Raw genomic sequence first — 56467 nt, forward strand, 5'->3', positions numbered from 1 at the left:
AAACCCGCAGTATCATCGCGCGCCCTGCCGCCTGATAACGTATTAAAATGTCGGCCATTTCCCTTTCGGAAAGGCCGACATTTTTACTTTGTTTGTCAGCCCACAAAAATCATCTTTTTTTCCGACTATTTTCCGCATCCGCTCACCCAAATCCGCCAAAATTATCTACAGTAAAAGAGTGCCGCTATAGTCGGTTACGTGAATTTTTATACCGATCCTATCCTTTTCAGCTCGACGCGTTTTACTATAATAAAACTGGGAAAAACAATAAGTTCACTTCGGTTTTGCCGCTGTTTCACGACGGAAAAGTCGACTGCAAATGAATAAACTTTGCGCTATTGAGCAGTGACGGGAGAAAACATGATGGACGATCTGGAGCAGAATTTGCTGTTTCGTTACATGGGGACGCACAGCCCCTGGTGGCGTCTGACAGCCGACAGCAATGCTCTTCATCTGGCAGCAAGCGAAAGTGCCGACGTTGTTCAGGTCGTGGCGCTAACTGACGATCAGGCCGACCTCATCCGCCAGCTGACGGTGATCACCTCCAGCATTACCCTCTCATTGTCCCTCTATGGCACCGATGTTTCCGTTCATCTGGTGGGGCGAAAGATCAATAAAAAGGAGTGGGCCGGTACCGCGTCGGCCTGGAACGACACCCCTTCCGTCGCGCGGGATCTGGTGCAGGGACTCTCCTTTGCCGAACAGGTCGTATCCGAAGCCAACTCCGTTATTGTTATTCTCGATCAGAACGGCAATATCCAGCGCTTTAACCGCCTGAGCGAAGAGTACACTGGCCTTAAAGAGCAGGAAGTGATCGGCCAGAACGTCTTTAAGCTGTTCATGAGCCGCAGCGAGGCCGCCGCCTCGAAACGCAACATCACCGGTTTTTTTCGTAACGGCAGTTCCTACGAGGTGGAACGCTGGATCAAGACGCGAAAAGGACAACGTCTGTTTCTGTTCCGCAATAAATTTGTCCACAGCGGCAGCGGCAAAAACGAAATTTTTCTGATCTGCTCCGGGACCGATATCACAGAAGAACGCCGCGCCCAGGAGCGCCTGCGGGTGCTGGCCAATACCGATACCATCACCGGTTTGCCCAACAGAAACGCCATCCATGACCTGATTTCCGACGCCATCGACACGCGTGGAGACACCCAGGTCGGCGTGGTGTATCTCGATCTCGATAACTTTAAAAAAGTGAACGATGCCTACGGGCATATGTTTGGCGATCAGCTTCTTCAGGCGGTCGCGCTGGCTATTCTGAGCTGCCTCGAAGAGGGACAAGTACTCGCGCGTCTGGGTGGCGATGAGTTTATCGTCCTCGCGACCAATACCTCGCAAAGCACGCTGGAGGCGATGGCCTCGCGTATTCTTACCCGCCTGCGCCAGCCCTTTCGCATCGGGTTAATCGAAGTCTATACCGGCTGTTCGCTGGGCATTGCGCTCGTGCCGCAGCACGGCGGCGATCGCGAAAGCGTGATCCGCAATGCCGATACCGCCATGTATACCGCCAAAGAGAGCGGTCGCGGCAAGTTCTGCGTCTTCTCCCCTGAAATGAACCAGCGGGTCTTCGAGTATCTGTGGCTGGACACCAACCTGCGTAAAGCGCTGGATAACGATCAGCTGCTTATCCACTACCAGCCCAAGATGACCTGGCGCGGCGAAGTGCGCAGCCTTGAGGCGCTGGTGCGCTGGCAGTCGCCTGAGCGCGGGCTGATCCCGCCGCTGGAGTTTATCTCCTATGCGGAAGAGTCTGGCCTGATTGTGCCGCTGGGTCGCTGGGTCATGCTGGATGTGGTGCGTCAGGTCGCCAGATGGCGCGATAAAGGCATTAATCTGCGGGTGGCGGTCAACGTGTCGGCGCGTCAGCTGGCGGACCAGACCATTTTCAGCGATCTCAAACAGGCGCTGAAAGATTTGAACTTCGAATACTGCCCTATCGACGTGGAGCTCACCGAAAGCTGCCTGATTGAAAATGAAGAGCTGGCGCTGTCGGTGATCCAGCAGTTCAGCCAACTGGGGGCGCAAATCCATCTGGACGACTTCGGTACGGGCTACTCTTCCCTTTCACAGCTTGCCCGTTTTCCTATCGACGCGATTAAGCTCGATCAGGCTTTCGTGCGGGATATTCATAAGCAGTCGATTTCACAATCTCTGGTGCGGGCCATCGTGGCCGTCGCGCAGGCGCTGAACTTGCAGGTGATTGCGGAAGGTGTCGAGAGCGCGAAAGAAGACGCCTTTCTGACCAAGAATGGCGTCAACGAACGGCAGGGATTTCTTTTTGCTAAGCCCATGCCCGCTGCCGCATTCGAGCGATGGCTAAAGCGCTATCAGTCGAGAAAAATGCGTTAGCTTGCTTTGCGTAAACCTGCCGCGTGATGGCGGTTTTGCAGCAATACCAGCCGCTCCATATAGGCAATATCTTTGGGTTCAAGGCAAAACGCCGCATCGACCCAGTCCTCGGTAATATCCATCAGTTCACTGCGCGGCAGTTGCAGTACCCGGGTGCGGGCGCGAAGCATGGCGCGTACGCCGTTCATCTTCGGCTGCAAGGTGTCGATAAAGGTACGGACCGACACGTAGCTCTGCCCCGGTTCAAACAACACGTCGACCAGCCCGTGCTGTTCGTACCACTCCGCGGTGTGCGATTCCCCTTTGTAGATAAGCTCCTCCGCCAGCTTCATGCCGGAACGACGCGCCACCAGCGAGTAGCCGCCCATGCCGGGAAACAGGTTGAACGCAATTTCCGGGAAACCCAGCCGGGCATCGCGCTGGGCAAGGACAAAATGATGCGCCAGCGCTGCCTCAAATCCCCCGCCTAAGGCGCTGCCTTCGACCATCGCCAGCGAGATGGCGCCCGTATCAAAACCGCGTGACGCGGCGTGTACGCAGTCAACGCAGGCGCGCGCGTAGGCGCGTAACGCCTCACGTCGCCCGTTCTGTATGCACTCCACAAAGAATTGCAGATCCCCGCCGGTATTGTACATATCGGGCACCAGCGAGCCGGTCACCCAGAAATCGACGACGAAACCGTTTTGCCGCACCAGCCAGGAAAGGTTCATGATCTCCTCTATTAACGCATGGTTGAAGCAGGGGCGCGGCTGCGAGCGCAGCATCATCCATACGGTACGCCGCTCCTCCTCGTAATAGGCCGCCAGTTGGGTGAAACGTTCAGCGTCGGTAAACAATGTGCAGGTAGCTTGGTTGATCACTGTCATGGTCTAATTCCTCATATAAAAAAGCGCCTTGCGCGCAGAATTAGACTAATCCACTCATTCCGCTCCCTGTATGCGAGGGGGTAAAATTATCACTTTCATTTATGTACTTTCCTAAGTGCATTTTTTCCCTTCTCTTTTGAACCCAATTTCTGCATCATTGAAAATATTAACTTTTCGCTCAGGGGTGAGATTATGTCTACTATTGATGCACAGACCGTGGCACAACGTATTGATACCGTGCTGGATATTCTGGTAGCGGGCGATTATCACTCTGCTATCCGTAATCTTGAGATCTTAAAGTCCGAGCTACTGGCACAGCATGGCGCGGATATCGCACCGGAAAGCACACAGCCTAAAGCGCCGTGGGAAGTGTAATCACCACGCCTTCGACCTCGTTTCGTTTTTTTTAATGGATGCTATGAATTCCCGACAACAAATCATTTTGCAGATGGTCATCGATCAGGGACGCGTCAGCGTGGTCGACCTCGCTAAAGCTACTGGCGTATCTGAAGTGACAATTCGCCAGGATCTTAATCTTCTGGAAAAACAGAGCTACCTGCGTCGCGCGCATGGGTATGCCGTACCGCTCGACAGCGATGACGTTGAAACCCGCATGATGAACAACTATGCGCTCAAGCGTGAGCTGGCAGAGTTTGCCGCCTCGCTGGTGAATAACGGGGAAACGGTGTTTATCGAAAACGGCAGCAGCAACGCTCTGCTGGCGCGTACCCTGGCGAACCAGAAAGATATCACCATCATTACCGTCAGCAGCTATATCGCACACCTGCTGAAAGAGACTAAATGTGAAGTGATTTTACTGGGCGGGATTTACCAGAAAAAGAGCGAGAGCATGGTGGGCCCGCTTACCCGACAATACGTCCAGCAGGTTCACTTCAGCAAAGCCTTTATCGGTATTGACGGCTGGCAGGCGGACACCGGCTTTACGGGCCGGGATATGATGCGTTCGGACGTGGTAAACGCCGTTCTGGAAAAAGAGTGTGAGGCGATTGTCCTGACCGACAGCTCTAAGTTCGGTGCCGTTCATCCTTACACGATGGGACCGATTTCCCGCTTCAGCCGCGTCATTACCGACGAGCGTTTAAGTGACGAACACCGCGATCGGCTCCAGCAGAATGGTCTGTTAGTCGATATTGTGAAAAAAAACTCGTGATATATTTCTGCGCCTGCAAATGTCGGGCGCAGTCTATTCCCTTTGTCTGAGATGATTCCTGGACACCCTTTAAGACTTTTTACCTGTATTACCTGCATAATCATCGTAAAATTAATGTTAGCGATATAACAGGAAGTGACTATCACCTGCGTGATAACAATCCCGTCGCGACCAGCTTTCACGGAAAAAGGAATTTTTGTATGCCAGTTGGCTATACTTAAAGTGCATTTCTTTCCGTGAATCGATAATTCAGGAGAAAGTATTATGACCTTAACCAGCAAAAAATTAGCCGCCGCTGTTCTGGCAATCACTGTAGCAATGTCTCTGAGCGCATGCTCTAACTGGTCTAAACGCGACCGTAACACCGCAATCGGTGCTGGTGCGGGTGCCCTCGGTGGCGCCGTGCTGACGGATGGTAGTACGCTGGGTACATTAGGTGGTGCTGCTGTCGGTGGTGTGATTGGTCACCAGGTGGGTAAATAATCTACATAACGGCATCCACCGGTATAACGATATATTAAGTACATTTCAGGTCTGACTTACGCACATAAAAAAGCCACGGTGAAAACCGTGGCTTTTTTAATTAAACCGCTTTAATTTAACCGCCCGCCAGTTTTACTTTCATGCCTTTGGCTTCGAGCAGCGTTTTAATGAGATCGCGCTTATCGCCCTGAATTTCGATAATACCGTCTTTCACCGCCCCGCCGCATCCGCATTTCTTTTTCAGCTCGGCGGCCAGCTTCGCCAGTTCAGCATCGTCCAGGTCGATGCCGGTGACGAGGCACACGCCCTTGCCTTTTCTGCCGCTGGTCTGGCGCTGAATACGCACAATGCCGTCCCCTTTCGGGCGCTCGGCTACCGCTTTGGGTTCATCGATACGCCCGGTGTCGGTGGAGTAGACCAGACGGCTGTTGGAATCGCTCATTACGCGTCCTTCTTCAGTGAGGCATTAATGGCCTTCAGCGTTTGTGCAGGATCGGCTGACTGCGTAACCGGACGACCAATCACCATGTAATCCACGCCTGCAATTAAGGCCTGTTCTGGGGTCATGATGCGGCGCTGATCACCCGCGTCGCTGCCAGCAGGACGGATGCCTGGCGTAACCAGCTTAAAGGCCTGACCAAACTCTGCTTTAAATCGCACCGCTTCCTGCGCAGAACACACGACGCCGTCCAGCCCGCAGCTTTGCGTCAGGCGAGCAAGTCGCTCAGCATGTTCGGCAGGTGACAACGTCACACCGAGATCGCGCAGGTCGTTGTCGTCCATGCTGGTGAGCACCGTCACGGCAATCAGCAACGGCGCGTCTTTGCCAAAGGGCACCAGCGCTTCGCGGGCTGCGGTCATCATACGCGCCCCGCCCGAGGCATGAACGTTGACCATCCACACGCCCAGATCCGCCGCAGCGGCGACCGCATGGGCCGTGGTGTTCGGGATATCGTGGAATTTGAGGTCAAGGAAGATATCAAAACCGCGCTGTTGCAGATCGCGAACCAGCTGTGGCCCGAACAGCGTGAACATCTCTTTACCGACCTTCAGGCGGCAGTCGCGGGGATCAATGCCATCGACGAAGGCCAGTGCGGCATCGCGGTTATTGTAATCAAGCGCAACAACAACAGGAGAATCAGTAACTACGCGGGAAGTAGAGGAACTAACAGACGTCATGACCAGCCCTTTTCGTCTATGGGCGCGCAGCGGCGCGGAACAGATAAACGGCGAGCATTCTACCTGTCAGCGCTGCAAATTGACAGAATCGATTTCCTCTCCTGCCAGGCCGATAAACCGCACGGTGCCAACGTTCATCAAAAAAGCCTTTAGTATGTTGTAACTAAAACGAGGGCTTTTAAAAAATTACTGCCCGTCCAGACCGCGAATTGGCTTAATGGTGGACCACGCACGGCATGAAGGACAGTGCCAGTACAGCGTGAAGGCGGTGAATCCGCACTTCTGGCAGCGATAGCGCGGTTTACTGCGCACCTGCTCGCCCACCATGTCACGCAGTACCATCAGGCTCTCTTTGGCGCGCCCTTCTTCCGCGTCATTAAGGTGATAGTCCATCAGCTTGTGGAAGACGCGCATCGTCGGATGACGTTGCAGCTGGCGCGTAATATATACCTGCGCGGTGTCGCTGCCTTCGTGCTCTTCAACCACGTCAGACAACATCAGCTCGGCCGTTGCGCCGGTATTTTCTTCTACGCAGCGGCGCAGGAAAGCGACCCACTCGTCCGGCCTGCCCAGCTGCTGATAGCAGGTTTGCAGCATTTCGAGAGTTTCGCTGACCAGCTCTTTATCCTGGTCGATCACCCGCAGCAGGCACTCTACCGCTTTGGCAAAATCCCCTTTCGCCATAAACACGCGCCCCATCATAATGGAGACACGCGCGCTGTTACGATCGGCGGCGGCGCCTTTCTTGAGCAGCGACATGGCTTTTTCCATGTCGTCGTTGCCCATCTGCTGCAACGCGAGTTCGCAGTAGAAATGCGCAATTTCAACACGCTGTTTGTCTTTGCCGAGTTTGACCAGGCGCTCTGCGGTATCAATGGCTTTCTGCCAGTCGCTGGTGGCCTGATAAATTTGCAACAGCTGCTGTAAGGCGCTGATGCGGAATTCGGTTTCATCCACCAGTTGCGCGAACATGTCTTCCGCGCGGTCGTACAACCCGGCGGCCATATAGTCGCGGCCCAGCTGCTGTACGGCAAGCAGGCGCTGATCGTAGGTTAACGATGCGCTTTCCATCAGGGTCTGGTGAATGCGGATGGCACGGTCAACCTCGCCCCGCGAGCGGAACAGGTTACCCAGGGTGAGATGCGCCTCAACGGTGCCGGTGTCCTCTTTAAGCATGTCGAGGAACAGGTCAACCGCTTTATCCTGTTGATTGCTCAGAAGGAAGTTGACCCCCGCCACGTAGTCGCGGGAGAGTCGGTTGGCTTCATCCTGCTTAGTTTGTTGCGCACTTCTGCGGCCCATATACCAGCCATAAGCTGCGGCGACAGGCAAAAGCAGAAACAACAACTCCAGCATCGTCGATTATTCCTTGACTACCGGCACACCGGCGTTTTCTGGGATGTCAGTCGCGGGGGCAAGTTGAAGTTCAAGGCGTTTGATTTTACGCTCAGCGCGCGCCAGTGAGACACGCACCTTAAGCCAGAACAGACCACACACCAGCCAGCCGATGATAAAACCGGCAGCGAACAAGACGGCAAGGAGGCTAGATACCCGATACTCGCCCTGTGCCAGCAAATAGTTAAAGCTTACCTGCTGATCGTTTTGCGCACCTAATGTGACCGAAATAACAAAAATCGCCAACACCAGTAAGAAAATGAGTAAATATTTCACATGACTTCCCGTTATGTGGATCAAGCGAATAAAGTGTATTCAATTTATCGCAATCAGCCTTATAAACTACCATTTTAGTGACGGGCGCGAAACGGAAACGTGACGCGCCAGTAAAGGATTTATGGGCTTAAGGACGAATATCAACCGTCAGGCGTCATTCTCCTCTCTTTCCGCAATTTCTCTCTTCTCTTCCGGCGGCGGCGTCAGCGGCCCGCACACCTTCTGCGTAAGCCAGGTTGCGAACGTTACCAGGAGCCAGGACATCAGCGTGGCGACGACTAAATCCCGCGGCCAGTGCATTCCCAGAAGCAGACGACTGCCCATCACCGCGCTCGCCCACACCAGCAGGACCGCGATGGTCACCGTCCTGCGACGCGGCCAAAGCAGCCCAACGCCAAGCAGCGCCCAGCTTGCGGCAAACATCGTATGTCCGGAAGGAAACGCGAAGCCTGTCTCTTTTTGCCAGTGCTTACGCAGGAATTTAGGCACGTCCTGCTGCTCCGCAAGCTGCTCTTTCACCAGCGCGCCGCGATCCTTACGCTTTAAATTGTAGAACTCATCCACCGGGATATGGTGCGTTTTTTCCAGCCAGACGACGAAAGGCCGTGGCTCCTGCACCCTGTCCTTCACCCAGGACTTCAGCCCCTGGCCGATCAGAATGGCGCCGCCGAGAATCGCAAAGAGCATAATGGCCGCCCGTAACCGAAAACGCAGACACCAGAAAAACCACGCGCACAGCAGCACATGCGTGATGATCCCCCACGGCTGGGTGACGGTTTCCGTAATCCAGTACAAGGTTTTGAGCCAGGCGGTGTTATGCCCCGGCTCCCATGCCCAACCGGAGATCCAGACGGCCAGAGGCATAATTAATAACAGGGCCGCACCGGCTGCCGTTCGTCGTGCAATGGAAAGCATGTTATCTCCTTGTTTGCTAAGCCTCACAATCATAACTGAATTTTAACCGTTGCGTAGATATGTCGGATTGTGCGTTTAACGGGCGTATAGGATGGCGGCCATTAGGTGATGTTGAGAAGCTTGTGGCAAAATGTTCGAATACAGAAAGCCAAACAGGCGAAAGGCACGAAACGTGTCAGCATACTCTGGAGAATCACATGCAGCTTAAACGTGTGGCAGAAGCCAAACTGCCAACCCCATGGGGCGATTTCCTGATGGTGGGATTTGAAGAACTGGCAACCGGACAGGATCACGTCGCCCTGGTGTTTGGCGACATTTCGGGGCAGACGCCGGTACTGTCTCGCGTGCATTCGGAGTGTCTGACGGGCGACGCCCTCTTCAGCCTGCGCTGCGACTGTGGTTTTCAGCTGGAAGCGGCGCTGTCCCATATCGCAGAAGAAGGCCGTGGCGTGCTGCTTTATCACCGTCAGGAAGGACGCAACATCGGTCTGCTGAACAAGATCCGCGCGTATGCATTGCAGGATCAGGGCTACGATACGGTCGAAGCTAACCATCAGCTTGGCTTTGCCGCTGACGAGCGTGATTTCACGCTGTGTGCCGATATGTTCAAGCTGCTGGGCGTGGATGAGGTGCGTCTGCTGACCAACAACCCGCGCAAAGTCGAGATCCTGACCGAAGCGGGCATCAACATCGTTGAGCGCGTGCCGCTGATCGTGGGGCGTAATCCAAAAAATGCCCATTATCTCGACACCAAAGCCGCGAAAATGGGCCATCTTTTAAGCGAATAATCGATAAATGCCCGGCACATCACGCGCCGGGCAATGTTATCAGTCCAGCATCTTACGAATCACATAATGTAGGATGCCGTCGTTCTGGTAATAGGTCAGCTCTGTTGCCGTATCAATACGGCACCGGCATTCCAGCACTTCCGTCTTACCGTCCGCGCGCCTCAGCTTCACCGGCACCGTTTTACCCGGTTGCAGGTTTTGCAGTCCGCTAATATCGATCTGCTCTTCCCCGGTCAGCCCTAAGGTTTTACGCGTCACTCCCTGCGGGAATTCCAGCGGTAAAATACCCATACCAATCAGGTTTGAGCGGTGAATACGCTCGAAGGATTCGGCGATAACCACCCGGACGCCCAGCAGCCGCGGCCCTTTCGCCGCCCAGTCACGGCTGGAGCCTGAGCCGTACTCTTTCCCGGCGATAACCGCAAGCGGAGTGCCCTCTTTCTGATAGCTCATCGCCGCGTCATAAATCGAGACTACCTCGCTGCCCGGCAGACGACGCGTCATGCCCCCTTCCACGCCCGGCACCATTTCGTTGCGGATGCGGATATTGGCGAAGGTGCCGCGCATCATCACCTCGTGGTTGCCGCGACGCGAGCCGTAGGAGTTGAAGTCACGACGCTCCACGCCGCGCCCTTGCAGATAACGCCCTGCCGGACTGTCGGCCTTGATACTCCCCGCCGGAGAGATGTGGTCGGTGGTGACGGAATCCCCGAGCATCGCCAGCACGCGCGCGCCGTGAATATCCTGGAGCGGGGCTGGCTGCGCCTGCATCTCGTCAAAGAACGGCGACAGACGGATATAGGTCGAATCGTCCTGCCATCCGTAGGTATCGGAGCCCTCAACCGCAATGGTTTTCCACTCCGGCGTGCCCTCGAAGACCTCGGCGTACTCCTTGCGGAACATATCGCTGGAAACCTTCTCAACCGCGCGTGCGATCTCCTGAGAGGAAGGCCAGATATCTTTCAGATAGACCGGCTCATTTTTGCGGTCGTGACCGATAGGATCCGTCGCCAGGTTGATATTCATATTCCCGGCCAGCGCGTAGGCCACCACCAGCGGCGGAGATGCCAGCCAGTTGGTTTTGACCAGCGGGTGGATACGCCCTTCAAAGTTACGGTTCCCCGACAGCACCGCGCCGACGGTTAAATCGCCCTGCTTGATCGCCACTTCGATAGGCTCAGGCAGCGGCCCGGAGTTGCCGATACAGGTGGTACAGCCGTAGCCGACCAGATTAAAGCCCAGCTCGTCCAGATACGGCGTCAGCTTTGCCTGCGCGAGATAGTCAGACACCACTTTCGACCCCGGTGCCAGCGACGCTTTCACCCACGGCTGCGGCTTAAGGCCCAGCTCAACGGCTTTTTTCGCCAGCAGACCGGCGGCCATCAGCACGCTCGGGTTGGAGGTATTGGTGCAGGAGGTAATGGCCGCAATCACGACCGCCCCTTCCGGCAGCTGGTAGGTCTGCCCGTTCATCACGTAGTCGACCGGATGATGATCTTTGTGCGACGCGTTCACTTCCAGCTCGTTGCTGGCAGCGAAGGCGGCAGGCACGTTATTCAGGGCCACGCGATCCTGCGGACGTTTTGGCCCCGCCAGGCTCGCCTCTACCGTGCCCATATCCAGCTCAAGCGTGCTGGTAAAGACCGGCTCATCGCCCGCATTGCGCCACATGCCCTGCGCTTTGGTATAGGCTTCAACCAGCGCGACCTGCTCCTCGGAACGTCCGCTGAGGCGCATATATTCCAGCGTCACGTCATCTATCGGGAAGAAGCCGCAGGTTGCACCGTACTCCGGTGCCATGTTGGCGATAGTGGCGCGATCGGCGAGCGGGAGTGAGTCAAGGCCGTCACCGTAGAATTCAACGAATTTGCCGACCACGCCGTGCTTACGCAGCATCTGGGTTACGGTCAGCACCAGGTCGGTGGCGGTAATACCTTCGGAAAGTTTCCCAATCAGCTTGAAGCCCACCACGTCCGGGATCAGCATCGAGACCGGCTGGCCCAGCATTGCGGCTTCCGCCTCGATCCCGCCGACGCCCCAGCCCAGTACGCCCAGACCGTTGATCATGGTGGTGTGCGAGTCGGTCCCCACCAGCGTATCGGGGTAGGCTACCCACTCTTTGTCCTGTAACTCGCTCCAGACGGCTTTCCCCAGATATTCGAGGTTAACCTGGTGGCAAATGCCCGTTCCCGGCGGCACCACGCTAAAGCGGCTGAAGGCCTGCTGCCCCCACTTCAGAAAAACATAGCGCTCGTGGTTACGTTCCATTTCCAGACGCACGTTCTCTTCGAAGGCATCGTCGTCACCAAAATGGTCAACCGTTACGGAGTGGTCAATCACCAGATCGACCGGCGAGAGCGGATTCACCTTCGACGTGTCCCCGCCCAGGCGTTTCACCGCTTCGCGCATTGCGGCCAAATCGACGACGGCGGGCACCCCGGTGAAGTCCTGCATCAGGACCCTGGCGGGTCGGTAGGCTATTTCACGGTCGGCGTGGGCAGTCTTCAGCCATCCCGCTAAGGCGTGGATGTCATCGGCGGTGACAGAATCTTCATCCTGCCAGCGTAAAAGGTTTTCCAGTAACACTTTCAGCGACTTGGGTAACCGCGAAATGTCCCCAAGGCTTTTGGCAGCCAGCGGCAAGCTATAGTAGTGCCAGGTTTTATTTTCTGCCTGCAACGTGTCCTTACTGGCTTCGCGTAGGGTCAACGACATAAGCTCCTCCTTAATCACAGAGATACCCTGATAATTATCAAGGCCGTAATTAAAGATAACACAAAGATGCTGTAACGTTTTGATAACAACCCAAAATGACAAATGCCGGGGGCAAATTCGGATGACAGGAAACAAAAAACCCCGCCGAAGCGAGGTTTTGTCTGTTAGTGGAAGGTCAGCCAGAAAAGCTGACACCAGAAGAGAATCGACAAAGAGAATGCGCCAATCCACGACCAGTATTTGAGCGTTGTCATGTTATTCATCATAGTGACACCAGACTTTATTTATTAATGTTCCTGAGGACGCGCCCCAGCACTATATTGCCGATGTGTATTTATTAAAGAGTACAAAAGTGCAGAACGGTGTTCAGGCTATTAATGTTAAAGGGCACATAACCCCATTACTGTTTTTTAGGCTCGTCTTCCGCGAACACATCAATAAAAGCCTTTTGCTGCGCGGTCAGTTTCCAGGACGCAGGCACGGTCGTTGTCGGCTCTTTGCTGCCTTTAAGGCCATTGTCACGAGGCTGACACATTGGTTTTCCGGTTTCTGTCCGTGCAGTCACTGTCATATTCAACCCCAATATTTCCAGGCCAGAAGCGCAACGCCCACCCAAAACAGGGCGGAGACAATAAACACCGCGAGCCAGGCTTTACGTTTAAGCACAAGATCCCTTTGCGGTTCTTCAGTTCCTGACGGCATTGCTAACCTCATACAATCGACACCGCTTATCATTTTCACACCAAACAATCGGTACAAGTAATCACCAGTTGAGATAAATCCTAAAGAAACTTTAGCTGAAAAGCCAGTGAATTTACTCGTTCATGATGATGAAATATTCATTCTTTTGACCAGAAATAAATAATTGAGAAGAATAATTTGCGCAGTCGGAAATTAGTTTCTACTTTTGTCGCAAAATCACGACAGTATGACCACATCAATTAAATGGGTTATGACATTATATGGCAGTGGGATGCAGATGATGATAATTCTGATTTCGGTTTAAGCGGATATTTCGGTATCTTTCCACAAGGGAAAGATACCGGAAGTGATTATTTGGCGGGAAGCTTAATATCTTTAAACATCTCTTCGATGTCTTCATTAGAACGCAAAGCAACGGCGGTATCCACCACGTCACGCGTTAAATGCGGCGCAAAGCGTTGAATAAAATCATACATATAGCTGCGCAGGAAAGTGCTGCGGCGGAAACCAATTTTGGTGGTGCTGTGGCTGAAGATATCATGCGCATCAAGGCGCACTAAATCCGGGTCAGATACCGGATCGACGGCCATGCTGGCAATCACGCCCACGCCCAGCCCCAGACGCACGTAGGTTTTAATCACGTCAGCATCGGTCGCGGTAAAGACGATGCGCGGCGTTAACCCTGCGCGGTTGAATGCCGTATCCAGCTCGGAGCGACCGGTAAAGCCGAAGGTGTAGGTCACCAGCGGATACTGCGCCAGCTCCTCGATGGTCACCGAGCCCTTCCCTGCCAGCGGATGATCCGGCGTTACCACAATCGAGCGATTCCAGTGATAGCACGGCAGCATCACCAGGTCGTCGTACAGATGCAGCGCCTCGGTGGCAATCGCAAAATCCGCATTGCCTTTTGATACCGCCTCAGCGATTTGGGTTGGAGAGCCCTGATGCATGTGCAGCGACACGCGCGGGTATCGCTCAATAAAGCCCTTGATCACGCCGGGCAGCGCGTAGCGAGCCTGCGTGTGCGTAGTAGCAATATAGAGAGAGCCTTTGTCCGGCCAGGTGTGCTCTCCGGCGACGGATTTAATTGCATCCACTTTTGAGAGCACTTCGCGGGCAATGCGGATGATTTCCTGTCCCGCTGGCGTCACCTGGGTGAGATGCTTCCCGCTGCGGGCAAAAATTTGAATACCCAGCTCATCTTCAAGCATGCGAACCTGCTTACTGATGCCGGGTTGTGAGGTATAAAGTCCTTCAGCGGTAGAAGAAACGTTAAGGTTGTGATTTACCACCTCAACGATATAGCGAAGCTGCTGTAATTTCATGCCAGACCATCCGATTTAGCGCACGCGGTCAATCGCTTAAGACGATTTGATAATAAGAAAAGGGTTAACTATAACCACTATATCATTTATAGCCTGACTGTATAGTACGGAACAAAAAATAATAACGACGTAATAAAAAAGGGCCGGAAGACCGGCCCTTTAACAGGTAAGTTACGCTAAGTGCAGATTATTTCTTGCCTTCAACCCATTTACCGTCGACAAAGAAGGCTGACCATCCGGTCGCTTTACCCTCTTTCTCCGCAGCCACGTACTGCTGCTTGGTTTTGCGGCTAAAGCGCACAACCGTCTTATTACCTTCCGGATCCTGCTGTGGCGCATCGGCCAGATAACGCAGTTTTTCCGGCAGACGATCGCGGAAGCGGTACAGCTCCTCCACCAGCGGCGCACGGGTTTCACGCGATTTCGGGAAGGTGTTGGCCGCGAGGAAGACCCCGGCAGCGCCGTCACGCAGCACGAAGTACGCATCTGATTTCTCACACGGCAGCTCTGGCAGCGGCACCGGATCTTCCTTCGGCGGAGCCACTTCACCGTTACGCAGGATTTTACGGGTGTTTTTGCACTCGTCGTTGGTACAGGCCATGTACTTGCCGAAACGCCCCATCTTCAGGTGCATTTCAGAGCCACACTTCTCACACTCAACAACCGGGCCGTCATAGCCCTTAATGCGGAACTCGCCCTCTTCAATCTCGTAGCCGTCGCAGGTCGGGTTATTACCACAGACGTGCAGTTTACGCTTCGGATCGATAAGGTAGCTGTCCATCGCCGTGCCGCATTTCTTACAGCGACGTTTCGCACGCAGCGCGTTCGTTTCGGCGTCATCACCTTCCAGCACGTTGAGAACTTCGTTCTCCGGCACCAGGTTGATGGTGGTTTTGCAGCGCTCTTTAGGCGACAGCGCGTAACCAGAACAGCCGAGGAACACGCCGGTCGTGGCGGTACGGATCCCCATCTTGCGGCCGCAGGTTGGGCAGTCGATGCTGGTCAGTACCATCTGGTTTGGCAGCATTCCGCCTTCTTCAGGATCTTTCTCGGCTTTATCCAGCTGCGTGGTAAAGTCGCTAAAGAAGCTGTCGAGCACCTTTTTCCATTCCGCCTGATGGCTGGCAACCTGGTCGAGGCTGTTTTCCATCTGCGCGGTGAAGTCGTAGTTCATCAGCTCGCGGAAGTTGGCTTCCAGACGATCCGTAACAATTTCACCCATCTTTTCAGCATAGAAGCGACGGCTTTCTACGCGCACATAACCGCGATCCTGAATGGTCGAGATAATGGAAGCGTAAGTAGACGGACGGCCAATACCGCGTTTTTCCAGCTCTTTCACCAGCGAGGCTTCGCTGAAGCGCGCAGGCGGTTTGGTGAAGTGCTGCGCCGGAAGCAGTTCAACCAGGGAGAGTTCATCCCCCTTGTTCACCGCAGGCAGCGTTCTGTCTTCATCACCCTTACGCAGCGCAGGCATCACTTTCGTCCAGCCGTCGAAGCGCAGGATACGGCCACGCGCTTTGAGGCGGAAATCACCCGCGCCCACGGTCAGCGTGGTGGAATCGTACTTCGCAGGTGACATCTGACAGGCCACAAACTGGCGCCAGATCAGCTGATACAGTTTCTGCGCGTCGGCTTCCATATCCTTCAGCGACTCAGCGAGGACAGACACGTCAGAAGGACGAATCGCTTCGTGCGCTTCCTGTGAGTTTTCCTTGCTGGCGTACTGGTTTTCGCTTTCCGGCAGGTATTTCTTGCCGAAATTCTCGCTGATATAGCCGCGAACCATGTTAACCGCGTCCTGGCTCAGGTTAGTTGAGTCAGTACGCATATAGGTGATGTAGCCCGCTTCATACAAGCGCTGCGCCATCATCATGGTTTTCTTCACGCCATAACCCAGACGCGTGCTCGCCGCCTGTTGCAGCGTAGAGGTAATAAACGGCGCGCCCGGTTTGCTGCTGGTCGGTTTGTCTTCGCGCTCCAGCACCTGGTAGCGCGCTTTTTCCAGCAGCGCCACGGCAGACATGGTCTGCTCGCGATTTTCAGGACGGAACGGTTTGTCGTGGTGATGGCTGACCTGCAAAGGCAGCGCGTCGCCGCCCGGCGTGGTCACGTTCGCGTCCACTTCCCAGTACTCTTCCGGGACGAACGCTTTGATTTCACGCTCACGTTCAACCACCAGACGCACGGCAACAGACTGTACGCGCCCTGCGGACAGGCCACGGGCAATCTTTTTCCACAGCAGCGGAGAGACCATATAGCCCACGACACGGTCCATAAAGCGACGTGCCTGCTGAGCATTTACGCGGTCAATATTCAGCTCGCCCGGCTTTTCAAACGCCTGACGAATCGCATTCTTCGTAATTTCGTTAAACACTACACGGCTGTAGCGTTTGTCGTCGCCACCGATCACTTCCCGCAGGTGCCATGCAATGGCTTCCCCTTCGCGGTCAAGGTCGGTTGCGAGATAGATGTGGTCGGCTTTTTCGGCGAGCTGCTTCAGCTCATTGACGACTTTTTCTTTCCCTGGCAGCACTTCATATTGTGCATCCCAGTTGTGCCACGGGTTAACACCCATGCGGTTGACAAGCGCGCTACGTTCATCCTTTTTAGGCTTTTTAGCCCCTTTGGTGGAGGTAGAGTCTGCGCTCTTTTTGCTGGCTGAGCCACTGGTCGGCAAATCGCGGATGTGACCAACGCTGGATTTAACCACGTAGTCGTTACCCAGATACTTATTGATCGTTTTGGCTTTTGCCGGGGACTCAACGATGACGAGAGCTTTACCCATATTCACCTTTACCTAATTTAATTCTTCCAGGAATACGCCGCACGTTGATTTCCCTTCCGCTGACGACGAGCCATTGATATTGAGACTGCGTCAGGGGATATCAACCCCTTTTACTTGCCGGACATCAACAGGTCTATGTCCAGGTGATTGAGTTTTCGGGCATTTTTCTCAAATCAAAGTTACTTCGTGACGAATTCAAGGTCGAATGTCAAGCAATTCTGTTGCCAGAATGACGAAAGCGCACACTGTACCTGATAAAATTCGTTACGCAACTTTATTAGCATGCAAAAGCCGATTGTGCCAATTATCCGGGTGGCGCTTACCCCCTCACATAACAGGGAAAATTTGCCCCTCAAGCCCGCGCGGCGTAGACTATTGCCACTGTTTAAGGAGTAGATTATGCAAAATACAACCCAACCCATTGACCGGGCATCTCTGCTTATCGAAGCGAACAAACTGATTCGCGATCACGAGGATACTCTGGCGGGTATCGAAGCGACCGGCGTTGAACAGCGTAACGGCGTGTTGATCTTCAGCGGCGAATATTTCCTGGATGAACAAGGTTTACCTACCCCGAAAAGCACCGCGGTATTCAACATGTTCAAATACCTGGCGCATACGCTTTCCGAAAAGTATCACCTGGTCGATTAAAGCAAAACGCGAGGCACATGCCTCGCGTTTTCATTTACAGCAGCGGTTTCTGTCCGCGCTGTAGCCAGCGCAGCAGCAGGTGGTCCGCGCTCTCTGCGGCGCTGTTGGTGAAGCGGTCGAGCATACGCTTACGCTGGGTGTAGCGCACGCCCACCAGTTCGCGCCCTTCCATCAGCCCCAGCAGCAGGTCGTCGCTGGTACCGACCTCATCCACCAGCCCTTTTTCCTGTGCCTGAGAGCCGTACCAGTGCTCGCCCGTGGCGACGTGATCGATATCCAGCGTCGGGCGCATACGGTGAACAAAGTCCTTAAAGAGATGGTGCGTTTCATTGAGATCTTCACGAAACTTCTGACGGCCCTCTTCGGTGTTCTCACCCAGTAACGTCAGCGTGCGTTTGTATTGCCCTGCGGTGTGCAGCTCAATGTCGATCTCTTTGTTTTTCAGGAAACGGTTAAAGTTGGGGATCTGCGCCACGACGCCGATTGAGCCGATGATGGAAAACGGTGCCGCCACAATCTTATCGGCAACGCAGGCCATCATGTAACCGCCGCTGGCAGCGACCTTGTCCACGGCAACCGTCAACGGGATCTGCTTGTCGCGCAGACGCTGGAGCTGTGAGGCAGCCAGACCATAGCCATGCACCACGCCGCCGGGGCTTTCGAGGCGTAATACCACCTGGTCCTGCGGTTTAAACACCGACAGAACCGCCGTCACCTCTTCACGCAGGGAAGAGACCTCATGGGCATCCATACTGCCTTTAAAATCGAGCACGTAGACGCGTGGTTTAACGTCATCCTGCGGACGTTGCAGTTTAGCTTTCGCCTTTGCCGCTTTGGCTTCCTGCTTCTGCTTTTTCTTCTGCGCTTTTGCCCACTGTTTCTGCTGATGGCTGTCCAGCAATGCCAGCGACATCTCTTCCTGCATCTCCTTATACTGCTCGCTCAGACGAGTGATCCGTAACTCGCCGCGCTGACGTTTACGCTGCTTCAGGTTAACCACCAGCACAGCGATAACCGCGATGGCAATAACCACCGTCGCGATCTTGGCTAAAAACAACCCATATTCAGAAAGTAATTCCACGCGTTCCACCTTGATTAACCACGATTCTTCCCCGCCAGTGTACAACAGCCGTTGCCAGGCGTCTTGCTCGTGACGATACCTGTGCGAGCCGCCTTCAGAAATCCCCATTTCAGATCGAAATATTTGCAAATTGTTAATTTCACAGCGAAGCCTCCTGTAGACTGATTGAATTCTCATGCTTTTTCGGGCATAAACCCTAAAAGTGATAAAAAGCAGGCGCAATCCACTCCCGCGCCCAGAGGAGTCACCGTGCATTATCAGCCCCAAAAAAATCTACTCCAGAATCGCATCATTCTTGTTACCGGAGCCAGCGACGGCATTGGCCGCGAAGCCGCTTTGACCTATTCCCGCTACGGCGCCCACGTCATACTGGTTGGCCGCAACGAAGACAAGCTGCGCAGCGTGGCGAAAGAGATTGAAGACGCGGGCGGTACGCCTGCCCCGTGGTACACCCTTGATTTATTAACCTGCACGCCGGAAAGCTGCCAGGCGCTGGCGCGGCGGATAGAAACCCAGCACCCGCGTCTTGACGGCGTGCTGCATAACGCCGGTCTGCTCGGGGAAGTTCGCCCGATGGACGAGCAGGATCCTGAGATCTGGCAGCAGGTGATGCAGGTCAATATCAACGGTACCTTCTTCCTGACCCAGGCACTGCTTCCTTTATTACTCAGGTCGGATTCAGGCTCGCTGGTCTTTACCTCGTCAAGCGTCGGCAGCCAGGGGCGCGCAAACTGGGGCGCTTACGCCGTATCGAAATTTGCCACCGAGGGCATGATGCAGGTGCTGGCCGAGGAGTACCAGAGCCGTCACCTGCGCGTAAACTGCATTAACCCGGGCGGTACGCGCACTAAAATGCGGGCCAGCGCCTTCCCGAGCGAAGATCCGCAAAAGCTGAAGACCCCGGCAGAAATCATGCCTCTCTATCTCTGGCTGATGGGCGATGACAGCCGCCGTAAAACCGGGATGACCTTTGACGCCCAGCCGGGCCGTAAACCGGGAATTTCGCAATGAGTGAAGAACGCCACCAGCAGCGTCAGCAGCGCCTGAAAGAGCAGGTCGATGCGCGCATCGCGGCCGCACAGGATGAACGCGGCATCATTATCGTCTTCACCGGAAACGGCAAAGGGAAAACCACCGCCGCATTCGGTACGGCAACGCGGGCCGTCGGTCATGGACAGAAAGTGGGCGTGATCCAGTTCATTAAGGGTGAATGGCCCAACGGTGAGCGGAACTTGCTGGAGCCTCACGGCGTTGAATTTCAGGTAATGGCGACCGGGTTTACCTGGGACACGCAAAATCGTGAAACCGATACCGCCGCGTGCCTGGCCGTGTGGGAACATGCCAGACGAATGCTTGCCGATCCGGCGCTCAACATGGTGTTGCTGGATGAAATCACCTATATGGTGGCCTACGATTATCTGCCCCTTGAGGCGGTGCTCGAGGCGTTACGCAATCGTCCGGTGCATCAGACGGTGATTGTGACGGGGCGGGGATGTCATCGGGATATTCTGGAACTGGCGGATACCGTCAGCGAACTGCGACCGGTGAAACATGCCTTTGACGCAGGCATCAAAGCGCAAATCGGCATAGATTATTAAGAAAAAAGCCCGGTTGATTCAACCGGGCTTTTATTTTAACCGTTGTTATTGCGGCTGCCAGAGCGGCGATTGTTGCTCACCTGGCTGTGACGCTTCACCGCACGGCGGATCTGATTCGCCTTCATACGACGACGATCTTTTTCCACCGCCACCTTAGAGGTGGTTTCCGGCGTCAGGCCCACCAGCTCGCGCAGGTAGTTGGTCTGGGTTAAATCCAGCTCGGTATAGCCGCCGCGCGGCAGGCCTTTCGGCAGCAGGATGTCACCATAACGCACGCGGATCAGGCGGCTAACCTGCACGCCAACGGCTTCCCAAAGACGACGCACCTCGCGGTTACGGCCTTCGGTCAGGGTCACGTTGTACCACTGGTTAATCCCTTCACCGCCGGTGAATTTGATGGTTTTGAATGCCGCCGGGCCGTCTTCAAGCTGAACGCCGCGAGACAGATCGCGCAGTTTGTTTTCATCAACCTGGCCGAAAACGCGCACCGCGTATTCACGTTCCACTTCACGGCTCGGGTGCATCAGTCGGTTTGCCAGCTCGCCGTCGGTGGTAAACAGCAGCAGACCGCAGGTGTTAACGTCCAGACGACCAACCGCAATCCAGCGAGCGCCGCGCAGCTTAGGCAGGCGGTCAAACACGGTTGGACGACCTTCCGGGTCGTTGCGGGTACACAGCTCGCCTTCCGGCTTGTAGTAGGCCAGCACGCGGCAGATCTGCTCGGCGGACTCTTTCACGGAGATAAGATGACCGTCGATGCGGATTTTCAGACCCGGTACGATTTCTACGCGGTCGCCCAGCGTGGAGACTTTACCGTCCACACTCACGCGGCCGGCTTCAATAATGGCTTCGATTTCACGGCGTGAACCGTGGCCGGCGCGCGCCAGCACTTTCTGTAACTTCTCGCTCATAGAGCTTCCTCAGGTGTCGCCTTCACAGGCGTCGAATCAGGTCAAAAACGGGACAGAGCCCGTTTTGATGGCCGCGTAGTATAGCCGCTTACACCCTTACAAGAAAGGTTTAACGTCGCCCGCGCCTTCACGGATCACTTCCGGCGCATCTTCCGTCAGATCGACCACCGTGGTGGGCTGTTGACCCAGGTAGCCGCCGTGAATAACCAGCTCGACATGCTTTTCAAGGCGATCTTTGATCTCCTCCGGGTCGGACTCGGTAAACTCGCTGCCCGGCAGCATCAGCGAGGTGGAGAGCATCGGCTCGCCCAGCGTTTCGAGCAGCGCCTGCGCAATCGGGTTCGAAGGCACGCGCATCCCAATGGTTTTACGCTTTTCCTGCAACAGACGGCGCGGCACCTCTTTCGTCCCTTTCAGGATGAAGGTGTAGTTGCCCGGCGTGTTGTTCTTGATCAGACGAAACGCCACGTTATCCACATAGGCATAGGTCGACAGCTCGGAGAGATCGCGACACATCAGGGTAAAGTTGTGGCCGTCCGGCAGCTGGCGGATGCGACAGATGCGCTCCATCGCCCCTTTATCTTCAATTTTGCAGCCCAGCGCATAGCCAGAATCGGTCGGGTAGACGATAACGCCACCCTTGCGGACAATCTCCACGGCCTGATTAATCAGGCGAGGCTGCGGGTTATCCGGATGAATATAGAAAAACTGACTCATACTTCCCTCTCTTCAATTTGCCGTGGCTGTTCCCAGAGCTGCCAGACAGGTTCGACGCCAGCGGGAAGCCAGAGCTTGCGCCCCAGCTCTATCCACGCGCAGGGCTGATGAAAATCAGAGCCCTGCGAGCCATACAGTCCAAACTGCCTGGCCCAGGTCGCGTGCTGCGACCGCTCGTTGGGAGCCTGCTGGCATTGCGCGACTTCCATCGCGTCACCGCCGCGTTCGGCGAAGTGTGCCAGCAGTCTTTTCAGCCATTTAGCAGAAAGATTATACCGCCCGGGATGGGCCAGCACCGCCTTACCGCCAGAATGATGAATCACATCAATAGCTTGTTCTATTGTACACCACTGCGGCGGGACGTATCCGGTTTTCCCGCGCGCCAGATACTTTTTAAATACGTCGGCCATGGTGGTGGCTTTGCCCGCCCCCACCAGGAATCGCGCGAAGTGCCCGCGCGTGACCGCCCCGCCGTTCGCCAGCTTTTGCGCGCCTTCCAGGGCGCCGGGAATGTTGGCCTTTTCAAGACGCTCGCCAATCATTTCGGCGCGCTGATTACGGCGCGTTTTTTGTTCTTGCAAAAACGCGCGCATTGCAGGATGTTCTGTATCGATGTTCAGGCCAACGATATGAATTTCATGGTTTTCCCAGACGGTCGAGATCTCGACTCCGGCAATCAGGTTGAGCGCTAATCTGCTGCGGGCAATCTCCGCGCGCGCGGCGGGGATCCCGTCGGTGGTGTCGTGATCGGTGATGGCCAGCGTGCCCACCCGCATCTCAACGGCACGATGGACTAACGCTTCAGGCGTCAGCAGGCCATCAGAAGCCTGAGTGTGGCTGTGTAAATCATAAATCACGGCGTAAGTTGTATCGCTCAAAGCACTTCCCATCACAGGTTAAAAACATCCAGAAAGCCTATGATAACGACTTGCCGCGAAATTCTGAAATCAAGGGTTGACAATACGCCATCGAACTAGTTAACTAGTACGCAAGTTCACACGAGAAAGGTATCTGAAAATGACTGCACATTTCACTCTGCACGGTTGGTGGCGTACTTCCTGATTAACGGGCAGTGTCACACGTCTGCGAAACGCAAACAGATACCACGCCCGCTCTCAAGCGGGCTTTTTTTTGAACAGAATAAATGAGAACAACAACATGCAAACAGCCAAACCTGACCTCGAACTGCTGACCTGCGAGGCGGCGTATCGCCATAACCCTACCGCGCTGTTTCACCAGGTCTGCGGGGCGCGTCCGGCCACCCTCCTGCTGGAATCTGCGGATATCGACAGCAAAGACGATCTCAAGAGCCTGCTGTTAGTCGACAGCGCGCTGCGCATTACGGCGCTCGGTGACACTGTCACCATTAAGGCGTTATCCGATAACGGTGCGGCCCTGCTGCCGCTGCTGGATGCCGCGCTGCCTGCGGGCATCGAAAACGAACACCATCCGGAAAAGCGCGTTCTGCACTTCCCGCCGGTCAGCCAGCTGCTGGATGAAGACGCGCGCCTGTGTTCGCTGTCGGTGTTCGACGCCTTCCGCCTGCTGCAAAACCTGGTGTCGGTGCCGGAAGACGAACGCGAAGCGATGTTCTTCGGCGGGCTGTTTGCCTATGACCTGGTGGCGGGTTTTGAAGATTTACCGGAAACCGAACAGGGCAACCGCTGCCCGGACTACTGCTTCTATCTGGCAGAAACCCTGATGGTGATCGACCATCAGAAAAAATACACCCGCATCCAGGCGAGCCTGTTCACGCCTTCTGCTTCTGAAAAGCGCCGTCTTGAGCACCGCATCGCCCAGCTGCAACAGCAGATGACCGAAGAGCCGCCTGCGCTGCCGGTACAGCGTATCGAACAGATGCAGTGCGAGGTGAGCCAGAGCGATGACCAGTACGGCGCGGTAGTGCGTCAGATGCAGAAAGCCATTCGCGCCGGGGAGATTTTCCAGGTGGTGCCCTCCCGTCGCTTCTCCCTGCCGTGCCCGTCCCCGCTGGCGGCCTACGACGTGCTGAAAAAGAGCAACCCTAGCCCGTACATGTTCTTTATGCAGGACAACGACTTCACGCTGTTCGGCGCGTCGCCGGAAAGCTCGCTTAAATACGATGCCACCAGCCGCCAGATTGAGATCTACCCGATTGCCGGCACCCGCCCGCGCGGTCGTCGTGCGGATGGCTCACTGGATCGCGATCTCGACAGCCGTATTGAGCTGGAAATGCGCACCGACCACAAAGAGCTCTCCGAGCACCTGATGCTGGTCGACCTGGCGCGTAACGATCTGGCCCGCATCTGCACCCCCGGCAGCCGCTACGTGGCGGACCTGACCAAAGTTGACCGTTATTCGTTTGTGATGCACCTGGTTTCCCGCGTGGTCGGAGAACTGCGCAGCGATCTGGACGTGCTGCACGCCTATCGCGCCTGTATGAACATGGGCACCCTGAGCGGCGCGCCGAAGGTGCGAGCGATGCAGCTTATCGCCGAAGCCGAAGGCCGTCGTCGCGGCAGCTACGGCGGTGCGGTAGGTTACTTTACCGCGCACGGTGACCTCGACACCTGCATCGTGATCCGCTCGGCCTACGTGGAAGACGGAATCGCCACCGTCCAGGCGGGCGCGGGCATTGTTCTTGATTCGGTTCCGCAGTCTGAAGCTGACGAAACGCGCAGTAAAGCACGCGCGGTCCTGCGCGCCATTGCGACCGCACACCATGCACAGGAGATTTTCTGATGGCTGACATTCTGCTGCTCGATAATATCGACTCTTTCACCTACAACCTGGCAGATCAGCTGCGTGCAAACGGCCACAACGTGGTTATCTACCGTAACCACGTTCCGGCCCAGACCCTGATTGACCGCCTGGCCACCATGCAAAGCCCGGTGCTGATGCTCTCCCCCGGCCCCGGCGCGCCAAGCGAAGCCGGCTGTATGCCCGAGCTGCTGACCCGTATGCGCGGCAAGCTGCCGATTATCGGTATCTGCCTGGGGCATCAGGCGATTGTTGAAGCCTACGGCGGCTACGTGGGTCAGGCGGGCGAGATCCTGCACGGTAAAGCCTCCAGCATTGAACATGACGGTCAGGCGATGTTCGCCGGGCTGCCAAACCCGCTGCCGGTGGCGCGTTACCACTCGCTGGTCGGCAGTAATATTCCGGCCGGGCTTACCATCAACGCCTCGTTTGAAGGCATGGTGATGGCGGTGCGTCACGATGCGGATCGTGTCTGCGGCCTGCAATTCCACCCGGAGTCGATCCTGACCTCTAACGGCGCGCGCCTGCTGGAGCAAACCCTTGACTGGGCGTTACAGAAGCTGGAGCAGACCAACACCCTGCAACCAATTCTGGAAAAACTGTACCAGGCGCAAACCCTGAGCCAGCAGGAGAGCCACCAGCTCTTCTCGGCGGTGGTGCGCGGTGAACTGAAACCCGAGCAGCTGGCCGCCGCGCTGGTGAGCATGAAGGTGCGCGGTGAAAGCCCGCAGGAGATCGCCGGTGCCGCCACGGCCCTGCTGGAAAACGCCGCCCCGTTCCCGCGCCCGGACTACCCGTTTGCGGATATCGTCGGGACCGGCGGTGACGGCAGCAACAGCATTAATATTTCCACCGCCAGCGCCTTTGTGGCGGCGGCGTGCGGCATGAAGGTGGCGAAACACGGCAACCGCAGCGTATCCAGCCGCTCCGGCTCGTCGGATTTACTGGCAGCCTTTGGTATTAATCTGGACATGAAGGCCGAACGCTCCCGCGAGGCGCTGGACGATTTGGGCGTGTGCTTCCTGTTCGCACCGAAATATCACACCGGGTTCCGCCACGCGATGCCGGTTCGCCAGCAGCTTAAAACCCGCACCCTGTTTAACGTGCTGGGGCCGCTGATTAACCCGGCGCATCCGCCGCTGGCGCTGATTGGCGTTTACAGCCCGGAACTGGTGCTGCCAATTGCTGAAACCCTGCGCGTGCTGGGCTATCAGCGGGCGGCGGTGGTTCACAGCGGCGGGATGGACGAGGTGTCTCTCCACGCGCCAACGCTGGTTGCCGAGCTGCGCAACGGCGAGATCCAGAGCTATCAGCTGGACGCCGCCGACTTCGGCCTGACCCCGTATCGCCAGGAGGCGCTGGCAGGCGGCACGCCGGAAGAAAACCGTGACATTCTCACGCGCTTATTACAAGGTAAAGGTGAGTCCGCTCATGAGGCAGCCGTTGCCGCCAACGTCGCCATGCTGATGCGTTTGCACGGCGAGGAAGACCTGAAGGTCAACGCGCAAAAAGTTCTCGACGTACTGCGCTCAGGAGCAGCCTACGATCGCGTTACCGCACTTGCGGCAAGAGGATAAAGAATGCAGACCGTTTTAGCGAAAATCGTTGCCGACAAGGCCATCTGGGTAGAAGCCCGCAAAGCGCAGCAGCCGCTTGCCAGTTTCCAGAACGACGTGGTGCCGAGCACCCGCCGTTTTTACGATGCGCTTCAGGGCGCGCGCACTGCGTTTATCCTGGAGTGTAAGAAAGCCTCGCCATCGAAAGGCGTGATTCGCGATGATTTCGATCCCGCGCGTATCGCCGGGATCTACAAACACCATGCGTCGGCCATTTCGGTGCTGACGGATGAGAAATACTTCCAGGGCAGCTTTGATTTTCTGCCGATTGTCAGCGGCATCGCGCCGCAGCCGATCCTGTGCAAAGACTTTATTATCGACCCGTATCAGATCTGGCTGGCCCGCTTTTACCAGGCCGACGCCTGCCTGCTGATGCTCTCGGTGCTCGACGACGAGCAGTATCGCCAGCTGTCGGCGGTGGCGCACAGCCTGAACATGGGCGTGCTGACCGAAGTGAGCAACGAAGAGGAGCTGGAGCGCGCCATTGCGCTGGAGGCCAAAGTGGTGGGCATCAACAACCGCGACCTGCGCGATCTGTCGATTGACCTCAACCGCACCCGCCAGCTTGCGCCGCGTCTGGGGGCGGGCGTGACCGTCATCAGCGAATCCGGCATTAACAGCTATGCCCAGGTCCGCGAGCTGAGCCACTTTGCCAACGGCTTCCTGATTGGCTCGGCGATGATGGAGCATGACGATCTCAACGCCGCCGTGCGCCGCGTGCTTCTGGGTGAAAACAAAGTGTGCGGCTTAACCCGGGAGCAGGATGCGAAAGCGGCCTATGAGGCCGGGGCGATTTACGGCGGGCTGATCTTCGTGGACACCTCTCCCCGTGCCGTGACCGAAGACCAGGCGCGCCAGGTTATCGCCGCCGCCCCGCTCGGCTATGTGGGCGTGTTCCGCAATGCCGAGATTGCAGACGTGGCGGCAAAAGCCGGGGCGTTATCCCTGCGCGCGGTGCAGCTGCACGGCAGCGAAGACCAGGCCTACATCGACGCGCTGCGTGCGGTGCTTGCCCCTTCCGTTCAAATCTGGAAGGCGCAGAGCGTAGGCGAGACATTGCCCGCGCGTAACCTGAACCACGTCGATAAATATGTACTGGATAACGGCCAGGGCGGCACCGGCCAGCGTTTCGACTGGTCGCTGCTTCATGGCGAAGTGCTGGACAACGTCCTGCTCGCGGGTGGCTTAAGCCCGGACAACTGTGTAGAAGCGGCTAAAGCCGGCTGCGCAGGCCTCGATTTCAATTCAGGCGTAGAGTCAGAACCGGGAATTAAAGACGCCAGCAAACTGGCCTCGGTGTTTAAAACTCTGCGTGCATATTAAGGAAGAAAAGATGACGACATTACTTAACCCGTATTTTGGTGAGTTCGGTGGGATGTACGTTCCACAGATCCTGATGCCCGCACTGCGCCAGCTCGAAGAAGCTTTCGTCAGCGCCCAGAAAGACCCGGCGTTTCAGGCCGAGTTTACCGACCTGCTGAAAAACTACGCGGGCCGCCCGACGGCGCTGACCAAATGCCGCAACCTGACCGAGGGCACCAACACCACGCTGTACCTCAAGCGTGAAGATCTGCTGCACGGCGGCGCGCACAAAACCAACCAGGTGTTAGGCCAGGCGCTGCTTGCCAAGCGGATGGGCAAAACCGAAATCATCGCCGAAACCGGCGCGGGCCAGCACGGCGTGGCGTCGGCGCTGGCGAGCGCGCTGCTCGGCCTGAAATGCCGTATCTACATGGGGGCGAAGGACGTTGAGCGCCAGTCGCCGAACGTGTTCCGCATGCGGCTGATGGGTGCGGAAGTGATCCCGGTGCACAGCGGCTCCGCCACGCTGAAAGATGCCTGTAACGAGGCGCTGCGCGACTGGTCCGGCAGCTACGACACCGCGCACTATATGCTCGGCACCGCCGCAGGCCCGCACCCGTTCCCGACCATCGTGCGCGAGTTCCAGCGCATGATCGGCGAAGAGACAAAAGCGCAGATCCTCGAAAAAGAGGGTCGCCTGCCGGATGCGGTGATCGCCTGCGTGGGCGGCGGCTCTAACGCCATCGGCATGTTTGCTGACTTTATCGACGACACCAGCGTGGGTCTGATTGGCGTGGAGCCAGCGGGTCACGGGATCGAATCCGGCGAGCACGGCGCACCGCTCAAGCACGGTCGCGTGGGGATCTACTTCGGCATGAAATCGCCGATGATGCAGACCGACGAAGGCCAGATTGAGGAGTCTTACTCTATTTCTGCCGGGCTGGACTTCCCGTCCGTCGGGCCGCAGCACGCGTACCTGAACAGCACCGGACGCGCGGAATATGTCTCGATTACCGATGACGAAGCGCTGGAAGCCTTCAAAACGCTGTGTCGTAACGAAGGGATCATCCCGGCGCTGGAGTCCTCCCACGCGCTGGCGCACGCGCTGAAAATGATTAAAGAAAACCCGGAAAAAGAGCAGCTGCTGGTGGTGAACCTTTCCGGTCGCGGTGATAAAGATATCTTCACCGTTCACGATATTCTGAAAGCACGAGGGGAAATCTGATGGAACGCTACGATAACGCATTTGCACAACTGAAATCCCGCCAGGAAGGCGCGTTCGTTCCCTTCGTTACGCTGGGCGATCCGGGCCCTGAGCAGTCGTTAAAAATCATCGACACCCTGATTGAAGCCGGTGCCGATGCGCTGGAGCTGGGGATCCCGTTCTCGGATCCGCTGGCGGACGGCCCGACCATTCAGAACGCCACCCTGCGCGCCTTTGCGTCAGGCGTGACGCCAACCCAGTGCTTCGAAATGCTGGCCGCCATTCGCCAGAAGCACCCGACCATTCCGATTGGCCTGCTGATGTATGCCAACCTGGTGTTCAACCGCGGTATCGACGAATTCTACGCCGAGTGCGCCCGCGTGGGCGTAGACTCCGTGCTGGTTGCCGACGTGCCGGTTGAAGAGTCTGCCCCGTTCCGCCAGGCGGCAATGCGCCATAACGTCGCGCCGATTTTCATCTGCCCGCCGAATGCCGATGATGCACTGCTGCGCCAGATTGCCTCTTACGGACGCGGCTACACCTATCTGCTCTCTCGCGCGGGCGTCACCGGCGCGGAGAACAAAGCCGCCCTGCCGCTGCACCATCTGGTGGAAAAGCTGGCCGAGTACAACGCCGCGCCTCCGCTACAGGGCTTTGGGATTTCCTCGCCGGAGCAGGTGCGTGCCGCTATCGACGCGAAAGCGGCGGGCGCGATTTCAGGCTCCGCGATTGTCAAAATCATCGAGAACAACCTGGATAAGCCAGAACAGATGCTGGCGGAGCTGAAAACCTTCGCGACCGGAATGAAAGCGGCAACCCGTCACGCGTAATGCCCTCACCGTCTGGCGCATTGCCAGACGGTTTTCCCTCCTCTGTAATACTTAAGTGTCAGGCCAAAATTGATCCCGTCGATATTCTCGGCGTGAATACCTTTTCAAACGCGGCCGTCAGCGTATGATTCGGTTTCTTTTGTCGCTTTACACCTTCTGAGTTCAGAGGCTTACACATGTCATGGCATTACTTCAAACAGACTTACCTGGTTAAGTTCTGGTCACCCGTTCCGGCGGTCATCGCTGCGGGCATTCTCTCTACCTATTATTTCGGCATTACCGGCACCTTCTGGGCGGTCACCGGCGAGTTTACCCGCTGGGGCGGTCAGCTGTTGCAGCTCGCAGGGGTCCACGCCGAAGAGTGGGGATATTTCAAACTGATTCATCTGGACGGCACGCCGCTCACCCGTATCGACGGAATGATGATTATCGGCATGTTCGGGGGCTGCTTTGCCGCCGCGCTGTGGGCAAACAACGTGAAGCTGCGTATGCCGAAAAGCCGGATCCGCATTATGCAGGCGGTCGTGGGCGGGATCATCGCCGGGTTCGGCGCGCGTCTGGCGATGGGCTGTAACCTCGCCGCCTTCTTTACCGGTATTCCTCAGTTCTCCCTTCACGCGTGGTTCTTTGCCGTCGCCACGGCGATAGGCTCTTATTTTGGCGCGCGCTTTACGCTGCTGCCCTTCTTCCGTATTCCGGTCAAAATGACCAAAGTCAGCGCGGCGTCCCCGCTGACGCAGAAGCCCGACCAGGCGCGTCGTCGTTTCCGCCTCGGCATGCTGGTCTTCTTCGCCACGATCGCCTGGGCATTGTGCACCGCCCTTAATCAGCCGAAGCTGGGCCTCGCCATGCTGTTTGGCGTGGGCTTTGGTCTGCTTATCGAGCGCGCGCAAATCTGCTTTACCTCGGCGTTTCGCGATATGTGGATCACCGGGCGCACCATGATGGCGAAAGCCATTATTGCCGGGATGGCGGTGAGCGCCATCGGCATCTTCAGCTACGTCCAGCTTGGCGTTGAGCCCAAAATTATGTGGGCGGGCCCGAACGCGGTGATCGGTGGTCTGTTATTTGGCTTCGGGATTGTGCTGGCGGGCGGCTGTGAAACCGGCTGGATGTATCGCGCGGTTGAAGGCCAGGTCCATTACTGGTGGGTGGGGCTTGGCAACGTGATTGGCTCAACCATTCTGGCCTACTACTGGGATGACGTATCCCCCGCGCTGGCAACCAGCTGGGACAAGGTAAACCTGCTGAGCACCTTCGGGCCGCTGGGCGGCCTGCTGGTCACCTACGCCCTGCTGCTGATCGCCTTTTTACTGGTTATCGCGCAGGAAAAACGCTTCTTTCGCCGCTCGGCCGCGAAAACCACAGCCCAGGAGACTACTGCATGAAAGAGATCGTACCTGACTACCGTCTGGATATGGTGGGAGAGCCTTGCCCTTATCCGGCGGTGGCGACACTTGAAGCGCTGCCGCAGCTTAAAAAAGGAGAGATCCTGGAAGTGGTTAGCGATTGCCCGCAGTCGATTAATAACATTCCGCTGGATGCGAAAAACCACGGTTATACCGTGCTGGATATTCAGCAGGACGGGCCAACCATTCGCTATTTAATTCAAAAATAATTCAGATATTAAAAAGGCCTCTGTTGAGGCCTTTATTCAGGAGACTGGCTTAGGCCATCGTCGTCGTTTAAGTTTCGTCAGGCATGAATGGGCGGTGAGTCGCGTTCCGCAAACGGCGCATACTGCACCATGAGGTTGATCGTGTGTAGGGCTAAAACTGGTAAACTGAAACTGTTTCCCTGCACAGACCGGGCATTCAAATTTGATGTTGGGGATATCCCCTCCTGCCAGAACTAAAGAGTCACCACCATACCTTAATTATATCGTCAGCAGGGATATATCGTTCGTCAGGGTCGTACTCGACGTCGACGTTAACCGCCATCATATTGATAGTTAAGCCTTCTTGATCCAGGGCAAGGCCAAAATTTATTACTTAAGTAAAATCTTACACCTGATTTGAGTAAGGCTTTATGGTGTTGATGGTTTTTAGAACGCTTTTGTTTTGTTTATTTTTTATTTCATTTCGCGCGTTATGTCTGGATTTTTCTTCCACGGTATTAAGACTGAATTGCCCGGAGAGAGGGCTGGTGGAAGTGATATTGCACGTCTATGGACATACTCAGGAAAAATGGCAGGGAAATTTTGAAACGGGTGCGGGGCATAAACGCGCAGGTGATACGGAAATAATTCCCTTTGCTAACGGCGATATTCTTTTCCATTCGATTAAGAATGATACATTCCGCTACTGGTATGATGGCGAGTCGTCGCTTCGCTATTGCGCAAAGCTGGATGAACGTCCCGTTTATCCGTCATTTTGAAAATACTGGCCGCACCGCGGCCAGCTATATGTCTATCTATCAGAAACGGTAACCCGCCGAGAACATAAAGACCCACGGATCCAGACGCGTGTGGATACTTTGCTGGTCACCGTTATGCTTGAAGCGCACGTCGGTGTCGATATCCATGTACCAGACCGAGGCGTTAATTAACCAGTCGCGGTTGATGAGGTAATCCATCCCGACCTGCCCCGCCATCCCCCAGGAATCTTTCAGGCTGAGATCGGAAAGACCCGCCTCTTTACCGGTATCGTTGAACTTCTCATCGAAGAAGGTGGTGTAGTTCACCCCGGCGCCAATATAGGGGCGCAGCTTGCTGCTGGCGTCACCGAAATACCACTGCGCCATCAGGGTTGGGGGTAAATGGTGAACCGTGGCGATATCCCCGGTCGGCCCTAAGCCGACGCGATGCCGGAATGGGGTTGCGGCCAGAAGCTCAACGCCAATGTTTTCCGTTGCCATATAGGTGAACGTCAGTCCCAGCTGGGTATTGTTGCTGACGTTAAAACCGCCCATCCCCAGGACGTTGTCGGAACCTTCCGTAGGACGAACCGTTGCCGAACCGGCACGAATAAAGAACTCGCCCGCTTCATGCGCGTACGCGCCGCCAGAGAGACTGCTTAAGATAAGGGCTGCCACCGCTAATTTTTTCATATCCGCTCCATCGTTGTGGTTTTCATAGCGGGGGTGAATATACTCACAAAAGAGTAATAAGTGATCCAACATAGATCACACAAAAATCAGTAATTTAACATTCATTGATCTGTGTTAATTTTTTGCCGCTCTGTGAAAGGCAATAACCTGTTTCCAGGTCAATTTTTAGGGTGAGCAGCAGATTACCCGGCTTTACAAAGATATGCTTTTCCATACAAGGCTTGATGCTGCCACCGCAGACTTATCCGGTGTACAATTGCCGGCTCATTAACACCTGCAATACTCAAGGAGAGTGCATGTCTATCACGGCGAAGTCCGTCTACCGTGACACGGGGAATTTTTTCCGCAATCAGTTCATTACCTTTTTACTGATTGCGTTGTTATGTGCATTTATCACGGTGGTGCTTGGCCATGCGTTTTCACCGAGCGACGAGCAGATTGCCAGCCTGAGCCAGGGCGATAATCTTGCCGGTAGCGTGGGGTTATTTGAGCTGGTGCAGAACATGTCTCCGGAACAACAGCAAATTCTGCTGCGGGCGTCGGCGGCGTCGACCTTTTCCGGCCTGATTGGCAACGCGGTGCTGGCGGGCGGGGTTCTGCTGATGATCCAGCTGGTCTCTGCTGGTCATCGCGTCAGCGCCCTGCGCGCCATTGGCGCCAGCGCACCGGTCTTGCCGAAGCTGTTTATCCTTATCTTCTTAACCACCATGCTAGTGCAGATTGGCATTATGCTGGTCGTGGTTCCCGGTATTCTGCTGGCTATCGTGCTTTCATTCGCGCCAGTGATGGTTGTTCAGGATAAAATGGGAATATTCATCGCTATGCGCAGCAGCATAAAGCTGGCATGGTCTAATATGCGTCTGGTCGCGCCCGCCGTTATCGGCTGGCTGCTGGCAAAAACGCTGCTGTTGCTGTTTGCACCGAACTTTGCCGTGCTCACGCCAAACGTGGGCGCGGTTGTGGCGAATACGCTGAGCAACCTGATTTCAGCCGTGCTGCTGGTCTACCTGTTCCGCCTGTATACGTTAATTCGTCAGTAATCCGATCGCCGGGTCCAGAGGCCCGGCTCAACGAAGAAGATGGAATCACAGAATGAAGCAGTTTCTTGATTTTTTACCCCTTGTCGTGTTTTTCGCGTTTTATAAGCTCTACGACATTTACGCCGCTACCTCGGCACTGATCGTCGCTACCGCTATCGTGCTCATCTATAGCTGGGTGCGTTATCGCAAAGTCGAAAAAATGGCGCTGATCACCTTCGTTCTGGTGGCGGTCTTTGGCGGGTTAACCCTGTTCTTCCACAACGACGAGTTCATCAAGTGGAAGGTGACGGTGATTTACGGCCTGTTCGCCGGCGCGCTGCTTATCAGCCAGTGGGTCATGAAAAAGCCGCTGATCCAGCGCATGCTGGGCAAAGAGCTGACGCTGCCGCAGGACGTGTGGTCGCGGCTGAATATCGCCTGGGCGGTCTTCTTTATTCTGTGCGGCCTCGCGAATATCTATATCGCCTTCTGGCTGCCGCAGAATATCTGGGTCAACTTCAAGGTCTTTGGCCTGACCGCGCTAACGCTGATATTTACCCTGTTAAGCGGCGTTTATATTTATCGCCACATGCCACAGCAGGACGATAAGCACTAACGATTCACCCCGGAACGCTCGCCATGCGGGCGTTCTGCGCTATTCTCTCCGGTCGAAAATCATAGTAGCATCCCGCCTGAAGTCTTCAGTTACGAGTTAAAACAATGACAACAACTAACGCCCCTCAGGGTGAACTGGTTTTACGCACATTAGCAATGCCTGCCGACACCAACGCCAACGGCGACATTTTTGGTGGCTGGTTAATGGCACAGATGGATATGGGGGGAGCGATTCTCGCAAAAGAGATTGCTCACGGGCGCGTAGTGACCGTGAGAGTGGACGGCATGACCTTCCTGCGCCCGGTGGCGGTGGGCGATGTGGTATGCTGCTATGCGCGCTGCGTGAAACGCGGCAACACCTCGATTTCAATCAATATCGAGGTGTGGGTCAAGAAAGTCTCTTCCGAGCCTATCGGCCAGCGCTATAAGGCGACGGAAGCGCTGTTTATCTATGTCGCGGTAGACAGCGAAGGGAAACCGAGACAGCTCCCGCAGAGCTGATCGTCAGATATAAAAAAAGCCTCCATTGCGGAGGCTTTTTTTTATTCCATTTGCGCCCCGCCGTTCAGGCGGAACACGATATTCACAATCAGGCCGCTTCCCGGCTTGCCCGCCTCGTAGCGCCATTTACGCATGGCGGCTTTGACGTCACGCTCAAACATATTCGACGGCTGCGCGGAGAGGATCTGAACGTTATCAACGCGACCGTCCGGGGTCACGTCAAACTTCACGCGCACGCGTCCTTCAATACGCAGGGCCTGTGCACGCGCCGGATACTGCGGCTGGTTACGGCTTAATACGCGCGGGCCAGCTGGCGCGGCTACCGTCGGTTTCGCCACCGCAGGCGTATTGTTCATCACCGTGCGCGCGGGCGCGGTGTTTTGAACCGGTGCGGTGCGAGTCTCGACCGGGCGTTCCTCACGTTTCGGGCGCTCTTCAACCTTTTTCACCGGCTTGGGTTTTGGCTTAGGCTTCGGCTTAGGTTTTGGTTCAGGCTTGTGGATCACCACGGGCGCCTCTTTTGGCGGCTCAGGGACCACTTCTGGCTCCGGTTCCGGCTCGGGCTCGGCCACCGGCTGCGGCGGTGGTGGCGCAACCTGCGGCGGCTCAAGCTCCGCAGGCGTGACCATCGTTACCGAAATGGGCTGCGAAGGCGCGGGCATTTCAATAACCTGATTCACCGAAGCGTAAAGCAGCGTCGCCACGAGGGCACCGTGGATCGCCACGGAGAGCAGCGTCGGCCAGGGAAAACGGCGAGGAAAATCAAGAGTCATGGTCGTTGAGCTATTCGGCATCGTAGCATAAGACATACATTTAATAGGCTTTTAGCTAATTGATAATCATTTGCGTCAAAGTGTATCACCATGCGCCACGTAATAACATACCTTCGTTTCAGCCGTCATCCGCTCAAGAGTGAACGAAGAGGTATCCTGGCCTGGAATGCGTACGTTACCTCACTCCGCCAGGGCTGCGAGAGGAATTTTTGATGCATTATTATCCGGTAAATCCCTTCCGACCGCGTTGGGCATGCACTTGCCGTTATCTTTACATTGCAGTCACTTGCGCTTTCACATAACGTAATCGGCACTTTTACTGGTTAAGGAGCTTCGCCGTGCTTTATGTGATCTATTCAGAAGATGTCGCTGATTCCCTGGAGAAACGCCTCTCGGTGCGCCCTGCCCATCTGGCGCGTTTACAGCTGTTGCAGGACGAAGGTCGATTACTGACCGCAGGCCCAATGCCGGCCGTCGACAGCAACGATCCGGGCACGGCAGGTTTTTCTGGCTCGACGGTTATCGCGGAGTTTGAGTCTCTGGAAGCGGCAACCGCCTGGGCCGATGCGGATCCGTACGTGGCGGCAGGCGTGTACGCCAACGTGACCGTGCGTCCGTACAAAAAAGTGTTTTGATGTGAAAAAGGCTCCTCGGGAGCCTTTTTTAACACCTTAACATAATGAAATGAAAGGATTTATTTCAGGTCACGTCCACAGATTGACCACATCAATAGGAGCAGTCCCGCATATGCTAGGTTGCTCCTCACTGATAAATATTCGATGACTTTATGCATACCTAAGAATCGTATACAACTATCAATTTTGCTTATCACTTGCAGCAAACCAAAAAAGATGAATTAAAGTTATTTAATTTTTATTCATTACGGAATTTAAAAAGCCACCAACGATAAATATGCACAACAGAAGCTGAAGGCTGACAAAAGCCCTGATTAATCTATCACTAGCAACAATGTCACCAAAAGTTGTAGTTGTAGATATCCCTACACTAAAATAAATGAAATCAATAATATTGAGTCTTGCCATGTACTGCTTGTAATATCGACCAACGTTATCAATTGCAGCGGAACGCCTATCCCCCATTTCTTTTACCAGCTTAAATCTTTTGTCATTATAAATTGTTCTTTGTTCATTTAATTTAATTAAATCATCACGCGTCTCCTTAGAAGTAAACAGCATCAAATTCTTAAGGATATAGTCAGCAATTTTAAATGATTGCCGTGCGGTTTCTAATCTAGCCTCTGCTAATCTGACTCGCTCATCACCAATGCGCTGAATTTTCATAACATCATCATTTGTCTTAACTATAACTGGAGAGTCTTTTTCAAGATTAGCCACTCTAGCTTCTAAAGCTTTCTCATGAGCTATAAAACCTGACAACATCTCCTGCTCATAATCCTTTGTTCTCTCTGTAAACTCGGCTTCTTTTTTCTTATAAACTGAATTAAACTCATTATCAAGATCAGCCAGTTCAGAATCAATTTTCTCTAGATCATTTTTATCTTTGGATAATTTTAAAACATATTCGTCATTTTCTTTTTTAAGAACATTCAAATCTATGCCGCTACCCATAGGGTAATCGTAATTATCATCACTCCAAAGCATCACATTCATATCGTAAAATGGATGCACATTAAGCTCCGAGTTAATAATAAAACTATCTGGCTTTAACAACCAAAATCCGTAGTACAAGACAGCGAACAATATAACCACAAAAAAATATATTCTTGCCCAGACCCGCGATTTCCAAGAAGAAATTACTTTAAAGATTAATTTTGTATCGATTTGCGGCATGACGAAAACCTTAATTTATTAGTAGATGCCATTTTAACCTAAAATAACAATTAATTGTTATTTCTCTATATTTAAAATTACCATAGGTCACATCCAGTTCATTTTCTGCTGCCCTGATATTGCCGGGTGAGGTGGAGCTGGCACTAATACTGCAGGCGATGCACTAAACCGCTCAACCGTTTCAGTGGTGACAAACGTACAACTGCAGTTGATGTTTGTGCACTGATGATACCGCTCCTTGGTAGTGTCAGTAAAATACCGACTTGTGCGAGCGTGAGCGGCGAAATGGCATTTTGGGCAGTGAAACATGGCGAGCACTTCATTTGATTTTTGATGCGCTAACTTCACTCAATTTATCATTATATAACAAATAGTTAAATATAAATCACTTTATTGATTCTTCGCTTTCGTACTCGACATCAGAAACCTTAACCTCAAGCTCTAAGCCCGTCATGTAGCCGCTCCCGTTGAGGTTATGCACCACCCGGCTGATTATCCACGCCTGCTAGTCTATAACGCGCTTAAAGCCTTTGACCGCGATTGGCGTTCAGGAAATAAATCTGCCCGGCCAATAGCCAGCGAAATTGAAACCCCCGCGATTCCGCGCTGCAGTTTGTCCCACTTTGCCTGAGCGGCGCGCATGGCCTGCGCCTTTGTCGCGTAGATGGTCGTGAGTTCCAGCACATTGTCAGATTCATCGGCCATATACTCACCCTCGCGCGCTTCCTGCTCCTTTTTAACTTGGGCTTTGTCGTGGCTTTGGTCGCTTTCGGGTGCTGCAGCGCGCGCAGGTGCTGCTCTTTCGGTTTGCGCTGGAGCTTTACCTTTTGCTTCTGCGGTTTCGGGTCTTTCGTATGCAACCATTTCGCCGTAACGCCGGTGTAAGCTTCGCGGTCAGCAATGGCAAACTGATGACGGTCTCCGTCGCCACGCTGAAGGTTCATCTGAGGGAGGGGCTTCCCGCTGGCCGTCTTACCGCTCCCGGCTTTCAGGAATAACAGTTTCCCCGCTTTTACCGAGACCGCTGCACCGTTCCGGTCAGCCTGGCGGGAAAGAAACACCGCGTCGGACTCCTGCGACTGGTCAATGTGGGGCACGGGGATCGCTTTCAGCGTGTCGGCCACACTGGCCGTCAGTTTGTTGCGTGCTGCAATCGTTTCCAAGATTTGTCCGATAGTGGTGTTATGCCATGACTGCTCGCGGCGTGAATTCAATGTCCCGCGAAAATCGGCGCTGCGCCCCGGATGGTCAGCGTATCAGGTGCTCCTCTGTGCTCGATTTCGTCGACCGTGAACGTGCCTTTATTCAGCAAAGCCGCCCCCTGCCAGCCTAACCACAGCGTGAGCATTGCCCCGCGTGGCGGCAGCTCGACAAGCCCGTCGGTGTCATCCAGCTCAATATCGAGCTAGTCGGCCTCGAATCCGCGATTGTCGGTCATGGTCAGACCGATAAACCGATCGCTGAAATTCTGCGTGATATCCGCACCATCAAGCGTGAGCATAAACGCAGGGGCTATCTTCGCCCCGGCATGAATATCCATTCCTGTAATCATCCTGCCAGCCCTCCCAGCCAGTTACCGGCAGACGTGACCAGATTGTCGGCCTGCGTCTGCAGGTCGCCATAAATGGCCGCGAGCGATTTATTAACCCGCTTTAGCGATAGGCTAAACTCGATTTTTCTGGCCGCTCCGTCGCTGAAAAGTTCGGTGTGCGTGTGCGTCACCTTGTCGATGACGTACATGCCGTGGATCATGCCCGTGCCATCAATCAACGTCCACGCTCGCCCCTCGTCGGCCATCAGCTCGATGGCGATCAGCGACAGACGGCCGACGATGATTTCGGGGTAGAGCACACCCGACAGCATGCGCGAGGTTTCCCCTTCCCCGAGATACTGATAAGCCGGTGGATTGCCGATACGGTCATTTGACGCCCAGAGGTAATCCTTCGAGTACTGCATTGACTGGTAGAGCAGCGTGTGGCGCTCAAATACAAATAAACCTAAAACCATTAACATGCGTTATCCCCCTCAGTCATGACGCATACTTGAGTGCTGACATGCACGGTTTTTGCCCGTCTGGTTGACGTCGACCTGTCAGGCGACCCGATCGTCATCGGCACCAATGGCGCTGAGCTGATTTTTCTCGGGACCAATTCAAACACCGCGCAGAGCCACAACGGCGATCTGTATGTCGATGAAATTTCTGGATCCTAAATTTTCAGAAGCTGCGAAACGTCGCCTCGGGTATGGCGTCGCAATCTCACCTGCGCACAACCTATTTTTCGCCCCCGTCGACGCTGGCGCACGGCGCATATCCGTATTGGTCAGGCGAGCTGTTTAACCGTGGCCGCAGCAACCGAGACGAACGTGTCGACATCGATATCAGTCATCAGGCGCTTGCCGGCGGTGTGCTGTGCGGAGACGGTCAGTGGCGGCAGATTGTCACCATTGAGGACGCGCTCGCCGGTGGCTGCACCCTGTTTAACTTCGACCACCTTAAGCAGGAAAACAGCGCGTATGACTTCCGTAACCTGTTTATGTGCGAATTCGTCGACGACAAGGCGTCGGTATTTCCGTTCGAGGAGCTGCAGCGCTGCATGGTCGATGCGATGGAAGAATGGGAGGACGTCGAGCCGTTCGCTGACCGTCCGTTTTACTGGCGCCCGGTCTGGATTGGCTATGACCCGTCACACACTGGCGACAGCGCCGGGTGCGCGGTACTGGCTCCGCCGCTGGTTGCCGGTGGCAAGTTCCGCATCCTTGAGCGTCACCAGTGGAAAGGTATGGACTTTGCCGCACAGGCCGAGACCATCCGTGCGCTGACCGAAAAATACACCGTCGACTACATCGGCATTGATGCCACCGGCATCGGCCAGGGTGTTTACCAGCTCGTGCGCTCTTTCTTCCCGGCGACGCGCGCCATCCGCTACACGCCGGAAATGAAAACGGCGATGGTTCTGAAAGCAAAAGACACCATTCGTCGCGGGTGTCTGGAATATGACGCTGGTGCGACCGACATCACTCATTCATTTATGGCTATCAGCAAAACAATGACCAGCAGCGGCCGCAGCGCCACCTATGAAGCCAGCCGCAGCGAGGAAGCCTGCCACACGGATATCGCGTGGGCGACCATGCACGCCCTGTTAAACGTGCCGCTTTCCGCAGGTAGCGGTATGCAATCAAGCTCAATTCTGGATATTAACTAATATGAAAAAACGCCAAAAGAAACAGCCAAAACAGACCAACATGACCGCCTGCGCGCCGCCGTACACCACAGCTCCCCGATTTACGTTAAGCGCAACATTCTGACCAGCACCCATATCCCGCATCCGTTGCTGTCACGTCAGGATTTTAGCCGCCTGGTGCTTGATTATCTGGTGTTTGCAAACGGCTATCTGGAAAAGCGCATGAGCGTCACCGGCCAGCTTTTTAAACTGAAAACCTCCCCGGCCAAATACACCCGCCGGGGTGTCGAGGAGGATGTTTACTGGAACGTGTCGAGCATTACCCACCCGCACCAGTTCGCCCCCGGCTCGGTGTTCCATTTGCTTGAGCCCGATATCAATCAGGAGCTCTACGGAATGCCGGAATACCTGAGCGCGCTCAATTCCGCCTGGCTGAATGAATCCGCCACGCTGTTCCGTCGAAAATATTACCAGCACGTCGCTCACGCGGGTTACATCATGTACGTGACCGACGCGGCGCAAAGCATCACCGATGTCGAGTCGCTGCGCTCCGCGATGCGTGACTCGAAAGGACTCGGGAATTTTAAAAACCTGTTTGTCTATGCCCCGAACGGGAAACCGGATGGCATCAAGATCGTGCCACTGAGTGAAGTCGCCACGAAGGATGATTTTTTCAATATCAAAAAGGTGAGTGCCGCCGACCTGCTCGATGCGCACTGCATACCCTTTCAACTGATGGGCGGTAAGCCTGAGAATATCTGCTCAATGGGGGATATCGAGAAGGTGGCGCGGGTGTTTGTGCGTAAAGAACTGACACCGCTGCAGGAGCGTTTTAAAGAGATAAACGAATGGTTAGGAATGGAGGTGATCCGCTTTAAGGATTACAGCATCGACACCGAGTAAACCTTGCCAATAATGCCGCCTTCGGGCGGCACTTTCACTAAGCGCACAGACGCGCAAAATAAATGCTGTCACCGCGTCTGGCGCGCAGTGTTATCCCCGCCTCGCCAGCCCGCTTGATGGGGCGGTTTAAATGCAGGTGCGCTTTAGTAGCCTAACCACGCGCCTTATGGGTTTGTTTGAGTAAACAACTATCAAACAACGAATGCATTTTCACGCAAGGAAATGCATACTAACTACTTGAACTCATGGTTAATTACCTTACAATCTCAATACATCAGAATTTTTCGATAACCTATTTACATCACTTCGGATGATAAGAAATGACTAATTTAGACTCCAGCGAAAAAGGTTTTTTAAAAATAATGAGTGATGTTAAAAACAACATTACAAATATCCAATCAGAAGAAGATGCTAAAATTCAAATCATAACTCGAATATTAACAGAGACTCTTGGTTGGATGCACTCTGATATGGCTTGTGAAACTTCTCATGATAATGGCTTCTCTGACTACATTCTATCCACTGATGGCCACCCCTCTTTTGTTGTCGAGGCAAAAAAAATAGGCATTTTAGAAGTTGAAACAGCTCAAAAAAATACTGTAAGACATTTAAAAATATCAGGCTCTGCTTTAAAGAAATGCGAAGCAGGTATTAACCAAGCATTTAGCTACGCTTCGCCTAATGGCATACCTCTTTCTATCCTAACTGATGGGTTGTGTTGGGTACTATTTAAAACCTTTATACCCGGTGAAAACTTCAAGAATAAAGAGGCTATTGTATTCCCGAGCCTCCAAGCAGTCGAAAAATCATTTAGCATATTTTATGAATTATTATCAAAAGAAGCATTTAACAAAAGATTATATAACACAATATTTGATGATATCCATAACAAACGTTTATTATTAAACAATGAATTAGCAGCACCTATTTCCGGGTCTGACATAAAAATAACAAGAAAAAGTGAAATAGCTTATGATTTAGAAAGGGTATTCTATAGCTTCTTCTCACGTCTTGAGGGGGATGATGATATGATGATGGAATGTTTTGTGGAGTCATATGAAAGCAGAATTGCAGATTACTCCCTTGAAAAAATAACCACCAGCGTCTTATCAAATATTAATCACAATAAAAATAAAGTAGGAGATGAACTTTCGGATTTAATAATGTCAAATATCGAATCCGATATAAACCTCGAGTCAGAACAATCCGTTTTTATCGTTGGGCCAACTGGTTCTGGGAAATCTACTTTTTTAGACCGTTTTTTCAGTCGCACCCTTAATAAAACAATTCGAGATCGATGCTTACTTATTAAAATAAACTGTTTGGAAGCCACAGGCCGAGAAGATACAGTTCTCGATTGGATGACAGAAGAAATAATAAAAAACCTTGAAATTCAGTTGTACAAAGATGGTGTTCCTGAATGGAATGATCTGCTTGGACTTTACCACAATGAATATAAGAGGAAATCACGAGGTGCTGATGCAGCTCTTTACAACAGAAGCAAAGATGAATTTAAGGAAAAGTTCGGTCGTTATTTAGATGAAGCGGTTGAGAATGATCGAGAAGGATATTTAAAACGTATTCTGCATAATGTTGTGAGCAATAGAAAAATGCTTCCGATAATAGTTGTTGATAATACAGATGAATTTACCCTTGATTTCAAGATAAAGGTTTTTCAATTTAGCAACTCAATTAAAAAAAATATAAAACATTGCCTTGTTATTTTCCCCGTGACAGATAAATCAGCTTGGGTTTTTTCCAAGACAGATATATTTAGCATATATCAATCAAAATCATTTTTCCTGCCTACTCCTTCTCCTCGGGAAGTTTTCAGAAAGCGAATTAACTTTATTACTTCACAACTTGATACTAAAAACACAAATGAAGAAAAAAAGAGTTACCTTTTAGGGAAAGGGATTAAAGTTTCAATTGATGACATAAATAGATTTTCTAAAGTAATTGAAGACATTTTTGTGAATCATGATTACACATCGCAAACTCTTGGAGAGCTTGCCAACTATAATATAAGAAGCACCTTATTATTATCTAAAAGAATTATCACCTCTCCTGCAATTAAAATTGAAGACTTGATAAAGTCTTATGTCAGTGGTGAATTTCTTTCAACGAACTTCACTCGATTCATGGACGCATTGATTCGCGGTGATTATGAAGTTTATAAAAATGGTGACATCCCAGAAATATATCCCGTATTCCAAGTTGATAGTCAAATAAGGCAATCACCATTACAAGCCTTAAGAATACTTACTTTACTTAATTCAATTCAAGTGCCTGAGAAAAGCATTGAAGATAAACATTTAAGCGTTCAATCTATTAGCAGTTATTTTGATGCTTTAGGAGCAACAGAGCTAGCCGTTGATAAAGCTTTAGAGAGCTTAATTATGGCAAAATTAGTAGAACCCTACGATATGTCATCAACTACACTCTCATCAAATCAAAAACTAGCCATATCTTATAAAGGTCGAGCTCATTTAAAACTAGCATCTCGTAATAGCGTTTACTTTTATCAAATGGCATTAACTACTGCCATTACCGATAGTGCAATCGCAAATAAAATTAGAGACATTTATACTTCAAAAGGTAATCACATCTCGAAAATGTATAATATAAGGAATCTTTTTTTAGAGTATTTAATTTCTGAGGATTCCGTTTATATTAGCAATGATATAACACATGAGAAATATGAATGCCAAAAAGAATTAATCAACCGACTATTAAACTTCAAGCAGAATAGATATGATGAAAGTGAACCACCGGAGAATACTCTAGGTGAAACTTATAAGGTAGGCACACTGAAGAAACATGCCAGAGCTCTTGTGGATAGCTATGATGTTGATCGTGGCATTGGGCATCTAATTGTAAATGATATTGATGGCCACATAGATATTTCTCAAAACCTATTAAAACAGTACAAAATAGACTCTATTGCTGATGGCGACACTTTGGTGTGTGACATTTCCCGAACAGAGACTGGCATGGTAATTAGTCATGTTTATGGCAAAGAGTCACCAAATGTTGAAGCTGTCAATTCGGAGTGCATAATTAAAAGATATTTCCCTCAGAGAGGATATGGATTCTGTGGATGCGATAAAGTTCCTGTAGATGTATTCTTCCATGTGACAATATTTTCCGCTGATAGTAGGGCGTACCTGAGAGAAGGACTTACATTTACTGGGGAGATAATCCCATCGCATAATGATGGATTCCAGGTTAGAAAGGTTATTAATTCCTTATAACATTACAGGGAGGGGGAGAGCCCCCCTCGCTATAATAGTTAATAAAATTCTCAATAGTCTTTCCGGAAATGCATTTACTTAAAATTTAAACCCAGTTTTAACTTCCCCCCCTGCAACTCTCTTTAAAACATTTGACAAGGCAATGATGTGTATTTAAATTTAAATTTCAAAACCATATCAACATTCATTATTATCTCTCCCTCTTTTTAACAAAGATATTGTTCGCTTATCCGATCTGACATGTACCATTGGTATCACTTTCGTATCACTGTCCAAAGTACCCAACCCACAGTTATTGACAGAACTCCGAGGCGCGGCAATGCCGCTTTTTAAAGTCAAAGGCTCGACGGCCAAAAGCTTTGGAACGATGCGCCATTCGGCTGTCCGGGTAACATGTACCAGCTCAGAGCCCAAGTGCGGAGCGTAGATGCCCACGACTCTCTCTATAACCTCTTCGTAGGCATTGACCCCGTCAGTCACGTTACGAACCACACGGACGGTCTGGCTATCAGAGACGCGCAAATTCCTGGTATGGGACAGCGTCGCTCGCCCTGTCAATGACCCTATTCATTTGTGAGTATTCCTCGTCAGTGTTTTAATTGCTCCTAATGGCTTTAAATTGCCATATTGGAGCTATCGGTTTGCGATAACGAATTAAAAATTACTCCGCTATCATTTTGCTATCAGTGGTGGAGTGTTAATTACGATGATACCCGGAAATGAAAAACTAGCGAACATGCGTGAGTCAGAACGTATGAATAGGAAAGAATTCAGTGACTTAACAGGCACTCCATACAGCCTCTTTCGAGTTACGAGAAGGGTGTAAAAGATATGGGCATACAGGCGGTGATGAAGATTTTGAATCATCCTCAGTTCAAAAAATACACGATGTGGTGCATGGCCGATCAAATAAAACCTGAAACTGGGCAAATTGCACCGGCTCTCGCGCACTTTGGACAGCAGACAACAACATCACTCCACTCAGACCAGAAAAGTGCTAACCATTTACGGTGCTTATTTGTGTAGTAAATGTACAGTGAGTTTTTGCTATTTAAATCAGGAAATTGAGGTACGCAGTAACATTATCGGGAAGTTTTATGTCTGTTAAAAAGCTCGATGATGGTCGATATGAAGTGGACATCAGACCGACATGGCGTAACGGAAAACGCATCCGTCGGAAGTTCGACAAGAAAAGCGAGGCGATCGCTTTTGAAAAGCATACTCAATATAACCATCACTCAAAGGAATGGCTTTCAAAACCAACGGACAAACGCCAATTGTCGGAACTGAAAGAGTTATGGTGGAAGCTGAAAGGCAAATAAGAGGAGCACGGTCAATCGTATCTCAGGAAAATTGAGCGTTTCGAAACGATGACCCGAAATCCGTGCGCTTTCCAGATCACCAAAAGCCTGATAACGCAATATTGTGCCCAACGCCGAGGTGAAGGTATTAAGCCAACTACCATCAACCGCGACCTGATCACGCTAGGTGGGATGTTCACAACCCTGATCGAGTCAGAACTGTATAACGGTGAGTATCCATTCAGGGGATTCAAAAAACTTAAAGAGCAGACAGCCGAAACGGGCTATCTCACTCTTGAGGAAATTGACGCCTTACTTACTGCGCTTTCAGGTGATAATCGTAAAATTGCGGTTTTATGTTTAAGCACCGGGGGAAGATGGGGAGAAGCGGCACGGTTAAAGGCGGAGAACGTGATTCATAAACGGGTGTCTTTCGTTAAAACGAAAACCAACACGCCGCGCACGGTCCCGATCTCTGATGACGTTGCGGCTTAAGTAGTCGGCAAAACACGAGGCTTTCTGTTTCCTGAGGCCAGTTATGCTGACTTCAGGCGAACCCTCAAAGAGGTTAAGCCCGATTTACCGGCCGGACAAGCAACACATGCGCTACGACACTCTTTCGCCACGCACTTTATGATTAACGGGGGCAACATCATCACACTGCAGAGGATCTTAGGTCATACGAAAATTGCGCAGACAATGGTCTTTGCGCACTTCGCTCCTCAGTACCTGCAGGACGCGATTTCGCTGAACCCGTTGAAGGGTGCTAATGGTGGTCAGAGTGTCCACACCCTAGCCGCTTTTTATGGCTTTTGACTGCTAGTAGTAAAACGTGAAGCCTTGTCTGGCGCGGCTTTCCAGTTTCGCCAGACATAAAAATGGCTCCCTCGGGAGCCTTTTCTCAGTGCAGCGTTGCCAGCCGCGCGGCAAATCCTACAAACAGCAGCCCGATCAGGCCATTCCCCAGCTTCGCCAGCTTCTTCTTGGTTTTCAGGTAGCGCGTGACAAACGCACCGGAGAAGATCAGGAAGCTCATATACATAAAGCTTATCAGCTCCAGGGTGGTCGCGAGGATCAGGAAAGAGGTGCCGGTGTTCTTCGCGTTGACGTCAATAAACTGCACAAAGAACGAGACATAAAACAGAATCGCTTTCGGGTTGGTCAGGCTTAATACCAGCGAGCGTTTCATGATCATGCTTGCCGGTTCCGTGCCGCTCTCGTGCCCGCTATTCTTGCGGGTGATCACCGACCACAGCATTTTGCCGCCCAGCCACAGCAGATAAAACGCGCCTAAGTATCGAACGATATTAAACAGGACCGGCGTGGTCTGAATTAATGCCGCAACGCCCGCCCAGGCCAGAAACATTAATACGGCATCGCCGATAAATACGCCCGTCGCCGCCAGATAGCCTTTTTTCACGCCATGACCAATGCCCGTTTTCAGCACAAACAGCGTGTTTGGCCCCGGAACCAGAACGATAAAAAATGCGCCCACGACGTAGGTCCAGAAATTAAGTACACCAAACTCGGCAAACACGACTCCCTCCTTTTGCGATAAAACAACGGGAATAGCGCTGCAAAAACGCTATTCCCGACATCAGCGGCTTATTGTACGCCGTTAAAGCCGTCAAGATAAGATGCGGCTAATTCGTTACCAAACAAAATGGCATCTTTTTCTTCCATATCCGATGACCATTTATCGCTGGCGTTTTCGGAGAACGTGTTCTGGGTTTTGGTGCTTTTCTTCAGCTGATCGCGAATGCTTTGGGCATACTGGCTGGCCTCTGTCGCCGTATGCCCGGCCGCGCGGTCGGCTTTCCCCTGGGCGTACACGTCACGAAACTGCGGGACGTTCAGGCGATAATTTTCCTGTACGCTGGTGGCGTAATTGCCCCCGACGAAGTTTGATTGATGTGCGACGAAATAATAAGCATGTCTTTCCGGCGAGGTTTTGCTGCTGGCGCATCCGCCTAATAAAGCGACACCCAACACAGCGGCGATAAATTTACCGTTCATCCCTTGTTCCTTAATACAGCATTTGCGTCAGCCAGACGTGGATAAAGTCTGCGAGCGCAGAAAATGACGAGAGTTCTAAATTTTCCCTGAGCGCATCCAGCGCTAAAAGCACAATAAATACCCACAGGTACGGATTCATTTTTTATTTCATATGGTTAACCGGCGTGCAGTATAACGCGGACCCGCGTCGGGCGGGACTGCAAAAATTAATAGCCTCTATAAAAACATCGGGCACCTTAACGGTGCCCTGGGATTGTCAGAATTCCTGGAAGGCAAACACTAACGCGTTACGGTGTCTGCTGAGTCCACATTTTCTGATGGCGTGAATACGCATATTGCGGCGGGATTGTGCTTCCAGCCAACGAGCCTTACGACGACTCACCTGTCGCAACATGCGCCAGCGCCCTACTTCAGTTCTACTGCGCTTCATGTCTACAACTCTTTCTTTTAAAGACGCGCCATTATAGACCCAACCCGTCGCCAAACCAGCTTTTATCTGCCGTTTTTATTTGCCAGATGAATCCGGATGCGTACACTCATAACAACACGCTTTCAAAAGGATTTTTTATTTATGACAACCTTCTACACCGTGGTGAGTTGGCTGGTCATTTTGGGATACTGGCTGGTGATCGCGGGGGTGACGTTACGTATCCTGATGAAGCGGCGCGCCGTTCCCTCTGCCATGGCCTGGCTTTTAATCATCTACATCCTGCCTCTGGTCGGGATCATCGCCTATCTCTCCTTCGGCGAGCTTCATCTCGGTAAGCGCCGCGCCGAGCGCGCCCGCGCCATGTGGCCCTCCACCGCTAAGTGGCTTAACGATCTCAAGGCCTGCAAACATATCTTTGCCGAAGAGAACAGCAGCGTGGCGGCCTCGTTGTTCAAACTGTGCGAGCGCCGTCAGGGAATTGCCGGCGTCAAGGGCAACCAGCTCCAGCTGCTGACTTCGTCAGACGATGTGATGCAGGCGCTGATCCGCGACATCCAGCTGGCGCGTCACAATATCGAAATGGTCTTCTATATCTGGCAGCCCGGCGGCATGGCGGATCAGGTCGCGGAATCGCTGATGGCCGCCGCCCGTCGCGGCGTTCACTGCCGCCTGATGCTTGACTCTGCGGGCAGCGTGGCGTTCTTCCGCAGCCCGTGGGCAGGGATGATGCGCAACGCAGGCATTGAGGTCGTCGAGGCCCTGAAGGTCAACCTGCTGCGCGTGTTCCTGCGCCGTATGGATCTGCGCCAGCACCGCAAAATGATCATGATTGATAACTATATTGCCTACACCGGCAGTATGAACATGGTCGACCCGCGCTTCTTCAAACAGGACTCCGGCGTGGGGCAATGGATCGATTTAATGGCCCGTATGGAAGGCCCTATCGCCACCTCTATGGGCGTGGTCTACTCCTGCGACTGGGAGATTGAAACCGGTAAGCGCATTCTGCCGCCGCCGCCCGACGCCAATATCATGCCGTTTGAAGAGGCCAGCGGTCATACCATTCACACCATCGCGTCCGGTCCTGGCTTCCCGGAAGATCTGATTCACCAGGCGCTACTGACGGCGACCTACTCCGCCCGCGAATACCTGATCATGACCACCCCCTACTTCGTGCCGAGCGACGATCTGCTCCACGCCATCTGCACGGCGGCGCAGCGCGGCGTGGACGTCAGCATTATCATGCCGCGTAAGAACGATTCGGTTCTGGTGGGATGGGCGAGCCGCGCGTTCTTCAGCGAGCTGCTGGCGGCGGGCGTTAAAATCTATCAGTTCGAAGGCGGCCTTCTGCACACCAAGAGCGTGCTGGTCGACGGCGAGCTGAGCCTGGTCGGCACCGTTAACCTCGACATGCGCAGCCTGTGGCTCAATTTTGAGATAACCCTGGTAATTGACGACGCCGGATTTGGCGGCGATCTGGCGGCGGTTCAGGACGACTATATCTCGCGCTCGCGCCTGCTGGACGCCAGATTGTGGATGAAACGTCCGCTGTGGCAGCGAATTGCCGAACGACTGTTTTACTTCTTTAGTCCGTTGCTGTAAAACGTGCCCAACGATGTTAAACAGGTAGTCATCATGGAAATGGATCTGAACAATCGTCTGACTGAAGACGAAACGCTCGAACAGGCCTACGACATTTTTCTCGAACTGGCGGTAGATAACCTCGATCCCGCGGACGTGATCCTCTTCAATTTACAGTTTGAAGAGCGCGGCGGCGCCGAGCTGTTCGATCCGGCCGAAGACTGGGCTGAACATGTCGATTTCGACCTCAACCCGGACTTCTTCGCGGAAGTGGTTATCGGCCTGGCCGACGAAGACGGCGGCGAAATTAACGATATCTTCGCCCGCGTGCTGCTGTGTCGGGAGAAAGACCACAAGCTGTGCCATATCCTCTGGCGCGAATAACAAAAAAGGCTGCGATTGCAGCCTTTTTTATTTAGTCCGAGAGCTCAGTACCGCACCGGTTGCAGTAGCGGGCGCTGTTCTCGTGCCCGCGCTGGCGACACGCCGGACACTGCCGCTCAAACTGGCGCTTCTGGAACGCCGAACTCATATGGGTGGTGATAAGCCCCGTCGGGATAGCAATCACCGAATAGCCAATCAAAATCAGCACCGACGCGACGATACGTCCGAGCGGCGTATGCGGCGTGATATCGCCATAGCCAACCGTGGTGACGGTCACAATCGCCCAGTAGACCGACGCGTTCAGCGTGGTGAAGCCATATTTCGGCCCCTCAATCAGATACATCAGCGCGCCAAACACAATCATGATGATGGCAATAAACGAATAGAACAGCGCCAGCTGGTGGCGCGCGCTGAGGATTGCCGTCCAGAACACGCGCAGCGACGGCATAAAGCGCAGCAGCTTAAGGATGCGCAGCACCCGGATGGCGCGCATCGCTCGCCAGGCAAAAACATAATTCAGGCTGATCTCCGGCCACAGCCACATCACGTACAGCGGCAAAATCGTTGCGAGGTCAATCAGCCCCCAAAAGCTAAACACATATTTCGCCGGGTTGGGCCAGCTGAAAATCCGCAGTAAATATTCAGCGGTGAAGACCAGAGTGACGATAAGCTCCAGCCAGAGAAAGACGTGCCATTCGTCGAAGGTCAGGTGATATTGTGTCCCCGCCCCTGACTCGACAAAAATAATGAGCACGCTGAGCAGCGCGAACAGACCGCAAAGGCCCTCGAAGCGCCGCCCCGAGAGAGTGTTGAGATCGAAAAGCGTGTGATAAAGCCGATGACGGACTGACGTGATAAACCGCGACACTGTAACCTCGCAAAAAATAAGGGCTGACATCATGTCAGCCCTTGCGATTATAACGGGTCTACTTTCAGGCAGGAAACCGCGTGTCGGAAACTGCCTTCCAGCACCGGCCGCGTTTGTGCGCATTCCGGCCCGGCGAGCGGGCATCGGGTGCGGAAAACACAGCCTGACGGCGGGTTAATCGGGGACGGCAGTTCACCTTCCAGAAGCTGGATAGTTTTATTCTTCTCCAAATCCGGGTCGGGCACCGGCACCGCCGACATCAGCGCTTTGGTGTAAGGGTGCAGCGGGTTGTGGTACACCTCATCGTAGGTGCCCAGCTCCACCGCATGACCGAGGTACATCACCAGCACGCGATCGGAAATGTGTTTCACCACCGCCAGGTCGTGCGCGATGAAGATCAGCGACAGCCCCATCTCGCGCTGGAGTTTTTGCAGTAGGTTAACCACCTGCGCCTGAATGGAAACGTCCAGCGCCGACACCGGCTCATCGCAGATAATCAGCTTCGGCTCAAGGATCAGCGCGCGGGCAATCCCGATACGCTGACACTGGCCGCCCGAAAACTCGTGCGGATAGCGGTTAATCAGGTTCGGTAACAGGCCCACTTTCATCATCATCGCTTTAACGCGATCGCGCACTTCCTGACGCGCCATCTTCGGATGGTAGGTGCGAAGCGGCTCGGCGATGATTTCGCCGATGGTCATGCGCGGGTTCAGCGAGGCCAGCGGATCCTGGAAAATCATCTGGATATCGCTGCGCACGTCGCGCCACTCGTCCGGCTTCATCCCCAGCAGGTCTTTACCCAGCCAGGCGACTTTGCCGCCGGTCGCCTTCACCAGGCCGATAATGGCGCGGGCGAAGGTCGATTTACCGCAGCCGGACTCGCCCACCACGCCGAGGGTTTCCCCTTCGTACAGACGCAGGGTCACGCCGTCGACCGCCTTCAGGGTTTTCGACGGCTGCCAGAACCACTGCTTGCCGTCTTTGATGTCGAAATGCACCTTCAGATCGGCAATTTCGAGCAGCACATTTCTTTTTTCGTCTATAGCGTTCATACCAGCTCCTCGTGCGGCTTATAGCAGGCGCGCAGGCGGCCTGGTGCAAACTCTTCCAGCGGCGGAGCGCTGTTGCAGATCTCCATCGCGTGCGGGCAGCGCGGCTGGAACGGACAGCCTTTCGGCAGACGCAGCAGGTTTGGCGGGTTGCCCGGAATGGTCAGCAGCGCTTCCCCTTCCGCATCAAGACGCGGAACCGCATTCAGCAGGCCGATAGAGTACGGGTGCGCGGGATCGTAGAACACGTCGCGCGCTTTGCCGTATTCCATCGTACGCCCGGCGTACATCACCAGCACTTTGTCACAGATCCCCGCCACGACGCCCAGGTCGTGGGTGATCATGATGATGGCGGTGTTGAACTCGCGCTTGAGTTCGTTCAGCAGGGTCATGATCTGCGCCTGAACGGTCACGTCCAGCGCGGTGGTCGGTTCATCTGCGATGAGCAGCTTTGGCCTACACAGCAGCGCCATCGCGATCATCACGCGCTGGCGCATCCCGCCAGAGAACTCGTGTGGATACATGCGCATGCGCTTGCGCGCTTCCGGCATTTTAACCGCATCGAGCATTTTGACCGACTCTTCAAAGGCCTCGGCTTTGCCCAGGCCTTTGTGCAGCATCAGCACTTCCATCAGCTGCTCGCCTACCCGCATGTACGGGTTCAACGAGGTCATCGGATCCTGGAAAATCATCGAAATCTGCTCCGCGCGCAGCTTGTTCAGCTCGTGCTCGGGCAGATTGAGGATCTCGCGCCCGTTAAATTTCGCCGACCCGCCAATCACGCCGTTAGCGGCCAGCAGTCCCATCAATGCGAACGCGGTCTGAGATTTACCGGAGCCGGATTCGCCCACGATCCCCAACGTTTCACCGGCTCGCAGGTTGAAGTTGAGATCGTTTACCGCGGTCACATCGCCATCGGGCGTTTTAAAGGTGACGCGCAGGTCGTTAACGTCCAGCAGGATCTTGTCCTGCTCTTGCGCCACTGGCGCAGATGCCGTTTCAATCATCGTCATGACGGCGCTCCTTAACGGTCTTTCGGGTCGAGGGCATCACGCAGGCCATCGCCGATAAAGTTAAAACAAAACAGAGTGACGACCAGGAAGCCCGCCGGATAGAGCAGCAGCCACGGAGACACCTCCATCGAGTTTGCCCCATCGCTCAGCAATGCGCCCCAGCTGCTCAGCGGCTCTTGCGTACCCAGACCGAGGAAGCTCAGGAAGGATTCGAACAGGATCATGCTTGGCACCAGCAGCGAGGCGTACACCACGACCACGCCCAGCACGTTCGGCACGATATGGCGTACCACGATATTTTTGGTGGATACCCCGCCGACCTGCGCCGCTTCGATAAACTCTTTGCGCTTAAGGCTTAACGTCTGGCCGCGCACGATACGCGCCATATCCAGCCAGGAGACCATCCCGATTGCCACGAAGATCAGCAGGATGTTCTGACCAAAGAAGGTCACCAGCAGGATCACGAAGAACATGAACGGGAAGGAGTTTAAGATTTCCAGCAGACGCATCATCACCGAGTCCACTTTTCCGCCCAGATAGCCGGAAAGCGAACCGTAAAGCGTGCCGAGGATCACCGCCACCAGCGCGGCGGCGATACCCACCATCAGCGAGATACGGCCACCGATGGCTACACGCACCAGCAGGTCACGACCTGAGGAATCAGTCCCAAAGTAGTGACCGGACTCCATATCGGGCGCGCTGGACATCATGCCCCAGTCGGTATCGAAATAGGTGAACTGCGACAGCATCGGTGCCAGCGTCACGAACAGGGCAATCAGCACAAGCACAACCAGGCTGGCTACCGCTGCGCGGTTATGCATGAAGCGGCGACGGGCGTCCTGCCAGAGGCTGCGTCCTTCTACTTCCAGTTTTTCACTGAAGTTTTCCAGCGCCTCGCTGTTTTTCTTACTCAACATCATGGCGTGCTCCAGTGTTAGTAACGGATTTTCGGGTCAATAACGGCATACAGCACATCGACCACGGCGTTAAAGAGAATGGTTAATGCACCGACGAGGATCGTCAGGCTCAGCACGAGCGAATAGTCGCGGTTAAGCGCGCCGTTCACGAACAGCTGACCAATGCCCGGCAAACCGTAGATCGTTTCGATAACCATCGAGCCGGTGATGATACCCACGAATGCCGGCCCCATGTAGGACAGCACCGGTAACAGCGCAGGCTTGAGCGCGTGGCGGAAAATAATCCGGCGCATCGGCAGCCCCTTCGCACGCGCGGTACGGATGAAGTTTGAGTGCAGAACTTCAATCATCGAGCCACGGGTGATACGCGCGATACTGGCGATGTACGCCAGCGATAAGGCCACCATCGGCAATATCATGAACTTCAGTGCCCCGCCGTTCCAGCCGCCGCCCGGCAGCCATTTCAGCGTGATGGCAAATATCATCACCAGTAACGGCGCGACAACGAAGCTCGGGATAACCACCCCGGTCATTGCGACCCCCATTACCGCATAATCCCATTTGGTATTTTGTTTAAGTGCCGCAATGACGCCTGCGGTAACGCCGAGAATAACGGCCAGGAAGAAGGCCGCAGCCCCTAATTTCGCCGATACCGGGAAGCTGGACGCCACCAGGTCATTCACGGAATAGTCTTTATATTTAAATGACGGCCCGAAATCCCCGTGCGCCAGCTGCTTCAGATAATTGAAGTACTGCGTGGAGATAGGATCGTTTAAGTGGTATTTCGCTTCGATGTTCGCCATGACTTCTGGCGGCAGCGTACGTTCGCCGGTAAATGGACTTCCCGGTGCAAGACGCATCATAAAGAAGGAGATGGTGATCAGAATAAATAGCGTTGGGATCGCTTCAAGACAGCGACGTAGGATAAATTTTAACATTGCCCGTACCTTCTGGCGTGTGCCTATATTATGTGACGTTGGTTAGACACCGTGGGGCGAGCGAACCCGCCCCACTCATTGCCATTAATGCTTGATAATATACAAGTTTTTCACGTAAATATTATCCAACGGGTCTTTACCGGTATATCCACCTACCCACGGTTTCACCAGACGGGCGTTAACGTAGTAGTAAACTGGGACAATCGCGGAGTCTTTATCCAGCTGCTGTTCCGCTTTGGCGTACAGCTCAGAGCGCTGCGCTTCGTCAGAGGCTTGCAGCGTATCGCCGATCAGCTTGTCAAAGGCCGGGCTCTTGTAGTGCGCCGTGTTGTTTGAACTGTCGCTCAGCATGGTATTCAGGAAGGAGGTTGGCTCGTTATAGTCCGCACACCAGCCCGCACGCGCCACGTCAAAGGTGCCCTGATGGCGGCTGTCCAGGAAGGTTTTCCACTCCTGGTTCTCCAGCTTCACGTTCGCGCCCAGGTTTTTCTTCCAGATGGATGCGACGGCGATTGCCAGCTTTTTATGCAGATCCGAAGTGTTGTACAGCAGGCTGAAGGTCAGCGGCTTGTCAGCGGTGTAGCCCGCTTCAGCCAGCAGTTTTTTGGCTTCTGCGTTACGCTGTTCCTGCGTTTCTTTGAACCAGGCTGGCTCGGTCAGTTTTGCGCCATCGGTGTACGGAGGCGTGTAGCTGTATGCTGGCAGGTCGCCCTGGTTTTTCACTTTGTTCACGATGATATCGCGGTCAAGAGCCAGCTTCAGCGCAGTACGCACGCGCACGTCGGTGAACGGTGCTTTCTGGTTATTAATTTCGTAGTAGTAGGTGCAGAGATACGGGTCGACGTGAACTTCTTTCGGGATCTCTTTTTTCAGCTTCTGGAACAGCTCAATCGGCATGTTGTTATAGGTCATGTCGATTTCACCGCTGCGGTAGCGGTTAACGTCGGTCACTTCGGAAGAGATTGGCAGGTAGGTCACCTGGTTGATCACCGTTTTCGCGTTATCCCAGTACTGCGGGTTACGCTCAAGCACCATACGTTCGTTGACGACCCAGTCTTTCAGCTTGTAGGCACCGTTGGTCACGATATTGGCTGGCTGGGTCCATTTCTCACCGAACTTCTCAACGGCAGATTTTGGCACCGGGGAAACGGACGGGTGTACCAGTAATTTGTAGAAGTACGGAACAGGCTCGCTCAACGTCACTTCAAAGGTATTCGCATCGATGGCTTTCACGCCCAGATCGGTTACCGGCTTTTTACCAGC

At 53.7% G+C, this 56467-nt stretch carries 57 protein-coding genes, 7 pseudogenes and 1 other annotated feature (2 of these 65 running past the window's edge); of the genes and pseudogenes, 30 read left to right on the forward strand and 34 right to left on the reverse strand.

The genetic code is table 11. From position 1 onward, the window contains the following. Both ACSVHP_RS04650 and pdeR read left to right on the forward strand, forming a co-directional pair. Positions 1–35, forward strand: partial view of an exoribonuclease II gene (locus ACSVHP_RS04650; protein WP_447551137.1) — the 3' portion only. It extends 1900 nt beyond the left edge of the window; 35 of the gene's 1935 nt are visible here — the last part of the coding sequence; its start codon lies off the left edge, out of view; it ends in the stop codon at positions 33–35. Positions 36–360: 325 nt separating this feature from the next. Further along, positions 361–2352, forward strand: coding sequence for a cyclic di-GMP phosphodiesterase (pdeR, locus tag ACSVHP_RS04655; RefSeq protein ID WP_417315087.1), 1992 nt, complete (start codon positions 361–363; stop codon positions 2350–2352). Here the strand turns inward: pdeR and ACSVHP_RS04660 are convergent. Continuing rightward, the gene (locus tag ACSVHP_RS04660) at positions 2349–3218 is read right to left on the reverse strand and encodes a crotonase/enoyl-CoA hydratase family protein (RefSeq protein WP_417315089.1); all 870 of its coding nucleotides are present in this window, start codon (positions 3216–3218) and stop codon (positions 2349–2351) included. The two genes, pdeR and ACSVHP_RS04660, sit on opposite strands and share 4 nt — an antisense overlap. Before the next feature lie 192 nt (positions 3219–3410). Between ACSVHP_RS04660 and ACSVHP_RS04665 the strand changes: the two genes are divergently transcribed. The 3 genes from ACSVHP_RS04665 (at position 3411) to osmB (ending at position 4872) form a co-directional block, all read left to right on the forward strand. After that, a complete protein-coding gene (locus ACSVHP_RS04665) occupies positions 3411–3593 on the forward strand; it encodes a YciZ family protein (RefSeq protein ID WP_234672139.1) in 183 nt (60 codons plus the stop codon). 43 nt (positions 3594–3636) lie between these two features. Beyond that, entirely contained in the window at positions 3637–4389 is a 753-nt protein-coding gene (gene yciT / locus ACSVHP_RS04670; RefSeq protein ID WP_447551138.1) for a DNA-binding transcriptional regulator YciT, read from the forward strand. A gap of 264 nt (positions 4390–4653) precedes the next feature. After that, a complete protein-coding gene (osmB, locus tag ACSVHP_RS04675) occupies positions 4654–4872 on the forward strand; it encodes an osmotically-inducible lipoprotein OsmB (RefSeq protein WP_006175660.1) in 219 nt (72 codons plus the stop codon). A 115-nt stretch (positions 4873–4987) separates the two neighbouring features. On the opposite strand, the gene yciH is transcribed toward osmB, so the two are convergent. From yciH to pgpB, 5 genes are all read right to left on the reverse strand, one after another. Next, the gene (yciH, locus tag ACSVHP_RS04680; protein ID WP_417315092.1) at positions 4988–5314 is read right to left on the reverse strand and encodes a stress response translation initiation inhibitor YciH; all 327 of its coding nucleotides are present in this window, start codon (positions 5312–5314) and stop codon (positions 4988–4990) included. Continuing rightward, positions 5314–6051 carry an orotidine-5'-phosphate decarboxylase gene (pyrF, locus tag ACSVHP_RS04685; RefSeq protein WP_447551139.1) on the reverse strand — a complete coding sequence of 246 codons (738 nt, stop codon included), beginning with the start codon at positions 6049–6051 and terminating at the stop codon, positions 5314–5316. Before pyrF ends, yciH begins: the two co-directional genes overlap by 1 nt. Before the next feature lie 186 nt (positions 6052–6237). Further along, positions 6238–7407, reverse strand: a complete 1170-nt coding sequence (gene lapB, locus ACSVHP_RS04690) for a lipopolysaccharide assembly protein LapB (RefSeq protein ID WP_447551140.1) — start codon at positions 7405–7407, stop codon at positions 6238–6240. A 6-nt stretch (positions 7408–7413) separates the two neighbouring features. Next, positions 7414–7722 carry a LapA family protein gene (locus tag ACSVHP_RS04695; protein WP_234672130.1) on the reverse strand — a complete coding sequence of 103 codons (309 nt, stop codon included), beginning with the start codon at positions 7720–7722 and terminating at the stop codon, positions 7414–7416. A gap of 147 nt (positions 7723–7869) precedes the next feature. Further along, on the reverse strand, positions 7870–8637 hold the full coding sequence (gene pgpB / locus ACSVHP_RS04700) for a phosphatidylglycerophosphatase B (protein ID WP_447551141.1): 768 nt from the start codon (positions 8635–8637) through the stop codon (positions 7870–7872). A 197-nt stretch (positions 8638–8834) separates the two neighbouring features. Between pgpB and ribA the strand changes: the two genes are divergently transcribed. Beyond that, positions 8835–9425, forward strand: a complete 591-nt coding sequence (ribA, locus tag ACSVHP_RS04705; RefSeq protein WP_182271649.1) for a GTP cyclohydrolase II — start codon at positions 8835–8837, stop codon at positions 9423–9425. A gap of 39 nt (positions 9426–9464) precedes the next feature. Here ribA and acnA read toward each other — a convergent pair whose 3' ends face one another. The 6 genes from acnA to topA all read right to left on the reverse strand — a co-directional run bounded on the left by acnA (position 9465) and on the right by topA (position 16952). Continuing rightward, a complete protein-coding gene (gene acnA, locus ACSVHP_RS04710; RefSeq protein ID WP_447551142.1) occupies positions 9465–12140 on the reverse strand; it encodes an aconitate hydratase AcnA in 2676 nt (891 codons plus the stop codon). Between the two features lie 164 nt (positions 12141–12304). Further along, the gene (ymiC, locus tag ACSVHP_RS04715) at positions 12305–12403 is read right to left on the reverse strand and encodes a small membrane protein YmiC (RefSeq protein ID WP_420536294.1); all 99 of its coding nucleotides are present in this window, start codon (positions 12401–12403) and stop codon (positions 12305–12307) included. Between the two features lie 137 nt (positions 12404–12540). Beyond that, on the reverse strand, positions 12541–12675 hold the full coding sequence (locus ACSVHP_RS04720) for a hypothetical protein (RefSeq protein ID WP_265178082.1): 135 nt from the start codon (positions 12673–12675) through the stop codon (positions 12541–12543). A gap of 38 nt (positions 12676–12713) precedes the next feature. Continuing rightward, positions 12714–12854 (reverse strand): YmiA family putative membrane protein, encoded by a 141-nt coding sequence (locus ACSVHP_RS04725; protein WP_447551255.1) that lies wholly within the window; start codon positions 12852–12854, stop codon positions 12714–12716. A 338-nt stretch (positions 12855–13192) separates the two neighbouring features. Then, positions 13193–14167 (reverse strand): HTH-type transcriptional regulator CysB, encoded by a 975-nt coding sequence (gene cysB, locus ACSVHP_RS04730; RefSeq protein WP_006175683.1) that lies wholly within the window; start codon positions 14165–14167, stop codon positions 13193–13195. Between the two features lie 187 nt (positions 14168–14354). Then, entirely contained in the window at positions 14355–16952 is a 2598-nt protein-coding gene (topA, locus tag ACSVHP_RS04735; protein WP_447551143.1) for a type I DNA topoisomerase, read from the reverse strand. A gap of 399 nt (positions 16953–17351) precedes the next feature. Here topA and ACSVHP_RS04740 point away from each other — a divergent pair, with 399 nt between their 5' ends. Beyond that, positions 17352–17603, forward strand: a complete 252-nt coding sequence (locus ACSVHP_RS04740; protein WP_023312072.1) for a YciN family protein — start codon at positions 17352–17354, stop codon at positions 17601–17603. Positions 17604–17637: 34 nt separating this feature from the next. Here the strand turns inward: ACSVHP_RS04740 and sohB are convergent, their stop codons facing one another. After that, positions 17638–18684, reverse strand: coding sequence for a protease SohB (gene sohB / locus ACSVHP_RS04745; protein WP_447551144.1), 1047 nt, complete (start codon positions 18682–18684; stop codon positions 17638–17640). Positions 18685–18933: 249 nt separating this feature from the next. Here sohB and ACSVHP_RS04750 point away from each other — a divergent pair, with 249 nt between their 5' ends. Continuing rightward, entirely contained in the window at positions 18934–19695 is a 762-nt protein-coding gene (locus ACSVHP_RS04750) for a YciK family oxidoreductase (RefSeq protein ID WP_234672112.1), read from the forward strand. Then, positions 19692–20282, forward strand: a complete 591-nt coding sequence (gene cobO, locus ACSVHP_RS04755; protein WP_447551145.1) for a cob(I)yrinic acid a,c-diamide adenosyltransferase — start codon at positions 19692–19694, stop codon at positions 20280–20282. The genes ACSVHP_RS04750 and cobO overlap by 4 nt, the downstream gene beginning before the upstream one ends. 35 nt (positions 20283–20317) lie before the next feature. On the opposite strand, the gene rluB is transcribed toward cobO, so the two are convergent. The 3 genes from rluB to rnm form a co-directional block, all read right to left on the reverse strand. Then, positions 20318–21193 (reverse strand): 23S rRNA pseudouridine(2605) synthase RluB, encoded by an 876-nt coding sequence (gene rluB, locus ACSVHP_RS04760; RefSeq protein WP_014070506.1) that lies wholly within the window; start codon positions 21191–21193, stop codon positions 20318–20320. A 96-nt stretch (positions 21194–21289) separates the two neighbouring features. Next, positions 21290–21910: an L-threonylcarbamoyladenylate synthase gene (locus ACSVHP_RS04765; protein ID WP_234672107.1), complete on the reverse strand. Its 621-nt coding sequence runs from the start codon at positions 21908–21910 to the stop codon at positions 21290–21292. Then, a complete protein-coding gene (gene rnm, locus ACSVHP_RS04770; protein WP_447551146.1) occupies positions 21907–22788 on the reverse strand; it encodes an RNase RNM in 882 nt (293 codons plus the stop codon). The genes ACSVHP_RS04765 and rnm overlap by 4 nt, the downstream gene beginning before the upstream one ends. Before the next feature lie 139 nt (positions 22789–22927). On the opposite strand from rnm, the gene trpL reads away from it, so the two are divergent. From trpL to ACSVHP_RS04815, 9 genes are all read left to right on the forward strand, one after another. Beyond that, entirely contained in the window at positions 22928–22972 is a 45-nt protein-coding gene (gene trpL, locus ACSVHP_RS04775; RefSeq protein ID WP_106993556.1) for a trp operon leader peptide, read from the forward strand. Continuing rightward, positions 22949–23043, forward strand: a sequence feature (Trp leader region). (Overlaps the previous gene by 24 nt.) Positions 23044–23068: 25 nt before the next feature. Then, the gene (locus ACSVHP_RS04780) at positions 23069–24631 is read left to right on the forward strand and encodes an anthranilate synthase component 1 (protein WP_447551147.1); all 1563 of its coding nucleotides are present in this window, start codon (positions 23069–23071) and stop codon (positions 24629–24631) included. Next, positions 24631–26226, forward strand: a complete 1596-nt coding sequence (gene trpD / locus ACSVHP_RS04785) for a bifunctional anthranilate synthase glutamate amidotransferase component TrpG/anthranilate phosphoribosyltransferase TrpD (protein WP_417313337.1) — start codon at positions 24631–24633, stop codon at positions 26224–26226. The genes ACSVHP_RS04780 and trpD overlap by 1 nt, the downstream gene beginning before the upstream one ends. 3 nt (positions 26227–26229) lie before the next feature. Continuing rightward, entirely contained in the window at positions 26230–27588 is a 1359-nt protein-coding gene (gene trpCF / locus ACSVHP_RS04790) for a bifunctional indole-3-glycerol-phosphate synthase TrpC/phosphoribosylanthranilate isomerase TrpF (RefSeq protein ID WP_447551148.1), read from the forward strand. A 10-nt stretch (positions 27589–27598) separates the two neighbouring features. Then, positions 27599–28792 (forward strand): tryptophan synthase subunit beta, encoded by a 1194-nt coding sequence (gene trpB / locus ACSVHP_RS04795; RefSeq protein WP_234672097.1) that lies wholly within the window; start codon positions 27599–27601, stop codon positions 28790–28792. Then, complete coding sequence (gene trpA / locus ACSVHP_RS04800; protein ID WP_447551149.1) at positions 28792–29601, forward strand: tryptophan synthase subunit alpha; 810 nt, start codon at positions 28792–28794, stop codon at positions 29599–29601. The genes trpB and trpA overlap by 1 nt, the downstream gene beginning before the upstream one ends. Before the next feature lie 176 nt (positions 29602–29777). Next, on the forward strand, positions 29778–30989 hold the full coding sequence (gene yedE, locus ACSVHP_RS04805; protein WP_447551150.1) for a selenium metabolism membrane protein YedE/FdhT: 1212 nt from the start codon (positions 29778–29780) through the stop codon (positions 30987–30989). Further along, positions 30986–31219 carry a sulfurtransferase-like selenium metabolism protein YedF gene (gene yedF / locus ACSVHP_RS04810; protein WP_003856774.1) on the forward strand — a complete coding sequence of 78 codons (234 nt, stop codon included), beginning with the start codon at positions 30986–30988 and terminating at the stop codon, positions 31217–31219. The genes yedE and yedF overlap by 4 nt, the downstream gene beginning before the upstream one ends. 410 nt (positions 31220–31629) lie before the next feature. Continuing rightward, complete coding sequence (locus ACSVHP_RS04815; protein WP_234672084.1) at positions 31630–31977, forward strand: hypothetical protein; 348 nt, start codon at positions 31630–31632, stop codon at positions 31975–31977. A 39-nt stretch (positions 31978–32016) separates the two neighbouring features. Here the strand turns inward: ACSVHP_RS04815 and ompW are convergent, their stop codons facing one another. Beyond that, complete coding sequence (gene ompW, locus ACSVHP_RS04820) at positions 32017–32649, reverse strand: outer membrane protein OmpW (protein ID WP_234672083.1); 633 nt, start codon at positions 32647–32649, stop codon at positions 32017–32019. A 190-nt stretch (positions 32650–32839) separates the two neighbouring features. Here ompW and ACSVHP_RS04825 point away from each other — a divergent pair. The 4 genes and pseudogenes from ACSVHP_RS04825 to yciA all read left to right on the forward strand — a co-directional run. Next, positions 32840–32920 (forward strand): annotated as a pseudogene (locus ACSVHP_RS04825) (YkgJ family cysteine cluster protein); the annotation flags it as partial. 25 nt (positions 32921–32945) lie between these two features. Then, the gene (locus tag ACSVHP_RS04830; RefSeq protein ID WP_234672082.1) at positions 32946–33689 is read left to right on the forward strand and encodes a YciC family protein; all 744 of its coding nucleotides are present in this window, start codon (positions 32946–32948) and stop codon (positions 33687–33689) included. 52 nt (positions 33690–33741) lie between these two features. Then, positions 33742–34284, forward strand: coding sequence for a septation protein A (locus tag ACSVHP_RS04835; protein WP_234672080.1), 543 nt, complete (start codon positions 33742–33744; stop codon positions 34282–34284). 104 nt (positions 34285–34388) lie between these two features. Continuing rightward, on the forward strand, positions 34389–34784 hold the full coding sequence (gene yciA / locus ACSVHP_RS04840) for an acyl-CoA thioester hydrolase YciA (protein WP_234672078.1): 396 nt from the start codon (positions 34389–34391) through the stop codon (positions 34782–34784). Positions 34785–34825: 41 nt separating this feature from the next. On the opposite strand, the gene tonB is transcribed toward yciA, so the two are convergent. Continuing rightward, positions 34826–35557 (reverse strand): TonB system transport protein TonB, encoded by a 732-nt coding sequence (gene tonB, locus ACSVHP_RS04845; RefSeq protein WP_447551256.1) that lies wholly within the window; start codon positions 35555–35557, stop codon positions 34826–34828. 338 nt (positions 35558–35895) lie between these two features. Between tonB and ACSVHP_RS04850 the strand changes: the two genes are divergently transcribed. Then, on the forward strand, positions 35896–36192 hold the full coding sequence (locus ACSVHP_RS04850) for a YciI family protein (protein ID WP_447551151.1): 297 nt from the start codon (positions 35896–35898) through the stop codon (positions 36190–36192). 231 nt (positions 36193–36423) lie between these two features. Here ACSVHP_RS04850 and ACSVHP_RS04855 read toward each other — a convergent pair whose 3' ends face one another. The 5 genes and pseudogenes from ACSVHP_RS04855 to ACSVHP_RS04875 all read right to left on the reverse strand — a co-directional run bounded on the left by ACSVHP_RS04855 (position 36424) and on the right by ACSVHP_RS04875 (position 39381). Then, entirely contained in the window at positions 36424–37368 is a 945-nt protein-coding gene (locus ACSVHP_RS04855; protein WP_447551152.1) for an ion channel, read from the reverse strand. Positions 37369–37455: 87 nt separating this feature from the next. Beyond that, entirely contained in the window at positions 37456–37677 is a 222-nt protein-coding gene (locus ACSVHP_RS04860; RefSeq protein ID WP_447551257.1) for a DNA-binding transcriptional regulator, read from the reverse strand. A 76-nt stretch (positions 37678–37753) separates the two neighbouring features. Then, positions 37754–38767, reverse strand: a pseudogene (locus ACSVHP_RS04865) (phage late control D family protein). A gap of 6 nt (positions 38768–38773) precedes the next feature. Continuing rightward, positions 38774–38908 carry a hypothetical protein gene (locus tag ACSVHP_RS04870; protein ID WP_447551153.1) on the reverse strand — a complete coding sequence of 45 codons (135 nt, stop codon included), beginning with the start codon at positions 38906–38908 and terminating at the stop codon, positions 38774–38776. Between the two features lie 8 nt (positions 38909–38916). Next, positions 38917–39381, reverse strand: a complete 465-nt coding sequence (locus ACSVHP_RS04875) for a phage tail protein (RefSeq protein ID WP_447551154.1) — start codon at positions 39379–39381, stop codon at positions 38917–38919. 51 nt (positions 39382–39432) lie between these two features. On the opposite strand from ACSVHP_RS04875, the pseudogene ACSVHP_RS04880 reads away from it, so the two are divergent. From ACSVHP_RS04880 to ACSVHP_RS04890, 3 genes and pseudogenes are all read left to right on the forward strand, one after another. After that, positions 39433–40571 (forward strand): annotated as a pseudogene (locus ACSVHP_RS04880) (phage terminase large subunit family protein); the annotation flags it as partial. A gap of 48 nt (positions 40572–40619) precedes the next feature. Then, positions 40620–41453, forward strand: a pseudogene (locus ACSVHP_RS04885) (phage portal protein); the annotation flags it as partial. 320 nt (positions 41454–41773) lie between these two features. Continuing rightward, on the forward strand, positions 41774–44707 hold the full coding sequence (locus ACSVHP_RS04890; protein ID WP_447551155.1) for an AAA family ATPase: 2934 nt from the start codon (positions 41774–41776) through the stop codon (positions 44705–44707). Between the two features lie 177 nt (positions 44708–44884). On the opposite strand, the pseudogene ACSVHP_RS04895 reads toward ACSVHP_RS04890, so the two are convergent. After that, positions 44885–45217 (reverse strand): annotated as a pseudogene (locus tag ACSVHP_RS04895) (replication endonuclease); the annotation flags it as partial. Between the two features lie 196 nt (positions 45218–45413). On the opposite strand from ACSVHP_RS04895, the pseudogene ACSVHP_RS04900 reads away from it, so the two are divergent. Beyond that, positions 45414–45733: pseudogene (locus ACSVHP_RS04900) on the forward strand (helix-turn-helix domain-containing protein). 71 nt (positions 45734–45804) lie between these two features. After that, a pseudogene (locus tag ACSVHP_RS04905) lies at positions 45805–46824 on the forward strand (phage integrase). 85 nt (positions 46825–46909) lie between these two features. On the opposite strand, the gene leuE reads toward ACSVHP_RS04905, so the two are convergent. The 4 genes from leuE to ACSVHP_RS04925 all read right to left on the reverse strand — a co-directional run bounded on the left by leuE (position 46910) and on the right by ACSVHP_RS04925 (position 48454). Next, positions 46910–47545: a leucine efflux protein LeuE gene (leuE, locus tag ACSVHP_RS04910; RefSeq protein ID WP_447551156.1), complete on the reverse strand. Its 636-nt coding sequence runs from the start codon at positions 47543–47545 to the stop codon at positions 46910–46912. Between the two features lie 68 nt (positions 47546–47613). Further along, positions 47614–48024 (reverse strand): Exc2 family lipoprotein, encoded by a 411-nt coding sequence (locus ACSVHP_RS04915; RefSeq protein WP_447551157.1) that lies wholly within the window; start codon positions 48022–48024, stop codon positions 47614–47616. A 10-nt stretch (positions 48025–48034) separates the two neighbouring features. After that, the gene (locus ACSVHP_RS04920) at positions 48035–48163 is read right to left on the reverse strand and encodes a KPN_01571 family protein (protein WP_417313756.1); all 129 of its coding nucleotides are present in this window, start codon (positions 48161–48163) and stop codon (positions 48035–48037) included. 117 nt (positions 48164–48280) lie between these two features. Then, complete coding sequence (locus ACSVHP_RS04925) at positions 48281–48454, reverse strand: YciY family protein (RefSeq protein ID WP_234672065.1); 174 nt, start codon at positions 48452–48454, stop codon at positions 48281–48283. Between the two features lie 141 nt (positions 48455–48595). Here ACSVHP_RS04925 and cls point away from each other — a divergent pair, with 141 nt between their 5' ends. Next, a complete protein-coding gene (gene cls, locus ACSVHP_RS04930) occupies positions 48596–50056 on the forward strand; it encodes a cardiolipin synthase (RefSeq protein WP_234672063.1) in 1461 nt (486 codons plus the stop codon). 33 nt (positions 50057–50089) lie between these two features. Next, positions 50090–50419 (forward strand): HI1450 family dsDNA-mimic protein, encoded by a 330-nt coding sequence (locus ACSVHP_RS04935; protein WP_003856748.1) that lies wholly within the window; start codon positions 50090–50092, stop codon positions 50417–50419. 31 nt (positions 50420–50450) lie between these two features. On the opposite strand, the gene ACSVHP_RS04940 is transcribed toward ACSVHP_RS04935, so the two are convergent. From ACSVHP_RS04940 to oppA, 6 genes are all read right to left on the reverse strand, one after another. Beyond that, positions 50451–51320, reverse strand: coding sequence for an ion transporter (locus ACSVHP_RS04940; protein ID WP_447551158.1), 870 nt, complete (start codon positions 51318–51320; stop codon positions 50451–50453). A 14-nt stretch (positions 51321–51334) separates the two neighbouring features. Continuing rightward, complete coding sequence (gene oppF / locus ACSVHP_RS04945) at positions 51335–52339, reverse strand: murein tripeptide/oligopeptide ABC transporter ATP-binding protein OppF (RefSeq protein WP_234672059.1); 1005 nt, start codon at positions 52337–52339, stop codon at positions 51335–51337. Then, positions 52336–53349: an oligopeptide ABC transporter ATP-binding protein OppD gene (gene oppD / locus ACSVHP_RS04950; RefSeq protein ID WP_447551159.1), complete on the reverse strand. Its 1014-nt coding sequence runs from the start codon at positions 53347–53349 to the stop codon at positions 52336–52338. Before oppD ends, oppF begins: the two co-directional genes overlap by 4 nt. Before the next feature lie 11 nt (positions 53350–53360). Continuing rightward, complete coding sequence (gene oppC / locus ACSVHP_RS04955) at positions 53361–54269, reverse strand: oligopeptide ABC transporter permease OppC (protein ID WP_234672055.1); 909 nt, start codon at positions 54267–54269, stop codon at positions 53361–53363. Between the two features lie 14 nt (positions 54270–54283). Then, positions 54284–55204, reverse strand: coding sequence for an oligopeptide ABC transporter permease OppB (gene oppB / locus ACSVHP_RS04960; RefSeq protein ID WP_131632394.1), 921 nt, complete (start codon positions 55202–55204; stop codon positions 54284–54286). Positions 55205–55288: 84 nt separating this feature from the next. Beyond that, positions 55289–56467, reverse strand: the 3' portion of a protein-coding gene (gene oppA, locus ACSVHP_RS04965; RefSeq protein ID WP_234672051.1) for an oligopeptide ABC transporter substrate-binding protein OppA. Its footprint extends 453 nt past the window's final position; 1179 of the gene's 1632 nt are visible here — the last part of the coding sequence; the start codon falls outside the window, past its right edge — the gene reads right to left on this strand; the stop codon is at positions 55289–55291.

The sequence above is a fragment of the Enterobacter sp. 186315 genome (genome assembly GCF_053290175.1).

Bases quoted from the DNA above. Each gene is read 5' to 3' on its own strand.
- trpD (WP_417313337.1), top strand. From the start codon at position 24,631: ATGGCTGACATTCTGCTGCTCGATAATATCGACTCTTTCACCTACAAC.
- ACSVHP_RS04855 (WP_447551152.1), bottom strand. From the start codon at position 37,368: ATGCCGCAAATCGATACAAAATTAATCTTTAAAGTAATTTCTTCTTGG.
- ACSVHP_RS04740 (WP_023312072.1), top strand. From the start codon at position 17,352: ATGCAAAATACAACCCAACCCATTGACCGGGCATCTCTGCTTATCGAA.
- oppF (WP_234672059.1), bottom strand. From the start codon at position 52,339: ATGAACGCTATAGACGAAAAAAGAAATGTGCTGCTCGAAATTGCCGAT.
- oppD (WP_447551159.1), bottom strand. From the start codon at position 53,349: ATGACGATGATTGAAACGGCATCTGCGCCAGTGGCGCAAGAGCAGGAC.
- ACSVHP_RS04860 (WP_447551257.1), bottom strand. From the start codon at position 37,677: ATGTTTCACTGCCCAAAATGCCATTTCGCCGCTCACGCTCGCACAAGT.
- topA (WP_447551143.1), bottom strand. From the start codon at position 16,952: ATGGGTAAAGCTCTCGTCATCGTTGAGTCCCCGGCAAAAGCCAAAACG.
- oppB (WP_131632394.1), bottom strand. From the start codon at position 55,204: ATGTTAAAATTTATCCTACGTCGCTGTCTTGAAGCGATCCCAACGCTA.
- yciT (WP_447551138.1), top strand. From the start codon at position 3,637: ATGAATTCCCGACAACAAATCATTTTGCAGATGGTCATCGATCAGGGA.
- trpB (WP_234672097.1), top strand. From the start codon at position 27,599: ATGACGACATTACTTAACCCGTATTTTGGTGAGTTCGGTGGGATGTAC.
- ACSVHP_RS04765 (WP_234672107.1), bottom strand. From the start codon at position 21,910: ATGAGTCAGTTTTTCTATATTCATCCGGATAACCCGCAGCCTCGCCTG.
- ACSVHP_RS04940 (WP_447551158.1), bottom strand. From the start codon at position 51,320: ATGATGTCAGCCCTTATTTTTTGCGAGGTTACAGTGTCGCGGTTTATC.
- yedE (WP_447551150.1), top strand. From the start codon at position 29,778: ATGTCATGGCATTACTTCAAACAGACTTACCTGGTTAAGTTCTGGTCA.
- ymiC (WP_420536294.1), bottom strand. From the start codon at position 12,403: ATGAATAACATGACAACGCTCAAATACTGGTCGTGGATTGGCGCATTC.
- pgpB (WP_447551141.1), bottom strand. From the start codon at position 8,637: ATGCTTTCCATTGCACGACGAACGGCAGCCGGTGCGGCCCTGTTATTA.
- ribA (WP_182271649.1), top strand. From the start codon at position 8,835: ATGCAGCTTAAACGTGTGGCAGAAGCCAAACTGCCAACCCCATGGGGC.
- ACSVHP_RS04920 (WP_417313756.1), bottom strand. From the start codon at position 48,163: ATGAATCCGTACCTGTGGGTATTTATTGTGCTTTTAGCGCTGGATGCG.
- ACSVHP_RS04780 (WP_447551147.1), top strand. From the start codon at position 23,069: ATGCAAACAGCCAAACCTGACCTCGAACTGCTGACCTGCGAGGCGGCG.
- ACSVHP_RS04835 (WP_234672080.1), top strand. From the start codon at position 33,742: ATGAAGCAGTTTCTTGATTTTTTACCCCTTGTCGTGTTTTTCGCGTTT.
- ACSVHP_RS04660 (WP_417315089.1), bottom strand. From the start codon at position 3,218: ATGACAGTGATCAACCAAGCTACCTGCACATTGTTTACCGACGCTGAA.
- ACSVHP_RS04665 (WP_234672139.1), top strand. From the start codon at position 3,411: ATGTCTACTATTGATGCACAGACCGTGGCACAACGTATTGATACCGTG.
- yedF (WP_003856774.1), top strand. From the start codon at position 30,986: ATGAAAGAGATCGTACCTGACTACCGTCTGGATATGGTGGGAGAGCCT.
- ACSVHP_RS04720 (WP_265178082.1), bottom strand. From the start codon at position 12,675: ATGTGTCAGCCTCGTGACAATGGCCTTAAAGGCAGCAAAGAGCCGACA.
- trpCF (WP_447551148.1), top strand. From the start codon at position 26,230: ATGCAGACCGTTTTAGCGAAAATCGTTGCCGACAAGGCCATCTGGGTA.
- cobO (WP_447551145.1), top strand. From the start codon at position 19,692: ATGAGTGAAGAACGCCACCAGCAGCGTCAGCAGCGCCTGAAAGAGCAG.
- yciH (WP_417315092.1), bottom strand. From the start codon at position 5,314: ATGAGCGATTCCAACAGCCGTCTGGTCTACTCCACCGACACCGGGCGT.
- ACSVHP_RS04925 (WP_234672065.1), bottom strand. From the start codon at position 48,454: ATGAAGCGCAGTAGAACTGAAGTAGGGCGCTGGCGCATGTTGCGACAG.
- ACSVHP_RS04935 (WP_003856748.1), top strand. From the start codon at position 50,090: ATGGAAATGGATCTGAACAATCGTCTGACTGAAGACGAAACGCTCGAA.
- cysB (WP_006175683.1), bottom strand. From the start codon at position 14,167: ATGAAATTACAGCAGCTTCGCTATATCGTTGAGGTGGTAAATCACAAC.
- cls (WP_234672063.1), top strand. From the start codon at position 48,596: ATGACAACCTTCTACACCGTGGTGAGTTGGCTGGTCATTTTGGGATAC.
- ompW (WP_234672083.1), bottom strand. From the start codon at position 32,649: ATGAAAAAATTAGCGGTGGCAGCCCTTATCTTAAGCAGTCTCTCTGGC.
- ACSVHP_RS04815 (WP_234672084.1), top strand. From the start codon at position 31,630: ATGGTGTTGATGGTTTTTAGAACGCTTTTGTTTTGTTTATTTTTTATT.
- tonB (WP_447551256.1), bottom strand. From the start codon at position 35,557: ATGACTCTTGATTTTCCTCGCCGTTTTCCCTGGCCGACGCTGCTCTCC.
- pdeR (WP_417315087.1), top strand. From the start codon at position 361: ATGATGGACGATCTGGAGCAGAATTTGCTGTTTCGTTACATGGGGACG.
- yciA (WP_234672078.1), top strand. From the start codon at position 34,389: ATGACAACAACTAACGCCCCTCAGGGTGAACTGGTTTTACGCACATTA.
- rluB (WP_014070506.1), bottom strand. From the start codon at position 21,193: ATGAGCGAGAAGTTACAGAAAGTGCTGGCGCGCGCCGGCCACGGTTCA.
- lapB (WP_447551140.1), bottom strand. From the start codon at position 7,407: ATGCTGGAGTTGTTGTTTCTGCTTTTGCCTGTCGCCGCAGCTTATGGC.
- oppC (WP_234672055.1), bottom strand. From the start codon at position 54,269: ATGATGTTGAGTAAGAAAAACAGCGAGGCGCTGGAAAACTTCAGTGAA.
- pyrF (WP_447551139.1), bottom strand. From the start codon at position 6,051: ATGACGTCTGTTAGTTCCTCTACTTCCCGCGTAGTTACTGATTCTCCT.
- acnA (WP_447551142.1), bottom strand. From the start codon at position 12,140: ATGTCGTTGACCCTACGCGAAGCCAGTAAGGACACGTTGCAGGCAGAA.
- osmB (WP_006175660.1), top strand. From the start codon at position 4,654: ATGACCTTAACCAGCAAAAAATTAGCCGCCGCTGTTCTGGCAATCACT.
- ACSVHP_RS04875 (WP_447551154.1), bottom strand. From the start codon at position 39,381: ATGTTAATGGTTTTAGGTTTATTTGTATTTGAGCGCCACACGCTGCTC.
- ACSVHP_RS04830 (WP_234672082.1), top strand. From the start codon at position 32,946: ATGTCTATCACGGCGAAGTCCGTCTACCGTGACACGGGGAATTTTTTC.
- ACSVHP_RS04890 (WP_447551155.1), top strand. From the start codon at position 41,774: ATGACTAATTTAGACTCCAGCGAAAAAGGTTTTTTAAAAATAATGAGT.
- ACSVHP_RS04870 (WP_447551153.1), bottom strand. From the start codon at position 38,908: ATGGATATTCATGCCGGGGCGAAGATAGCCCCTGCGTTTATGCTCACG.
- ACSVHP_RS04725 (WP_447551255.1), bottom strand. From the start codon at position 12,854: ATGAGGTTAGCAATGCCGTCAGGAACTGAAGAACCGCAAAGGGATCTT.
- trpA (WP_447551149.1), top strand. From the start codon at position 28,792: ATGGAACGCTACGATAACGCATTTGCACAACTGAAATCCCGCCAGGAA.
- ACSVHP_RS04915 (WP_447551157.1), bottom strand. From the start codon at position 48,024: ATGAACGGTAAATTTATCGCCGCTGTGTTGGGTGTCGCTTTATTAGGC.